Origin of the sequence: Mycobacterium sp. 852013-51886_SCH5428379 (assembly GCF_001665575.1) — a bacterium.
Classification (GTDB): domain Bacteria; phylum Actinomycetota; class Actinomycetes; order Mycobacteriales; family Mycobacteriaceae; genus Mycobacterium.
The window spans coordinates 1-55,961 of sequence record NZ_LZSU01000029.1; the positions used below are offsets into that span (position 1 = coordinate 1).

The 55,961-nt window shown below is 69.1% G+C and carries 58 protein-coding genes, 1 pseudogene and 1 riboswitch (1 of these 60 running past the window's edge); of the genes and pseudogenes, 36 read left to right on the forward strand and 23 right to left on the reverse strand.

Annotation, left to right across the window (positions count from 1 at the left end):
• Nucleotides 1-884: pseudogene (locus A5757_RS23435) on the forward strand (hypothetical protein); the annotation flags it as partial.
• Between the two features lie 43 nt (nt 885-927).
• Here the strand turns inward: A5757_RS23435 and A5757_RS11995 are convergent.
• Complete coding sequence (locus tag A5757_RS11995) at nt 928-1,506, reverse strand: TetR/AcrR family transcriptional regulator (RefSeq protein WP_066833696.1); 579 nt, start codon at nt 1,504-1,506, stop codon at nt 928-930.
• A gap of 53 nt (nt 1,507-1,559) precedes the next feature.
• Here A5757_RS11995 and A5757_RS12000 point away from each other — a divergent pair, with 53 nt between their 5' ends.
• From A5757_RS12000 to A5757_RS12010, 3 genes are read left to right on the forward strand one after another with little or no spacing between them, the layout of a single operon-like run.
• Nucleotides 1,560-2,831, forward strand: coding sequence for a cytochrome P450 (locus A5757_RS12000; protein ID WP_066833699.1), 1,272 nt, complete (start codon nt 1,560-1,562; stop codon nt 2,829-2,831).
• A 22-nt stretch (nt 2,832-2,853) separates the two neighbouring features.
• Nucleotides 2,854-3,033 (forward strand): ferredoxin, encoded by a 180-nt coding sequence (locus tag A5757_RS12005; protein ID WP_369815937.1) that lies wholly within the window; start codon nt 2,854-2,856, stop codon nt 3,031-3,033.
• Nucleotides 3,023-3,877, forward strand: a complete 855-nt coding sequence (locus A5757_RS12010; protein WP_066833702.1) for an SDR family NAD(P)-dependent oxidoreductase — start codon at nt 3,023-3,025, stop codon at nt 3,875-3,877. Before A5757_RS12005 ends, A5757_RS12010 begins: the two co-directional genes overlap by 11 nt.
• A gap of 5 nt (nt 3,878-3,882) precedes the next feature.
• Here the strand turns inward: A5757_RS12010 and A5757_RS12015 are convergent, their stop codons facing one another.
• The 5 genes from A5757_RS12015 to A5757_RS12035 are packed head-to-tail and all read right to left on the reverse strand — an operon-like array spanning nt 3,883 to nt 7,778.
• On the reverse strand, nt 3,883-4,725 hold the full coding sequence (locus tag A5757_RS12015; protein ID WP_066833704.1) for a hypothetical protein: 843 nt from the start codon (nt 4,723-4,725) through the stop codon (nt 3,883-3,885).
• 15 nt (nt 4,726-4,740) lie between these two features.
• A complete protein-coding gene (locus A5757_RS12020; protein ID WP_066833707.1) occupies nt 4,741-6,258 on the reverse strand; it encodes an aldehyde dehydrogenase family protein in 1,518 nt (505 codons plus the stop codon).
• Nucleotides 6,259-6,311: 53 nt separating this feature from the next.
• Nucleotides 6,312-6,803 (reverse strand): PA-phosphatase, encoded by a 492-nt coding sequence (locus A5757_RS12025; RefSeq protein WP_231983964.1) that lies wholly within the window; start codon nt 6,801-6,803, stop codon nt 6,312-6,314.
• Between the two features lie 47 nt (nt 6,804-6,850).
• Nucleotides 6,851-7,369 (reverse strand): mycothiol transferase, encoded by a 519-nt coding sequence (locus A5757_RS12030; protein WP_066833710.1) that lies wholly within the window; start codon nt 7,367-7,369, stop codon nt 6,851-6,853.
• A 19-nt stretch (nt 7,370-7,388) separates the two neighbouring features.
• Nucleotides 7,389-7,778, reverse strand: coding sequence for a VOC family protein (locus A5757_RS12035; RefSeq protein WP_066833713.1), 390 nt, complete (start codon nt 7,776-7,778; stop codon nt 7,389-7,391).
• A gap of 22 nt (nt 7,779-7,800) precedes the next feature.
• Between A5757_RS12035 and A5757_RS12040 the strand changes: the two genes are divergently transcribed.
• Both A5757_RS12040 and A5757_RS12045 read left to right on the forward strand, forming a co-directional pair.
• A complete protein-coding gene (locus tag A5757_RS12040; protein WP_066833720.1) occupies nt 7,801-9,537 on the forward strand; it encodes an amidohydrolase family protein in 1,737 nt (578 codons plus the stop codon).
• Complete coding sequence (locus A5757_RS12045; protein WP_066833723.1) at nt 9,534-10,088, forward strand: carboxymuconolactone decarboxylase family protein; 555 nt, start codon at nt 9,534-9,536, stop codon at nt 10,086-10,088. The genes A5757_RS12040 and A5757_RS12045 overlap by 4 nt, the downstream gene beginning before the upstream one ends.
• Here the strand turns inward: A5757_RS12045 and A5757_RS12050 are convergent.
• Nucleotides 10,077-10,904 (reverse strand): SDR family oxidoreductase, encoded by an 828-nt coding sequence (locus tag A5757_RS12050; RefSeq protein WP_066833726.1) that lies wholly within the window; start codon nt 10,902-10,904, stop codon nt 10,077-10,079. The genes A5757_RS12045 and A5757_RS12050 overlap by 12 nt on opposite strands.
• Nucleotides 10,905-10,935: 31 nt before the next feature.
• Here A5757_RS12050 and A5757_RS12055 point away from each other — a divergent pair, with 31 nt between their 5' ends.
• Together A5757_RS12055 and A5757_RS12060 are read left to right on the forward strand one after the other, a co-directional pair.
• Nucleotides 10,936-11,283, forward strand: a complete 348-nt coding sequence (locus A5757_RS12055; RefSeq protein ID WP_066833729.1) for a hypothetical protein — start codon at nt 10,936-10,938, stop codon at nt 11,281-11,283.
• A gap of 64 nt (nt 11,284-11,347) precedes the next feature.
• On the forward strand, nt 11,348-12,163 hold the full coding sequence (locus tag A5757_RS12060; RefSeq protein ID WP_066833732.1) for an endonuclease domain-containing protein: 816 nt from the start codon (nt 11,348-11,350) through the stop codon (nt 12,161-12,163).
• A gap of 100 nt (nt 12,164-12,263) precedes the next feature.
• Here the strand turns inward: A5757_RS12060 and groL are convergent, their stop codons facing one another.
• Nucleotides 12,264-13,889 (reverse strand): chaperonin GroEL, encoded by a 1,626-nt coding sequence (gene groL / locus A5757_RS12065; RefSeq protein WP_066833735.1) that lies wholly within the window; start codon nt 13,887-13,889, stop codon nt 12,264-12,266.
• Between the two features lie 179 nt (nt 13,890-14,068).
• Nucleotides 14,069-14,638 (reverse strand): TetR/AcrR family transcriptional regulator, encoded by a 570-nt coding sequence (locus A5757_RS12070; RefSeq protein WP_066833737.1) that lies wholly within the window; start codon nt 14,636-14,638, stop codon nt 14,069-14,071.
• 104 nt (nt 14,639-14,742) lie between these two features.
• Here A5757_RS12070 and A5757_RS12075 point away from each other — a divergent pair, with 104 nt between their 5' ends.
• The 4 genes from A5757_RS12075 (at nt 14,743) to A5757_RS12090 (ending at nt 19,158) form a co-directional block, all read left to right on the forward strand.
• Nucleotides 14,743-15,639, forward strand: coding sequence for an SDR family NAD(P)-dependent oxidoreductase (locus A5757_RS12075; RefSeq protein WP_066833740.1), 897 nt, complete (start codon nt 14,743-14,745; stop codon nt 15,637-15,639).
• A 10-nt stretch (nt 15,640-15,649) separates the two neighbouring features.
• On the forward strand, nt 15,650-16,156 hold the full coding sequence (locus tag A5757_RS12080) for a cupin domain-containing protein (protein WP_066833742.1): 507 nt from the start codon (nt 15,650-15,652) through the stop codon (nt 16,154-16,156).
• 86 nt (nt 16,157-16,242) lie between these two features.
• Nucleotides 16,243-17,931 (forward strand): DEAD/DEAH box helicase, encoded by a 1,689-nt coding sequence (locus tag A5757_RS12085; RefSeq protein WP_066833745.1) that lies wholly within the window; start codon nt 16,243-16,245, stop codon nt 17,929-17,931.
• 132 nt (nt 17,932-18,063) lie between these two features.
• Nucleotides 18,064-19,158 carry a helix-turn-helix transcriptional regulator gene (locus tag A5757_RS12090; protein WP_066833749.1) on the forward strand — a complete coding sequence of 365 codons (1,095 nt, stop codon included), beginning with the start codon at nt 18,064-18,066 and terminating at the stop codon, nt 19,156-19,158.
• Between the two features lie 27 nt (nt 19,159-19,185).
• On the opposite strand, the gene A5757_RS12095 is transcribed toward A5757_RS12090, so the two are convergent.
• From A5757_RS12095 to A5757_RS12105, 3 genes are read right to left on the reverse strand one after another with little or no spacing between them, the layout of a single operon-like run.
• Nucleotides 19,186-20,001, reverse strand: coding sequence for an HAD-IIA family hydrolase (locus A5757_RS12095; protein WP_066833751.1), 816 nt, complete (start codon nt 19,999-20,001; stop codon nt 19,186-19,188).
• Nucleotides 20,002-20,045: 44 nt separating this feature from the next.
• Entirely contained in the window at nt 20,046-21,470 is a 1,425-nt protein-coding gene (locus A5757_RS12100; protein ID WP_066834009.1) for a PH domain-containing protein, read from the reverse strand.
• A gap of 32 nt (nt 21,471-21,502) precedes the next feature.
• Complete coding sequence (locus tag A5757_RS12105; protein ID WP_197497325.1) at nt 21,503-22,009, reverse strand: PH domain-containing protein; 507 nt, start codon at nt 22,007-22,009, stop codon at nt 21,503-21,505.
• Between the two features lie 17 nt (nt 22,010-22,026).
• On the opposite strand from A5757_RS12105, the gene A5757_RS12110 reads away from it, so the two are divergent.
• From A5757_RS12110 to A5757_RS12170, 13 genes are all read left to right on the forward strand, one after another.
• Complete coding sequence (locus tag A5757_RS12110; RefSeq protein WP_066833755.1) at nt 22,027-22,938, forward strand: SDR family NAD(P)-dependent oxidoreductase; 912 nt, start codon at nt 22,027-22,029, stop codon at nt 22,936-22,938.
• A gap of 2 nt (nt 22,939-22,940) precedes the next feature.
• On the forward strand, nt 22,941-24,254 hold the full coding sequence (glp, locus tag A5757_RS12115; RefSeq protein ID WP_066833757.1) for a gephyrin-like molybdotransferase Glp: 1,314 nt from the start codon (nt 22,941-22,943) through the stop codon (nt 24,252-24,254).
• Nucleotides 24,255-24,290: 36 nt separating this feature from the next.
• Entirely contained in the window at nt 24,291-24,998 is a 708-nt protein-coding gene (locus tag A5757_RS12120; RefSeq protein WP_066833760.1) for a phosphatidylserine decarboxylase, read from the forward strand.
• 17 nt (nt 24,999-25,015) lie between these two features.
• Nucleotides 25,016-25,834 carry a phosphatidylcholine/phosphatidylserine synthase gene (locus A5757_RS12125; protein ID WP_066833763.1) on the forward strand — a complete coding sequence of 273 codons (819 nt, stop codon included), beginning with the start codon at nt 25,016-25,018 and terminating at the stop codon, nt 25,832-25,834.
• A 1-nt stretch (nt 25,835) separates the two neighbouring features.
• Nucleotides 25,836-28,082, forward strand: coding sequence for an AAA family ATPase (locus tag A5757_RS12130; RefSeq protein ID WP_066833765.1), 2,247 nt, complete (start codon nt 25,836-25,838; stop codon nt 28,080-28,082).
• A gap of 171 nt (nt 28,083-28,253) precedes the next feature.
• Complete coding sequence (locus A5757_RS12135) at nt 28,254-28,709, forward strand: DUF1707 domain-containing protein (RefSeq protein ID WP_066834012.1); 456 nt, start codon at nt 28,254-28,256, stop codon at nt 28,707-28,709.
• 57 nt (nt 28,710-28,766) lie between these two features.
• Nucleotides 28,767-31,670: a Na+/H+ antiporter subunit A gene (locus A5757_RS12140; RefSeq protein ID WP_066833767.1), complete on the forward strand. Its 2,904-nt coding sequence runs from the start codon at nt 28,767-28,769 to the stop codon at nt 31,668-31,670.
• Nucleotides 31,667-32,140 carry a Na(+)/H(+) antiporter subunit C gene (locus tag A5757_RS12145; RefSeq protein ID WP_066833770.1) on the forward strand — a complete coding sequence of 158 codons (474 nt, stop codon included), beginning with the start codon at nt 31,667-31,669 and terminating at the stop codon, nt 32,138-32,140. Before A5757_RS12140 ends, A5757_RS12145 begins: the two co-directional genes overlap by 4 nt.
• 31 nt (nt 32,141-32,171) lie before the next feature.
• On the forward strand, nt 32,172-33,770 hold the full coding sequence (locus A5757_RS12150; protein ID WP_066833773.1) for a Na+/H+ antiporter subunit D: 1,599 nt from the start codon (nt 32,172-32,174) through the stop codon (nt 33,768-33,770).
• A 5-nt stretch (nt 33,771-33,775) separates the two neighbouring features.
• Nucleotides 33,776-34,348 (forward strand): Na+/H+ antiporter subunit E, encoded by a 573-nt coding sequence (locus A5757_RS12155; RefSeq protein ID WP_082929434.1) that lies wholly within the window; start codon nt 33,776-33,778, stop codon nt 34,346-34,348.
• Nucleotides 34,345-34,632 carry a monovalent cation/H+ antiporter complex subunit F gene (locus A5757_RS12160; RefSeq protein WP_066833780.1) on the forward strand — a complete coding sequence of 96 codons (288 nt, stop codon included), beginning with the start codon at nt 34,345-34,347 and terminating at the stop codon, nt 34,630-34,632. The genes A5757_RS12155 and A5757_RS12160 overlap by 4 nt, the downstream gene beginning before the upstream one ends.
• A complete protein-coding gene (gene mnhG, locus A5757_RS12165) occupies nt 34,629-34,991 on the forward strand; it encodes a monovalent cation/H(+) antiporter subunit G (protein ID WP_066833782.1) in 363 nt (120 codons plus the stop codon). The genes A5757_RS12160 and mnhG overlap by 4 nt, the downstream gene beginning before the upstream one ends.
• Nucleotides 34,978-35,727, forward strand: a complete 750-nt coding sequence (locus A5757_RS12170; RefSeq protein ID WP_066833785.1) for an SAM-dependent methyltransferase — start codon at nt 34,978-34,980, stop codon at nt 35,725-35,727. Before mnhG ends, A5757_RS12170 begins: the two co-directional genes overlap by 14 nt.
• Before the next feature lie 203 nt (nt 35,728-35,930).
• Here A5757_RS12170 and A5757_RS12175 read toward each other — a convergent pair whose 3' ends face one another.
• The 6 genes from A5757_RS12175 to A5757_RS12200 are packed head-to-tail and all read right to left on the reverse strand — an operon-like array spanning nt 35,931 to nt 39,630.
• Nucleotides 35,931-36,560: an LON peptidase substrate-binding domain-containing protein gene (locus tag A5757_RS12175; protein WP_066833788.1), complete on the reverse strand. Its 630-nt coding sequence runs from the start codon at nt 36,558-36,560 to the stop codon at nt 35,931-35,933.
• A gap of 2 nt (nt 36,561-36,562) precedes the next feature.
• Nucleotides 36,563-36,967 carry a hypothetical protein gene (locus tag A5757_RS12180; RefSeq protein ID WP_231983965.1) on the reverse strand — a complete coding sequence of 135 codons (405 nt, stop codon included), beginning with the start codon at nt 36,965-36,967 and terminating at the stop codon, nt 36,563-36,565.
• 9 nt (nt 36,968-36,976) lie between these two features.
• Nucleotides 36,977-38,107 carry a glutamate--cysteine ligase gene (locus A5757_RS12185; protein WP_066833791.1) on the reverse strand — a complete coding sequence of 377 codons (1,131 nt, stop codon included), beginning with the start codon at nt 38,105-38,107 and terminating at the stop codon, nt 36,977-36,979.
• Nucleotides 38,085-38,804, reverse strand: a complete 720-nt coding sequence (locus A5757_RS12190) for a superoxide dismutase family protein (RefSeq protein WP_066833794.1) — start codon at nt 38,802-38,804, stop codon at nt 38,085-38,087. Before A5757_RS12190 ends, A5757_RS12185 begins: the two co-directional genes overlap by 23 nt.
• 9 nt (nt 38,805-38,813) lie before the next feature.
• Nucleotides 38,814-39,272: a LytR C-terminal domain-containing protein gene (locus A5757_RS12195; protein WP_066834018.1), complete on the reverse strand. Its 459-nt coding sequence runs from the start codon at nt 39,270-39,272 to the stop codon at nt 38,814-38,816.
• A 49-nt stretch (nt 39,273-39,321) separates the two neighbouring features.
• A complete protein-coding gene (locus tag A5757_RS12200) occupies nt 39,322-39,630 on the reverse strand; it encodes a DUF3263 domain-containing protein (protein WP_066833796.1) in 309 nt (102 codons plus the stop codon).
• A 146-nt stretch (nt 39,631-39,776) separates the two neighbouring features.
• Here A5757_RS12200 and A5757_RS12205 point away from each other — a divergent pair, with 146 nt between their 5' ends.
• The 3 genes from A5757_RS12205 to A5757_RS12215 are packed head-to-tail and all read left to right on the forward strand — an operon-like array spanning nt 39,777 to nt 42,092.
• A complete protein-coding gene (locus A5757_RS12205) occupies nt 39,777-40,370 on the forward strand; it encodes a peptide deformylase (protein WP_066833799.1) in 594 nt (197 codons plus the stop codon).
• Nucleotides 40,371-40,374: 4 nt separating this feature from the next.
• Nucleotides 40,375-41,268, forward strand: coding sequence for a GNAT family N-acetyltransferase (locus tag A5757_RS12210; RefSeq protein WP_066833802.1), 894 nt, complete (start codon nt 40,375-40,377; stop codon nt 41,266-41,268).
• Between the two features lie 2 nt (nt 41,269-41,270).
• On the forward strand, nt 41,271-42,092 hold the full coding sequence (locus A5757_RS12215) for an exodeoxyribonuclease III (RefSeq protein ID WP_066833806.1): 822 nt from the start codon (nt 41,271-41,273) through the stop codon (nt 42,090-42,092).
• Here the strand turns inward: A5757_RS12215 and A5757_RS12220 are convergent.
• Complete coding sequence (locus tag A5757_RS12220) at nt 42,041-43,798, reverse strand: MFS transporter (RefSeq protein WP_066833809.1); 1,758 nt, start codon at nt 43,796-43,798, stop codon at nt 42,041-42,043. The two genes, A5757_RS12215 and A5757_RS12220, sit on opposite strands and share 52 nt — an antisense overlap.
• A gap of 144 nt (nt 43,799-43,942) precedes the next feature.
• Nucleotides 43,943-44,052: riboswitch (TPP riboswitch) on the forward strand.
• On the opposite strand from A5757_RS12220, the gene thiD reads away from it, so the two are divergent.
• From thiD to A5757_RS12245, 5 genes are all read left to right on the forward strand, one after another.
• Complete coding sequence (gene thiD, locus A5757_RS12225; protein WP_066834021.1) at nt 44,044-44,895, forward strand: bifunctional hydroxymethylpyrimidine kinase/phosphomethylpyrimidine kinase; 852 nt, start codon at nt 44,044-44,046, stop codon at nt 44,893-44,895. (Overlaps the previous riboswitch by 9 nt.)
• Complete coding sequence (locus A5757_RS12230) at nt 44,892-45,509, forward strand: alpha/beta family hydrolase (RefSeq protein WP_066833812.1); 618 nt, start codon at nt 44,892-44,894, stop codon at nt 45,507-45,509. Before thiD ends, A5757_RS12230 begins: the two co-directional genes overlap by 4 nt.
• Nucleotides 45,510-45,552: 43 nt before the next feature.
• Nucleotides 45,553-46,212: a septum formation family protein gene (locus A5757_RS12235; RefSeq protein ID WP_066833815.1), complete on the forward strand. Its 660-nt coding sequence runs from the start codon at nt 45,553-45,555 to the stop codon at nt 46,210-46,212.
• A gap of 43 nt (nt 46,213-46,255) precedes the next feature.
• Nucleotides 46,256-47,743: an NAD(P)/FAD-dependent oxidoreductase gene (locus A5757_RS12240; RefSeq protein WP_156618339.1), complete on the forward strand. Its 1,488-nt coding sequence runs from the start codon at nt 46,256-46,258 to the stop codon at nt 47,741-47,743.
• Nucleotides 47,744-47,799: 56 nt separating this feature from the next.
• Nucleotides 47,800-48,039, forward strand: coding sequence for a hypothetical protein (locus tag A5757_RS12245; RefSeq protein WP_281498585.1), 240 nt, complete (start codon nt 47,800-47,802; stop codon nt 48,037-48,039).
• Here the strand turns inward: A5757_RS12245 and A5757_RS12250 are convergent.
• Complete coding sequence (locus A5757_RS12250; protein WP_066833821.1) at nt 48,006-49,238, reverse strand: TetR/AcrR family transcriptional regulator; 1,233 nt, start codon at nt 49,236-49,238, stop codon at nt 48,006-48,008. The genes A5757_RS12245 and A5757_RS12250 overlap by 34 nt on opposite strands.
• Before the next feature lie 114 nt (nt 49,239-49,352).
• Between A5757_RS12250 and A5757_RS12255 the strand changes: the two genes are divergently transcribed.
• The 3 genes from A5757_RS12255 (at nt 49,353) to A5757_RS12265 (ending at nt 52,220) form a co-directional block, all read left to right on the forward strand.
• Nucleotides 49,353-49,682, forward strand: a complete 330-nt coding sequence (locus tag A5757_RS12255; RefSeq protein WP_066833823.1) for a hypothetical protein — start codon at nt 49,353-49,355, stop codon at nt 49,680-49,682.
• A 96-nt stretch (nt 49,683-49,778) separates the two neighbouring features.
• A complete protein-coding gene (locus A5757_RS12260) occupies nt 49,779-50,936 on the forward strand; it encodes an APC family permease (RefSeq protein ID WP_082929435.1) in 1,158 nt (385 codons plus the stop codon).
• Nucleotides 50,937-50,963: 27 nt separating this feature from the next.
• Nucleotides 50,964-52,220, forward strand: a complete 1,257-nt coding sequence (locus tag A5757_RS12265) for a uracil-xanthine permease family protein (protein WP_066833830.1) — start codon at nt 50,964-50,966, stop codon at nt 52,218-52,220.
• 4 nt (nt 52,221-52,224) lie between these two features.
• On the opposite strand, the gene A5757_RS12270 is transcribed toward A5757_RS12265, so the two are convergent.
• The 3 genes in view from A5757_RS12270 to A5757_RS12280 are tightly spaced (at most 42 nt apart) and all read right to left on the reverse strand, a layout consistent with a single transcriptional unit that may run on beyond the window.
• Entirely contained in the window at nt 52,225-53,670 is a 1,446-nt protein-coding gene (locus A5757_RS12270; RefSeq protein WP_066833833.1) for a M28 family peptidase, read from the reverse strand.
• Between the two features lie 2 nt (nt 53,671-53,672).
• A complete protein-coding gene (locus A5757_RS12275) occupies nt 53,673-55,196 on the reverse strand; it encodes a M28 family metallopeptidase (RefSeq protein ID WP_066833836.1) in 1,524 nt (507 codons plus the stop codon).
• 42 nt (nt 55,197-55,238) lie between these two features.
• Nucleotides 55,239-55,961 carry the 3' portion of an ABC transporter permease gene (locus A5757_RS12280; protein WP_066833839.1) on the reverse strand. 6 nt of this gene lie beyond the right edge of the window, so 723 of the gene's 729 nt are visible here — the last part of the coding sequence; the start codon falls outside the window, past its right edge; it ends in the stop codon at nt 55,239-55,241.

A 55,961-nucleotide genomic window follows, 5' to 3' on the forward strand; every position in this document is an offset into this window, starting at 1 on the left:
CCCCGACCTGCACGGCCACCGCACCGGACACCGCCCACATCGTCGTCAACATCCTGGCCGACCCCGCCGCGATCGACGCCGCGCAGAATCTGATCGCCGACGAAGACCGCGGCCAGCAGGAGGCGCACGCCCGCCGGCAAGCCCACCCCGAGACCGAGCCGCAGGCGGAGACCGAGGCGTCGAATCCCGTTCCCTGCCCGCAGGATTCGGGAACGGCGATGCTGCCCGATGGCACCATCCTGCCCATCCCCGCACTCGCCGAAGCCCTGCGCGCCGGGGCCAGGATCAAACCGCTACCGCAGCCCGGCCCGGACCCCGAACCGCACTACCGTCCGTCGGCCAAACTCGCCGCCTTCGTGCGCGCCCGCGACCTGTTCTGCCGTTTCCCCGGCTGCGACGTCCCCGCCGCACGCTGCGACATCGACCATGTCGTGCCGTGGCCGTACGGGCCGACCCATGCGTCCAACCTGCACTGCAAATGCCGCACCCACCACCTCGGTAAAACCTTCTGGGACGGCTGGTCCAACCAACAACACCCCGACGGCACCATCATCTGGACCACCCCCGCCGGCAAGCGCTACACCACCGCCCCCGGCAGCAGACTGTTCTTCCCGCACTGGAACACCACCACCGCGCAACTCCCCCCGCTCGCGAAGCCACCACCCGACCCCGGCCGCACCGCCAAAATGCCGAAACGACGACGCACCCGCGCCGCCGAGAACACCGCACGCATCAAAGCCCAACGCGCCCACAACGCCGCCCAACGACGCGCCGCCGCGGCTCAAGCCGTCCAAGCCGCCAGAGCGCGAACCACACGGACAGAACACCCACCACCCGAACCCCAACCACTCCCCGAGTACGGCGACGACCCACCGCCGTTTTGAACCCCGCGCCAGACTCCTCGGCGCCTCCAGCGATTGGGCTGACCTAGGAACGGCTCGCCGGCGTCCGCAGTCCGAGGGCGCGACGCCCGGCCGCAGCCAGTTGGTCGCGTAGCGCGGCCTCGTCGACGTCGCCGTAATCGACGCCTGCGGCCGAGGCGATCCCGGACATGACGAGCGCTGCTTTCACCTGTCCACCCAGGCCCGGTTCGAGGTCGGCGAACACGGCCATCTGCCGTGCCACGACGTCGCCCCAATCCGTGCGAACCCGTAACAGGGCGACGACGCCGGGGTCTCCGGTGAGCAGCGGGATCAACTCGCGGTGCGCTGCGGCTAGTGCGGCATAGCCGGCGATGAGATGTTCGGCGCGAGCGCGGGCTCCGGGGCGGGCCTCGGCGGCGTCGACGAGCGCGATCACCTCGGTGATGATCGGTTCCATCACGGCGCTGAGAAGTTCGTCGCGTGTCCGGAAGTGATGGTAAATAGCGGATTTCGTCAGGCCAAGCTCATCGGAGATCATTTGCAGCGACGTTCCTGCCACGCTGTGATGCTTGAACAACTCGATCGCCGTGTCGATCAGACGCTGCCGGGTCCGCCCGCTGGATACCACTGTTTGGCCGGTCACATTTGGCACTTTACCTGACCAGTCGTACAGGTGATTGCTGTACGTTTGGTCAGGTGACGACTATCGAGGCGCTCGACTTCTTCCACGACGAAAAGCTGGTAGCCGACCCGTACCCGGTGCTGAACCAAATGCGCGAAACCAGCCCCGTCCTGCGCGAACCGGTGCACGGCGTCTTCATCGTCACCGGCTACGACGAAGCGCTGACCGTCCTCACCGACCCGGACACCTTCTCCTCCTGCAACTCCGTGACCGGCCCCATCCCCGGCTTCCCGGTCCCGCTCGACGGTCTCGACGGCGCCCGGGTCCGCGCATTGATCGACGCGCACCGCGACGAGTTGCCCTTCAGCGACCAACTCCCCTCGTTCGACGCGCCCAAGCACACCGCGCACCGCTCGCTGCTGTCCCGCCTGATCACGCCCAAACGGCTCAAGGAGAACGAGGAGTTCATGTGGACTCTCGCCGACCGGGTGCTCGACCCGTTTCTCGCGCAGGGTGGCGGCGAGTTCATCAAGCAGGTGGCCGGCACGTTCGCTCTGCTCGTCGTCGCCGACCTGCTGGGCGTCCCCGAAGAGGACCATGCCGAGCTGACCGCGCGACTCACCGGCGACATGACACTCGGCAGCACCGACGACGAGACCGTGATGGAGCACGCCCCGCTGGAGTACCTCTACACCCGTTTCACCGACTACATCGACGATCGGCGCCGGGCACCCCGCGATGACATCATGACGGGGATGGCCCTCGCGACGTTCCCCGACGGGTCGACGCCCGAGGTCATCGACGTCGTCCGCGTCGCTGCGAACCTGTTCTCCGCCGGCCAGGAGACCACCGTCCGGCTGCTGTCGACAGCGCTGAAGCTGGTTGCCGAGGACGCCGAACTCCAAGCGGCACTGCGGAATTCGCCGGACAAGCTGGCCAACTTCAACGAAGAGTGCCTGCGCTTCGAAAGCCCCATCAAGGGCGATTTCCGGTTGGCGCGCGAAGCGACGACGCTCGCCGGCGTCGACATCCCCGCGGGCGCCACCCTGATGGTCCACCTCGGTGCCGCCAACCGCGACCCCCGCCACTTCGAGAACCCGAATGTCTTCGACCCGGAGCGGGCGAACGCCCGCCGTCAGATCGGCTTCGGCCGAGGTGTGCACAGCTGCATCGGCGCACCGCTGGCGCGAGCCGAAGGCCGGGTGCTCCTACAGCGACTGCTCGAACGCACCACCGCCATCAGCATCGACCAGACGGCGCACGGACCGGTCGGCGCACGGCGCTACGACTACGTGCCGACCTACGTCCTGCGCGGCCTGACCGATCTGCACGTCATCACCCGATGAACGTCACCGTCGATGACGACCTGTGCGCGGCCACGGGGTCTGCGCGTCGGCGTGTCCGTCGGTGTTCGTGATCGCCGACGGCGGCTACGCCGAAACCACGACGAACGACGTTCCGTCCGACCTCCACCCCTCGGTGCGCGACGCCGCCGACGGGTGCCCCGAACACGCCATCCACATCAACGAGGAGCACCATGTCCACTGATTTCGACCGCAGCGGCCGCAAGGCGTTCGATCTGTCCGGCAAGGTCATCGTCGTGGTGGGTGCCGGACAGAGCCCCGGCCCCGGTATGGGCAACGGCCGCGCGATCTCCCTTCTGGCCGCGCGCCACGGCGCAGAGATCGTGGCTGTCGACCTGAACCCGGCCGCGGTGAAAGAGACCGTCGAGATGATCGTCGCCGAGGGCGGTAAGGCTTACGCCATCGAGGCCGACGTCGCCGAAAAGGACGACTGCGAGCGCATTTTCGATACCGCGATGGCCACCAGCGGTCGCGTTGACGGAATGGTGTACAGCGTGGCGACCAATCCTCCGTTCGACTTCGAGACCAACTCGATGACCGTGGAGAACTTCAACCGGGGTATCAACGTCAACATGCTGGGCTGCTACTACTGCAACCTGTTTGCAGCACAGTGCATGGAGCGCAACGACGCCGACACCGCCGGCAGCATCGTCAACATCTCGTCGATCGCCAGCGTGAAGAACGAGATCGGCCTGAACATCGGCATCATGCCCTACGCGCTGGGCAAGGCCGGACTCAACCAGATCACCGAGCTCACCGCCGTGCAGTACGCCGAGGCAGGCATCCGCGCCAACACATTGATGCTGGGACCCATCAATTCCGTGCTCGCCAACCGCGATTCACAGTCGCTGTTCGGATTGGACGCCGACGAGGCGACCGAGCGGCACAACGAGGTGGTCAAGCTGAAGATGGGCCGCGCCACCGTGTGGGAAAGTGCCTATGCCGCGGTGTATCTCCTCGCCGACGAGTCGAGGTTCATGACCGGCCAGCAGATCCGGCTGGATGGGGGCGCGACTCTGGTGCGGTAGCGGGGTCACTCGCTGCGGCGCAGGCCGCCCACCATCGACACCACCACACCGACCGCGACCAACAGCACGCCCGCGGCCAGGGTGAGGTTCAGCCAGTGGTGCAGGCTCTGTTCGGCGTGACCGACCACCACCTCGGCGATCACCCGGATGTTGCCCTCCGTCTGGGCGAGCGCGTTGACGATGTGGCGGTCCGCGATCTCCAGACCGGCCCACCCGGCCGCCCCGGCGAGTAACGCCGAAATGCCCAGCGCCGCCAGGCCTTTACCCCGCCGCCGGGTGCCGGCCAGTGTCAGCAGGGCGAAGGTCGCGGTGAGCAGCGCGACGCCGGCGCTCACCCATGGCCCCCACGTGGCGACCGCCTGCAATCGGCCGGGCCGCAGCTCCGGCGACGGTGCGGTGACCGGCACCATGAGGCTGTCGGGGACATCGAGGTCCAGATCGCCGAGGGTGGCCCGGAACGAAGAGTCCGACAGCATCGGGGCGATGTCGATCAGCCACTGGTCTCCCGACGCGCCTTGCGGCACATCGGTGAACATCCAGCGGTGCCCGATCCGATTGGCCTGGGCGAACTGGCCGGGGAAGCCGGCGTTGCTGGTGTAATCGGCCGCGACCCGCCGCACCAGGTCGGGGTTGAGGTCGTAACCCCGACCCGAGGCGAACTCGGTGAACTGCACCGTGAGCTCGTCGGCCATCGCCTCCTGCAGCCGAGGGTCAGCTGCCGCCGAGGCTGCCAGGTCCGCGTACCCCTGCTCGGAGACGATGTGCTGCTGCGTCCACACCGCGGGGACGGCGATGCCCAGCAGCAGCGTGGTCGACAGCCACAGCAGCGCTGTCAGCAGAAACCGCAACGCCGTCCTTTCGGACTACTTCGACAACCGTCGCGGGCGCAGCAGCGCCAGCTTGGTCATCATCGTGTTCATCCGTTTGAGCGCCTTGTCGGAGTTGTTGTAGTAGTTGCCGCCTGCACCGATGTTGGTGCGCGGCGCCACCACCGTCTCGATGCGGCAGTACTTGCGCAACCCTTCCTGGCCGCCGAAGCGCGCGCCGATACCCGACGCCTTCCAGCCGCCCATCGGGGCGGTGGTGCACATCAGGTTGGAGATGACGTCGTTGATGTTGACGCCACCGCAGTCGAGTTGCAGTGCAACATCTTTTGCACGCTCCAGATCCTTCGAGAACACCGATGCCGACAGCCCGTACTGGCTGTCGTTGGCCAGCCGGATCGCCTCGGCGACCGAGCTGACCTTCATGATCGGCAGCGTGGGCCCGAAGGTCTCCTCCGTCATGCACGACATCGAGTGGTCGACGTCCACCAGGACGGTCGGCTCGTAGAAGCTGCCCGAACCGGAACCGCGCTTGCCGCCGGTGAGCGCCTTGGCGCCCTTGGCGATCGCGTCCTCGACGTGGCGTTCGGTCACCGAGACCTGACCGTCGTCGATCATGGCGCCGAAGTGGTTGCCGTCACCGGCGCCGACCTTGAGGTTGCGTACCGCGCGCACCACCGCATCGACGAACTGCTGGTAGACCGCCTCGAGCACGTAGACGCGCTCGACGGACACACAGGTCTGCCCGGCGTTGAACATCGCACCCCACACCGCGGCGTTCGCGGCGAGATCGATGTCGGCGTCCTCGAGCACGATCATCGGGTCCTTGCCGCCCAGCTCGAGGCTCACCGGGGTGAGGCGGCGGGCGGCGCGTTCCATCACCTTGGCGCCGGTGGCCGACGAACCGGTGAACTGGATGAAGTCGGAATTGTCGATGACGGCTTCCGACACCTCGCGGGCACCCTGCACCAGCGCGAGCACCTCCGGTGCGCCGGACTCCTGCCAGCCGCGCAGCAGCAGTTCGGCGGTCAGCGGCGTGCGCTCCGACGGCTTGAGCAGTACCGCGCAGCCGGCGGCGAGCGCGCTGATGGCGTCCATCAGCGCGTTGGCGACCGGGTAGTTCCAGGGCGCGATGATGCCGACGACCGGGCGCGGGCGGTAGTGGACGGTGACCTTCTTGATCGACAGGAACGGCAGCGACGCCGGGCGGGTGTCCGGGGCGAGGGCCTTCTCCATGGTTCGCACGTAGTAGGAGGTGATCATCAGGATCAGCGGCACCTCCTGGGCCGCGTCGACGGCGGACTTGCCCGTCTCCTTGATCAGCATCTCTTCGATCTCGTCGCGGTGCTCGCCGAGCCAGACGGCATAGCGGGCCAGCACCTTGGCGCGGCCGGCCGCGCCGCGTGCTTCCCACTCGCGCTGCGCGGTGCGTAGGCCGGTCGCGATCCGGGCTACGTCATCGGGCGCGGTCCAGCGCACCGTGCCGGCGACGGCGCCGGTGGCGGGGTTGTGGATGGTGTTCGTATCGGTCGCGTGAACGTCGGGCGTCGCGGTCATGCCTTCATGTTAACCGCCCCGTGTGACCCAGGTCGCAGCGGGTTTGACACCTGTCAAGAACTGCGGCGCGGGGGGTCCGCGACCCGGGCGCCCACCGCGACGATCGCCGTCCCGAGCAGCACCGCGCCGACGGTATCGGTGAAGTAGTGGTAGGTGGTGCCGACGGCGTACATCCCCGCCGCGATGACCACCGCGGCGAGGGCGAGCAGCCATCCGTCGACCCCGGTCACGAGTACGACCATGCCGACCGTGACCACCAGCGCGGTGATGTGCCCGCTGGGATACGCCAGTGCGCCCTCGAGTTCACGTCCGAACAAGCGCTTGAGCCCCTGGGCAGCGGCGATGCCGACAAGCGGACAGATCGCCACCACCGCGGCCAGCCGCCACCGACGCCGCGACAGGGCGACTCCGCAGGCCACGGCGAGCGCCGCGATCAGGACGCGCGTGTCGGTCACCCGGAGCAGCCATTCGGGGCCGTCGACCGCCAGCAACCGGTCGTCGAGGCGGGTCCCCCCACGTCCGACGGCCCACCCCAGCGCGAACACTCCCGCCAGGGCGACGGCCGGCCACCACCGCAGCAGAGCCCGCCGCGTCAGCGGGCGATACCCCGCGCGTAGGCGGCCTGACCGAGATGCTGTGCGCAGTCGTCGACGATGCTGACCAGGCGGGCGCTCGCGGTCACCGGCGGATCCCAGTTCTCGTCGACGATCTGGGCCAGATCGTCGGGGGTGACGGAGGCGACGTATTCGAGCGTCAGCTTGTGCACCGCGTGGTAGTAGCCGGCGAGCAGATCCGCCGAGACCTGGACCTTGGCGACGTCGTCGGTGCTGTGCCCGTATCCGGTGTCGTCGGTGGGCAGGTCGAGATCGAAGCGCTCGACCCAGCCGTCCCGGGTCCACACCTGCTCGACACCGGCGATGTCGCTGAGCTGCGCATCCTGCACCCGCGCGCTGTGCCACAGCAGCCAAGCGATGCTGTTCGCGGACGCGGTGGGCCGATACAGCGCGACCTCGTCGGTCAGATCGTCGGTCAGTTGGTCGACGTGCTCGATGAGCCTGGTGAACGAGTCGCGCAGGAGTTCGCGGGCCGCAGCCCCATCCGAGTCAGCCATACCGAAAACCTACCCGGCGTCAGCCCTGCGGACCCCCGCCGTGGAACACGGCCTCGACGTTGTTGCCGTCGGGATCTCGGACGAACGCCCCGTAGTACTTCTCGTGATACTCGGGCCACAGCCGCGGCTCGTGCAGGGGTTCGGCGCCCAGCGCCAGCGCGGTGCGGAAGAACGCCTGCACGCTCTCGGGATCCTTGGCGGCGAACGCGACGTGGATCTCCCGGTTGGGCCCCGCGGCGCCCCCGGCCGTCATGTCGGCGATCCAGAAGTCGGGATGACCCTCGGTGCCGTATCCGATCGCGACACCGAAGTCCATCTGGCGGGTGAAACCCAGAACGCCGAGCACCTTGTCGTAGAACTGCGCCGAGGCGGCGAAGTCCGCGCAGTTGATTCCGAAGTGATCGATCATCGGCTCATCGTAAGTTCGAGGTATGACATTTGATCTGGTGATTCGCCGCGGAACCATCGTCGACGGTCTGGGCGGTGAACCGTTCGTCGCCGACGTCGCCGTCCGGGACGGGGTGATCGCCGAGATCGGCACGGTCGCGGGCACCGGCGCCCGCGAGATCGACGCCGCGGGGCTGCTCGTCACGCCGGGGTTCGTGGATCTGCACACCCACTACGACGGGCAGGCGATCTGGTCGGACCGGATGACGCCGTCGTCGGCGCACGGGGTGACGACGGCGGTGATGGGCAACTGCGGCGTCGGCTTTGCCCCGTGCCGCCGCGAAGACCACGACGTGCTGGTCGACGTGATGGCCGGGGTCGAGGACATCCCCGATGTGGTCATGGTCGACGGGCTGCCGTGGGACTGGGAGACGTTCCCGGAGTATCTCGACGCGGTGGAGTCGAGACCCAGAGACATCGATGTGGCCGCCTACCTCCCGCACTCGCCGCTACGGGTGTACACGATGGGACAGCGCGGCGCCGACCGGGAACCGGCACGGCCCGAGGATCTGGACCGGATGCGGGCGCTGGCCAAGGAGGCGGTCGAGGCCGGCGCGTTGGGCTTCGCCTCCTCCCGGTTCGCGTTGCACAAGACCTCGAGCGGATCGCCCATCCCCACCTACGACGCCGATCACGCCGAGATCGCCGCGATCGCCGCCGGTGTCGCCGAAGGCGGCGGCGGGCTCATCCAGTTCGTGCCCGACATCCCGGCCGGCGGTTACGAGACCGTGCTCCAGAAGGTGTTCGAGGTCGCGACGGATGCCGGCCTGCCCGTGACGTTCTCGCTGCTGACCGGCAATGTCGGCGAACCGATGTGGCCGCAGGCGATGAATCTCGTCGAGAAGTTCAATTCTCATGCAGCCCAGGGTGATCCGCGGATCACCGCGCAGATGTTCCCCCGGCCGATCGGCATGGTGATCGGCCTGGAGTTGAGCGGCAACCCGTTCGTCATGTATCCGAGCTATCAGGAGATCGCCGGACTCCCGCTCGCCGACCGCGTCGCAGAGATGCGCAAACCCGAGGTCCGCCAACGCATCCTGAACGACCAGCCGGCGTCCGACGGACATCCGCTGATGTTCATGGTGCAGGCCTGGAACTGGATCTTCCCGCTCGGCGACGACCCGAACTATGAACCCGATCCGTCGACATCCATCGCAGCCCTGGCAGCGGCCCGCGGGGTCAGCCCCGCCGAGGAGGCCTACGACCGGCTACTCGAGGACGACGGCCACGCCATGCTGCTGGTGGCTCTGGGCAACTTCCAGGACAACTCTCTGGACACCGTCGGTGCGCTGATGCGCCGCGACGACGTGGTGCTGGGCCTCGGCGACGGGGGTGCCCACTACGGGATGGTATGCGACGCAAGCTTTCCCACGTTCCTGCTCACGCACTGGACCCGTGACCGCGCGACCGGACGGCTCTCGGTGGCCGAGGCGGTGCGCGAACTGACCTCGGCACCCGCCCGCGTCGCGGGCCTGGCCGACCGCGGCCGGATCGCCGTCGGCTACAAGGCCGACCTCAACGTCATCGACCACGCCGCCTTGAAACTGCACAAACCCGTCGTCGCCCGCGATCTGCCGGCCGGCGGGAAGCGTCTGGACCAGACCGCCGACGGTTACGTCGCCACGGTGGTCAGCGGCGTCGTGATCGCCGAACGCGGTGTACCGACCGACGCGCGACCCGGCAAGCTGGTGCGGGGCAGGCAGCCGGAGCCCGTTGCGTGACGCGCGTTCCCCCGCTGGCGCCACCGTGGAGCGAGGCCGACGCCGCCGAGATCCACAGCTGGGGCCACCCGGACCGCACCTACGAGCCGCTGCTGCTGGTGCGCTGCCTGCAACGCCATCCGAAGCTGGCCCACCGGCTGCGCAAGATGGGCGAGTCGCTCTACACCGACGCCCGACTGCCGGCGCGGCTGCGCACGATCGCGATCCTGCGGACATGTGCGTTGGTGAAGTGTGAATACGAGTGGGGTGGGCAGGCCGCGTTCTGGGGTCCGATCGCCGGGGTCACCGACGACGAGTGCGACGCGCTGGTGACCGGGGCCGCCGCGAATTGGTCTGTCTCCGAGGCTGTTCTGATCGACGCGGTCGACGAGCTGGAGCGGACGGGATCCTGGTCGAGCGACACGTGGGACGCGCTCGGCGTCGATCTGGACGACGAGCAGCGGATGGAACTGCTGATCGCCGTCGGCTGGTACCGGACGGTCTGCACGCTGTGCAACGGGCTGGCGCTGCCGGTCGAGGGCTGGATGCGGCCCTGGCCGTCAGCGGGGTGAGCGGCGGTCCCGACGTAGGGCGGGGTGCCGGCTGACCAGCAGCGGCAGCAGCAGCCGCTTGGGGATCACCTGCATCAGCAGCGTGCTGAGCTGGTTCTGCACACCGGGTATCGCGATGCCGGTGTCGTTCGCAAGCGCGTCAACGCCGGTCCTGGCCACCTCGCGCGACGGCATCCAGAGGAACTTGGGAAACGCTGCGGAAAAGGTCTTCTCGTCCATGCCGGCGGCGTCGAGGAATTCGGTGCGCACCGGGCCGGGGCAGAGTGTTGCGACCGTGACGCCGGTGCCGGCCAGTTCGGCCCGCACTCCCTCGGTGTAGGTGTGTACGAACGTCTTGGTGGCCGCGTAGCCGGACTGTCCCGGGAAGGGATGGAATCCGGCGGTCGAACCGACGTTGAGGATCGCCCCGCGGCCGCGCGGGACCATCTGCTGGGCGGCGCGGGTGGTGAGGTCGATGACCGCCTCCACGTTCACGCGCACCTGGGCGATCTCGTCGGCCACCGGCGATGTGACCAGAGACCCGATGGTGCCGATACCGGCGTTGTTGACCAGGATCTCGACGGTGAGGCCGCGATCGGCGACCTCGTCGAACAGCTGAGCGCGGGCGTCGGGGTCGGCGACGTCGCAGACGACGACTTCGGCGCGGACCTTCTCGCCCAGTTCCGCGGCGAGGGTCTGCAACTTGTCGGCGCGGCGGGCTACGAGGGTGACGCCGTGGCCGCGGGCGGCGAGTTCACGGGCGAGATCGGCGCCGATGCCCGACGACGCGCCGGTGACGATCGCGGTGGTTGTCGGCGACGGGGCGGGAAGCGGCATGGTCTCCGAAACTACGCCGTAGCCTCACCGCATGAGCGTGAAGGTCGATCTGGACAAGCTTGCCGACACCTTGGCCGACTACGGCCTCGCCTATCTCATCACCGTCGGCGATGACTTTCGGGCACACACCGTGGCTGTCGTCCCGGTCTTCGGACACGGTGCATTCACCATCGGGCCACTCGGCAACACCACCCGCCGCAATGCCGCCGCGCACACCGAGGTCACCCTGGTGTGGCCGCCGCGGGAGCCGACGGGCTACTCATTGATCGTGGACGGCACCGCCGAGGTCACCGAGGACGGAATGCGACTCACACCCAACCGCGCCGTCCTGCACCGCAGCCCCGACGGGGTGCACGACTGTGTGTCGCTGAAGGGCTGAGTCATCCACAGGTCGCCACCCCGGGGTCTGTCGTCTGCCGCCTGTCGTCGGTTGGGATGGACCGGTGGCCGGCAACGCGCATCTGCTCGCGGCGAACGGCGGGGTGCTGTCCACCGCTCAACTGCGGGCGGCCGGCATGAACACGAAGGCTTGGCAGCAGATTCGCCGGGGTTGGTATGCAGGCCAGTCGGCTCATCCGCAGGTCGTCCGCGCGGTCGCCGCCGGAGGCGTCATGGGGTGCGTTTCGGCGTTGCGCTTCTGCCGGGTGTGGGTTCCCGACTCAACGCTGCACATCCGGTACTCGGAGCGGGCTCGCCGGTCCCGCCCCGGAATCCGGTCCTGCCACCCGTACCGGTTGGATCCGCCCATCGTCGGCGCCGTCGACCCGATCGACATCGCGGTCGCCTCGGCGGCGAACTGCCTCGACGCCGAGGGCCTCGTGATCGTCCTGGACTCAATGCTGAATCAGCGAATGGTCGAGATGGTCGATGTGAGGTCGATCGTTGCGGCATCGCGCTTCGCGCACCTCGATCTCGCCGAGCGATGCGACGCCGAGAGCGAGTCGGGTACCGAGACGATCATCCGGCTACGGCTGCGAGCGCTCGGGATAAACCTACGGACCCAGGTGAGCATTCCGGCGGTGGGACGGGTCGACTTCCTGGTGGGCGATCGGCTCATCATCGAGGCCGACAGCCGCGAGCATCACCTACCCAAGTACCAGTCCGACCGGACGAGGGACCGAGTGGCCGGCGGCCTGGGGTTCCTGGTGATTCGATTGACCTATGAGGACGTCGTCTACCGCTGGGACATCGTGGTCGCCGACATTCTGTCGATTGTCCGGCGGCGTGGGCATCGCGGTCCGATCGCAATGTCGGGCTGACAGCCTCGTCATGCACATATATCCATGACGGCGCTGTCAGGCCGACATTGCGAAAGGCCCGGCCTGCCGAAGCAGACCGGGCCTTCCGAAAAACCAGGACTTAGAAGTCCATACCGCCCATGCCACCGGTCGGGTCGCCCGCGGGTGCGGCCGACTTCTCCGGCTTGTCGGCGACGACGGCCTCGGTGGTGAGGAACAGCGCCGCGATCGAGGCTGCGTTCTGCAGCGCCGAGCGGGTGACCTTCACCGGGTCGGCGACACCGGCCTTGAGCAGGTCCTCGTACTCACCGGTCGCGGCGTTGAGGCCGGTGCCGGCGGGCGAGTTGGTGACCTTCTCGGCGACAACGCCGGGCTCGAGCCCACCGTTGAAGGCGATCTGCTTCAGCGGAGCCGACAGCGCCACGCGAACGATGTTCGCGCCGGTCGCCTCGTCACCGGTGAGGTTCAGCTCGTCCAGCGACGGAGCCGACTGCAGCAGAGCGACGCCGCCACCGGCGACGATGCCCTCTTCGACAGCCGCCTTGGCGTTGCGCACGGCGTCCTCGATGCGGTGCTTGCGCTCCTTGAGCTCCACCTCGGTGGCAGCGCCGGCCTTGATCACCGCAACACCGCCGGCCAGCTTGGCCAGGCGCTCCTGCAGCTTCTCGCGGTCGTAGTCGGAGTCGCTGTTCTCGATCTCGGCACGGATCTGAGCCACGCGGCCGGCGATGGCGTCGGTGTCACCGGCGCCCTCGACGATGGTGGTCTCGTCCTTGGTCACGACGACCTTGCGGGCCTGGCCCAGCAGCGAGACGTCGGCGGTCTCGAGCGACAGACCGACCTCTTCGCTGACGACCTGGCCACCGGTGAGGATCGCCATGTCCTGCAGCATCGCCTTGCGGCGGTCACCGAAGCCCGGGGCCTTGACGGCGACGGACTTGAAGGTGCCGCGGATCTTGTTGACCACCAGGGTCGACAGGGCCTCGCCCTCGACGTCCTCGGCGATGATCAGCAGCGGCTTACCGGCCTGGATGACCTTCTCCAGCAGCGGCAGCAGGTCCTTGACGGTCGAGATCTTCGAGCTGACCAGGAGGATGTACGGATCCTCGAGGACCGCTTCCTGACGCTCGGCGTCGGTCACGAAGTAACCCGAGATGTAGCCCTTGTCGAAGCGCATACCCTCGGTGAGCTCCAGCTGCAGGCCGAAGGTGTTGGACTCCTCGACGGTGATGACACCCTCGTTGCCGACCTTGTCCATGGCCTCGGCGATCAGGTCGCCGATGGACTGGTCACCGGCGGAGATACCGGCGGTGGCAGCGATCTGCTCCTTGGTCTCCACCTCCTTGGCGGACTTCAGCAGCGTCTCGGTGACCTTCTCGACGGCCTTCTCGATGCCGCGCTTCAGGCCGAGCGGGTTTGCGCCGGCGGCCACGTTGCGCAGACCCTCGCGCACGAGCGCCTGAGCCAGAACGGTGGCGGTGGTGGTGCCGTCGCCTGCGACGTCATCAGTCTTCTTGGCGACCTCTTTGACCAGCTCAGCGCCGATCTTCTCGTACGGGTCCTCCAGCTCGATCTCCTTGGCGATGGACACACCATCGTTGGTGATCGTGGGGGCGCCCCACTTCTTCTCCAGGACGACGTTGCGGCCCTTGGGGCCCAGCGTCACCTTGACGGCGTCGGCGAGGCTGTTGAGGCCCCGCTCGAGGCCGCGACGGGCCTCTTCGTCATACGCAATTGTCTTGGCCATTGCGAAGTGTTCCTCCGGATTGCGGATGCACGTTCTTGTTGGCCGGGCCCAGTGCCCGCGACGGACGACCTGGGCTGTGCTCGCAGAACTTGCGGCCCCGGTCTCACCGTCCCGACCTAGCACTCACCGGTCGCGAGTGCCAACTGCATTTCTAGCACTCGACCAGGGCGAGTGCAAGGTCACCCGGGCTCGGACGGCCGGGGACGCAGACCGTCGGCGATCACCGCGGCGAGCCGGTCCGCCACACCCTCACCGTGGCGCTGCGAAGCCTTGCACATCGTCAGCAGCACCTTGACTTCGGCGACGCCGATGTCGGTCCGCACCGTGCCGGCCTGCTGACCCGCCGCGAGCAGGTCGGTCAGCACACCGAGGAAAGCCGCCTCGGCCCCAGGCGCGGCGGTGTCCATGTCGACGCCGTAGCCGGCCATCGCCTCCACCATGCCGTGGTCGACGGAGCCGGTGCGCACCGCGTCGTACAGGAACTCGAACAACGCCGTCGTCGGATCCGCCGCCAGCTGCGCGCGGGCCTTGTCGACGATGCTGCGCACCCGGTCCTCGATGACCGCTTCGAACAGCGACTCCTTGGTCGGGAAGTGCCGGTAGACGGTGCCGGGACCGACTCCGGCGCGACGCGCTATCTCGTCGATGGGCACGCCGGGCCCCTGCTCGGCGAACAGATCGTAGGCGACCTCCAGCACGCGGGCGCGGTTGCGCGCCGCGTCCGCTCGCAGCGGCCGGTCCGTACCCATTGCCCCTCCTCGGTAGTTGGCAGGAGCGTCGGTTCCGTACAGTGGGATCAACCGGGGCGCACGCTCCGTTTCATGCTCTCACACGTCGAGGAAGGCCTCCCCACATGGCGCAGTGGACCACCGCAGACATCCCCGATCAGGCCGGCCGCACCGCGGTGATCACCGGCGCCAACACCGGCCTCGGCCTGGAGACCGCGAAAGCGCTGGCCGCGCAGGGCGCGCATGTCGTCCTTGCCGTGCGCGACACCGAGAAGGGCAAGCGCGCCGCCGACCAGATCACCACTGCCCACCCCGGCGCCGCGCTCACCGTGCAGAGCCTCGACCTCGGCGCTCTGCGGTCGGTGCACGCGGCGGCCGAGGCACTCAACGCGCAGTTTCCGCGCATCGACCTGCTGATCAACAACGCGGGGGTGATGTACCCGCCGAAGCAGAGCACCGAGGACGGCTTCGAGCTCCAGTTCGGCACCAACCACCTCGGGCACTTCGCGCTCACCGGACTCCTGCTGGAGAACCTGCTCGCCGTCCCGGGGTCTCGCGTGGTGACGGTCAGCAGCACCGGACACCGCATCCTCGCGTCCATCCACTTCGACGATCTGCAGTGGGAGCGCAGCTACAACCGGGTGGCCGCCTACGGACAGTCCAAGCTCGCGAACCTGCTGTTCACCTACGAGCTGCAGCGTCGCCTGCACACCGACGACCCGATCGCGGTCGCCGCGCATCCCGGGGTGTCCGGCACCGAGCTGATGCGGCACCTCCCGTCCGTGATCGATCCGCTGATCCCGCTGGTCACGCAGAGCGCGGCGATGGGAGCGCTGCCGACCCTGCGGGCCGCCACCGATCTCGCGGTCCGGGGCGGGCAGTACTACGGGCCGGACGGACTCGGCGGAATCCGTGGATATCCGAAGCTGGTCGGCTCCAGCGCGCAGTCCCACGACGAGGCATTGGCGCGGCGGCTGTGGAAGGTCTCCGAAGAACTCACTGGAGTGGTGTTCCCGCTCTAGGCTCGATCCTGTGTCTCTGGTGGTTCCGCCGTACCCCCCGCCCCGCTACACCGCCGACGAACCCGAGGTCAGCGCGTCGCTCAAGCGCGGTCATGAGCCGCCCGACTACGACGCCTTCGGTCTGGTGCAGTACCACTACTTGGTGGGTACCGGGCCAACCATGCAGGCGACCGGCGGTGACTACGGCCTGTTCCGCGTCCAGATCGCGCCGCGCGGCGGCGGACCGGGCCCGCACTTCCACCGGGCGATGTCGGAGGCCTTCTTCGTCCTGTCGGGCACGATCCGGCTCTACGACGGCGAGAACTGGGCCGACGGCAACCAGAACGACTTCCTCTACATCCCGCCAGGCGGCATCCACGGCTTCCGCAACGAATCCGATCAACCGGCGTCGCTGCTGATGCTGTTCGCTCCGGGCGCACCCCGCGAGCACTATTTCGAAGGGTTGGCCCAGCTCGGCGAGATGACTGACGACGAACGCCGGGAGTGGTTCGTCAAGAACGACAACTTCTTCGTCTAGACACGCAGCGCGGGGACACGCCGGGCGAGTGTGCGCTCGCGTAACCGACTGCCCTAGACTGCATTCCGGTCGGAAGGAGGTCGTGGGTGCGGGCTGACGCGGCGCCCAGCACCCAGGCGTTACGGGGCTGGCAACGACGAGCGCTGGTCAAGTACCTGACCGCCAAGCCCCGCGATTTCCTCGCCGTGGCCACCCCCGGCTCCGGTAAGACCACGTTCGCGCTGCGTATTGTCGCCGAACTGCTGGCCGAGGGCACCGTCGAGACGGTCACCGTCGTCGTCCCCACCGAACACCTGAAGATCCAGTGGGCGCAGGCCGCCGCCCGGCACGGCATCGCGCTGGACCCGAGGTTCTCGAACTCCAATTCGCAGACGTCGGCGGAGTACCACGGCGTGGTGGTGACCTACGCCCAGGTCGCCAGCCATCCGACGCGCCACCGGGTGCGCACCGAGAACCGCAAGACCCTCGTCGTGTTCGACGAGATCCACCACGGCGGTGACGCCAAGAGCTGGGGCGACGCCATCCGCGAGGCGTTCGACGACGCGACGCGCCGGCTCGCGCTGACCGGGACGCCGTTCCGCAGCGACGACAGCGCCATCCCCTTCGTCACCTACGAACCCGGCCCCGATGGGCTCGCCCGCTCCCGGGCCGACCACACCTACGGCTACAGCGACGCCCTCGCCGACGGGGTGGTCCGGCCGGTGATGTTCATGGCCTACTCCGGCGAGGCCCGCTGGCGCGACAGCGCGGGCGAAGAGCACGCCGCACGGCTGGGCGAACCGCTCACCGCAGAGCAGACCGCCCGTGCGTGGAAGACGGCGCTCGACCCGAACGGCGAATGGATGCCCGCCGTCATCGCCGCGGCGGACAAGCGGCTGCAGGGTCTGCGCCAGCACGTCCCCGACGCCGGCGGCATGATCATCGCCTCCGACCAGACCACCGCCCGCGCGTACGCCGAGTTGCTGGTGAAGATCACCGGTGAGGCGCCGACCGTCGTGTTGTCCGACGACAAGGGCGCCTCGGAGCGGATCTCGCAGTACTCGGCCGACACGTCGCGGTGGCTGGTCGCGGTGCGCATGGTCTCCGAAGGGGTCGACGTCCCGCGGTTGGCGGTGGGCGTCTACGCCACCAGTGCCTCCACGCCGCTGTTCTTCGCCCAGGCGATCGGCCGGTTCGTGCGCTCCCGGCGCCCCGGCGAGACGGCCAGCATCTTCCTTCCGTCCGTGCCGAATCTGCTGATGCTGGCCAGCGAGATGGAAGCCCAGCGCAACCACATCCTGGGCAAACCGCACCGCGAGACGCTCGACGATCCGCTCGACGCGGAGCTGGCCGAACAGAAGCGCGACGAACCCGGCGAGGAGGAGAACAAGATCACCTACCTCGGCGCCGACGCCGAACTCGACCAGGTGATCTTCGACGGCTCGTCGTTCGGGACCGCGACCCCGGCCGGAAGCGACGAGGAGGCCGACTATCTGGGTATCCCGGGTCTCCTCGACGCCGCATCGATGCGAGATCTGTTGCGCCGCAGGCAGGAAGAGCAACTCACCAAGCGCACGGCCTCCGGTGGGCCGCCGCCCGCGACGCCGTACGGGCAGCTGCGGGATCTGCGTCGCGAACTCAACACCCTGGTGTCGCTGGCGCACCACCGCACCGGGAAGTCGCACGGTGCGATCCACAACGAGCTTCGCCGCATCTGCGGCGGCCCGCCCGTCGCCGCCGCGACGTCGGATCAGTTGCAGGCCCGAATCGTGGCGGTACGTTCACTGAAGGCGTGACGCCTCAAGGTTTTTGCCCATGTAAGCACCGGTTCTGACAGGTCTGTTGCTGTGCGGGTCCGGCGACTACAGTCGGTCCCACGCGCAACCGCAGCGCGGCGGAGCGAGACCTTTCCGTACGAGGATCCGGCGATGGTCACAGTCGGCGAGTTTTCCCGCCTGGTGTCGGCGATACACGACGCCGCAGTCACGCCCGATCACTGGGTCGCGGCGATGGCCGACGTCGGCCGGGCCTGTGAAGCCACCGGCGGCGGGCTCATCCTCTCCGAGGGTACGACGCGCAGTGTCAAGTGTGCGAGCATCCCGCCCGAGGCATTGCAGCCCTACATGACCCACTACTACCGCGTCGACTACGTCCTCGAGGCCGTCGAGCACAGCCCCGTGGGCCTGGTGCACAGCGGAAAGGCGCTCATCGAGCTCGACCCCCGCTCGGAGTTCAACGGCGATTGGATGCAGCCCCATCACATGGACGACGGGCTGTTCGTCCGGCTGACCGACGGCCCAATGCCCACCTGCTTCCTCGTCGCGGCGGCTGGACGCGACGAGCCGTTCGCCACCACCGAACGCGTGGAACTGGTCAATGCGCTCATCCCCCATCTGCAGCAGGCGCTGCGCACGCAGACACACCTCCAGCACCTCCGCCGTGAGGCCGCCGACGCCGCGGGCGCGATCGACTGCATGCCCGCAGCGGTCATGGTGGTCGGTCCCGAAGCGGTTGTCGTCCATGCCAATTGCACCGCCGAGGCGATGCTTACGGGAACTCGCGGTCTCGGTGTCACCGGCGGCCGGCTGCGGGCCGAAACCGTCACCGCCGACGCGGATCTGCAGCGCGGTATCACCGAGGCGCTGGGGCTGGCCGAGACCGGCGCCCGCGGCACCTCGCTGCTGATCCCGCGCCGCGGCGCCGGGCGCGCGCTCGTGCTGCACGTGTTTCCGTTCACCTCACGTCTACGGGACGACAGCGCGCCCCGGGCACTCGTGGTGGTGGTCGATCCTGAAGAACGCCGCATGCCGCACGCGCTGATGCTGCGCCGGTTGTTCGGGCTGACCCCCGCCGAGGCCGACGTGGCGGTGCGGGTGGCACGCGGCCAAGGTCTGTCCCCCATCGCCGAGGAACTGTCGCTGTCCCTGGCGACGGTCAAGACCCACGTGCAGCGCGCCTTCGACAAGACCGGCACCCACCGGCAGGCCGAACTCGTCAGGCTGCTGTTCGCACTGGAACCCTGACCCGAAACCGTTGACGAGAAGGGGTTTTCAGAGTCCGAGAATCCGCGGGAGGTCGGCGACCGAGTCGATCACGTGGTTGGGTTGCATCGCGAATTCGTCGGCGGCCCACCGGTCGAGGGTGTCCTGCCGGAACTTCCCGGTGCGCACCAGCACCCCGGTCATCCCGACCACCTGGCCGGCCAGCACATCGTTGTTCAGATCGTCGCCCACCATGTACATCTCGTCGGGGTCGACGCCGAGCCGGCCGGCAGCGGCCAGAAAGCCCTCCGGCGCCGGCTTGCCGACCGCCGTCGCCTTGCGTCCGGAGGTCTCCTCCATCCCGATCAGATACATGCCGGTGTCGATGCGCAACCCGTCCTCGGTCTTCCAGGACGTGCTGCGGTGCATCGCCACCACCGGCACACCCTGTGCCATCCAATCGTAGACGCGGCTGAGCGTCACATGGTCGTACTCGGGTCCGGCGCCGCCCAGCAACACCACATCCGGCGTCTCGGGACGGTCCGCTGGTCCGTAGTCGTCGGAGTAGACGAGGTCGACGCCGGCCATGTCCTCACCGATGCGGCCACTGTTGACCAGGAAGCACCGGGCGTCGGGGTAGCGGTCCCGCACGTACTGGGCCGTGAGCACCGCCGCGGTGATCACCTCGTCGGCACTGACCTGCATTCCGGCCTCGGTGAGCAGATCGGCAATCTGCCTGCGGGTCCGGGTGGTGGTGTTGGTCAGATAGGAGCGAGCGACCTGATGCTCGGCGAGCATGTCGAGCACCTCGGCCGCGCCGGGGATCGGCCGCCACGACGTCACCAGGACACCATCGATGTCGAAGAGCACTCCACCGATAGCCATGGGCAACACTAAACCGCCCGTCCCCACGCGCAACTCGGGCCCGGTCACCCGCGGGCCCAAGCCACCTCGCCCAGCCACGGCGACACCTGGGCTGCGATCGTCCACGCCGCGTCCTCCGGGACGTCGAGGACCCGGTAGGCCTTCTGACCGGCGGCGGTCGCCGCGATGAGCGTCGCGACACCCGCCCGCCGCTGGAAGAACGACTGGCGCACCGTCCAACCGACGACACCTCCGCCGGCGATACAGTCGCGACGCCGCTCCACACTGCCCGCCCGGGCCACCAGCCAGCCGTCGCCCACGCGGTGGCCCAGCGACCGCACCCGGTCCGCAGCGAGCAGCGCACACACCGCGGTCACCGCCACCCACACCGGCCACACCCACGCCGGGACGCCTGTCACGACCGCGGCGACCACCAGTGCCACCAGCCCGAACGCGGGTGCCGCCAGTGCCCTGGTCCACCGCCGCCGCGCCGCGGCGGGCCCATGCCGGCGCAGCGGGCCGGTGACATCTTCGGGCCGACCGATCAGCTCCGACAACACATCTCGGGCAGTGTCGGCCGGACACGGCGGCAGCAGCAGCGAGGCTTCCCCCGCGCCACCGACACCGGTCATCACCGCGTCCAACCGGGCTCCGCCGAACGCACGGACAAGCAGCGGTTCGCGCAGCGTGCCGCCACGCAACCGGCGCAGATCGAAGGTGTGCTCGCGCTGTCGCAGTAGGCCGTGCCGCAGATGTAGCACCCCACCGGATTCCGACACGTCGCGGCGCAACAGCAGATCGCCGTAGGTCAGCAACGAGCGGAGCACCGACAGCACCACTGATGCGATGAGCACCGCGACGACGGCGATGAAGACGATCGCCGTCACCCCGTAGCGTCCCGCAACGTCGCGGCCGCCCTCGGCCAGGCCCGAATTCCTCAGCAGCGCAGCACCACCGGCCTGGTAGAGCAGGCCGGCCGCGGCGAGGATCATCGTCAAACCGGTGAAACTCAACGGGCTGTAGCGCAGCCACGCCGGTCGCCAGCGGGCCAGCACCTCGCCCTGCGCGACGGTGTCGGCGGCCGGGGTCAGTGAATCCGCCAGCAGTACCGCCCGCAGTCTGGGCACCTCACCGGCCTGCACCGCGTCGAGGGCGAAGGCGTCGTCACCCGCGGCCGCCTGTCCGGTGCTGACCCGCAGCACAGTCAGGCCGAGCAGCCGGTGGAGCAGCCGGGCATCGGTGGACACCGACCGGATCCTGTTGCGCGGCAGTGACAATACTTTGCGTTGCAGCACCCCGGCCCGCAGCTGCACCTCGTCGGCGCCGATGCGGTAGGCGGTGGTGAACCAGCGTGCGACACCCAGCGCGAGCGTGGCCGCCAGCGCACCGAGCGCCCACAGCGGATTGCCGGTCGCCGAACCCAGCGCCACCGTGCCGATCAGCACCGGCAGCTGGCGCAGCACCTCGTGGATCGGATGGACCAGCAGCATTCGCGGGCTCAACCGCAACCAGTCGCCGTCGCTCACGTCGCATCCTGTTCGCCGAGGGCAGCGATGTCGGTCAGCCGGGCGACCAGCCGGTCGGCGACGTCGACGTCCAGCGCCATCACCCGCACCGCCCCGGCCGACGACGCCGTCGTCACCGTCACGTCGGCGAGCCCGAACAGCCGGTCGAGCGGACCGCGGTGGGTGTCGACCGTCTGTACCCGGGAGATCGGTGCGATCCGGCGGTCCTGCGTCAGCCATCCGGTGCGGGTGTAGAGGGCACGGTCGTCGAGATCCCAGCGGTGCACGCGGTACCGCCAGACCGGCGCGACCCCCACCGACAGCACCGCACCGAACACCGTGCCCACCGCAGCCGTCACGTGCAGCCATCCCGGGGTCGGGGTCATCACCCACCAGGCGCCCTGGGCCACGACGGCCACCACCCACGGCAACGCTGCCGAGATCGCCCACACGAGCGGGGCCTTCGGGCTGGGACGGTGTACGGGATCCGACAGTGCGACGGTCATGGTTCGAGCATGGCCCATCTGAGTAGGGTTTCGGCATGACCAAATGGACTGCGGCCGATGTGCCGGACCAGGAGGACCGGGTCGCCGTCATCACCGGCGCCAACACCGGCATCGGATACGAGGCGGCCGCGGTGCTGGCCGCCAAGGGCGCCCACGTGGTGCTCGCCGTGCGCAACACCGACAAGGGCCACCGCGCGGCCGAACGCATCCGCGCCGCGACACCCCACGCCGACGTGACCGTGCGCGAACTCGATCTGACCTCGCTGGACAGCATCCGGCGCGCCGCGGACGACTTGCGCGCCGAATACCCCCGCATCGACCTGCTGATCAACAACGCCGGCGTCATGATGACCCCCAAGGCCACCACCAAGGACGGCTTCGAGCTGCAGTTCGGCACCAACCACCTCGGCCACTTCGCGCTGACCGGACAGCTGCTCGACAACCTGCTGCCCGTCGAGGGGTCTCGCGTGGTGACCATCAGCAGCAACGCCCACCGCTTCGGCGGCATGAACTTCGACGACCTGCAGTCCGAGCGCAAATACAACCGCGTCACCGCCTACGGCCAGTCGAAGCTGTCGAACCTGCTGTTCACCTATGAACTCGACCGCAGGCTGACAGCCAAAGGCGCACCCACGATCGCCGTTGCCGCGCATCCGGGGACGTCGAGCACCGAACTGACCCGCAACCTGTGGCCGGTGGCGCGCAAGCCGGTCGAACTCGTCTGGGGACTGATCTCGCAGACACCGGAGATGGGTGCGCTGCCGACGCTGCGAGCCGCGACCGACCCGCAGGTGCGCGGCGGTCAGTACTACGGGCCCAGCGATCTCAACGAGCAGCGGGGTTACCCGAAACTCGTACAGTCCAACGGCCGTTCGCACGACGAGGCGGCCCAGCGCAGGCTGTGGGCGGTCTCCGAGGAGCTCACCGGCGTCACCTTCCCGGTGTAGCGATGCGCAGCGTCGAAGAACACCAGCGGGTCGTCGCCGGCCTGATCCGAGCCCACCCCCCGGTGCAGCTGCCGATTGCCGAGACGCTCGGCCTGGCGCTCGCCGAGGACATCGTCGCGCCGCTGTCGCTTCCGGGTTTCGACAACTCCGCGATGGACGGCTACGCGGTGTACGCCGACGACGTCACCACCGCGACCGACGAGACCCCGGTGCTGCTGCCGGTCGCCGAGGACATCCCGGCCGGGCGCACCGATGCGCTGACGCTGAAGCCGGGCACGGCGCACCGGATCATGACCGGCGCGCCGCTGCCGGCCGGGGCGACGGCCGTCGTCCCCGTCGAGGCGACCGACGGCGCCACCGACACCGTCGCGATCCGGCGGTCCGCCCGGGACGGTCAGCACCTGCGCCGTGCCGGTGAGGACGTCACGGCGGGTACGACCGTGCTGCGCGCCGGCACGGTGCTGACCCCGGCCGCCCTGGGTCTGGCCGCGGCACTCGGACTGGGGGCGCTCACGGTGCACCGCAGGCAGCGCGTGCTGGTGATGTCGACCGGCACCGAACTCGTCGCGCCCGGAACGCCGTTGCTGCCCGGGCAGATCTACGAATCGAACGCGGTGATGTTGGCCGCGGCGGTCGTCGACGCCGGCGGCGAGGTGGTGGCCTCGACCATGACGGGCGACGACGTCGACGCCTTCCGCGAGACCCTGAACCGGCACGCCGGCGGTGCCGATCTGATCATCACCACCGGTGGTGTGAGCGCGGGGGCGTACGAGGTCGTCAAGGACACGCTCGGAGCCGCTCCGGCGGCGACATCGGGCACCGGAGCCGCTCCGGCGGCGACATCAGGCACCGGAGCCGCTCCGGCGGCGACATCAGGCACCGGAGCCGCTCCGGCGGCGACATCAGGCCGGGGCGGGGAGGTCGAGTTCGTCAAGGTCGCGATGCAGCCCGGGATGCCGCAGGGCGCGGGGCGGGTCGGCGGGACGCCGATCATCACGCTGCCGGGCAATCCGGTCAGCGCGCTGGTGTCGTTCGAGGTGTTCGTGCGGCCGGCGTTGCGTGCGGCGATGGGCTTCCCGCGGCCGGACCGGCCCCGGCGGACGGCGGTGCTCATCGAGGACCTCACCTCACCGCACGGCAAACGGCAGTTCCGGCGGGGGGTGTACGACGCGGACCGCGGCGAGGTCACCAGTTACGGACCACCGGCGTCACATCACCTGAGGTGGCTGGCCTCGGCCAACTGCCTGCTCGAGATCGGCGAGGACGTCGCGGAGGTGACGGCCGGATCACAGGTGCGGATCTGGGACCTGAGCTGATCCGCGGGTGGCCTGCCGCACGTAGACTCCACCCCGATGGCCAGACGCCCCAGCAACGACGACCTCAAAACCGGCCCACAGCGGTTCGTGGCCCTGGTGAAGACCACGATCCCGCCGGTGCACCCGGCCGGTTTCCCCTTCATCGGCGCCGGCCTGGCTGTCGCCGGTGTCGGCAGCCGCAACCGTTGGCTCCGGAACACCGGACTCGCCGCCGCCGCCGCCAACGCGCTGTTCTTCCGGCATCCGCCACGGGTGCCACCCACCCGGCCCGGCGCGATCGTCGCCCCGGCCGACGGGCTGATCTGTCTGGTGGAGGAGGCGGTCCCCCCGGCGGAACTGAACCTGCCCGCCCGGCCGCTACCCCGCATCAGCATCTTCCTGTCCCTGTTCGACGCGCATGTTCAGCGCGTCCCGATCAGCGGTGAGGTGGTCGCCGTCGCGCACCGCCCCGGGCTGTTCGGATCGGCGGAACTCGCCGCGGCGAGCCAGGACAACGAACGCAACAGCGTCGTGATCCGTACGCCCGGCGGCGCCGAGGTGATCGCCGTGCAGATCGCCGGCCTGCTGGCACGCCGCATCATCTGCGACGTCGCCGTAGGGGACCGCGTCGAGATCGGCGACACGTACGGGTTGATCCGCTTCGGGTCGCGGCTGGACACATATCTGCCGGAGGGTTCGGACATCACGGTGCTCCCCGGCCAGCGCGCCGTCGGGGGCGAGACGATCCTGGCGGAGCTGCCGTGAACCGGCGCCCGAGAGCGATGCGGATCCTGCCGAGCGCGACCACGGTGCTCGCGATCTGCGCGGGTCTCACGTCGATCAAGTTCGCCCTCGACGACCGCCCACACATCGCGCTGGCGCTGATCGGGGCCGCGGCCGTCCTCGACGGCATCGACGGCGGTATCGCGCGCGCCCTCGACGCGCAGTCGCGCATGGGCGCCGAGATCGACTCGCTCGCCGACGCCGTCAACTTCGGCGTGGCACCGGCGTTGGTGGTGTACGTGACGCTGCTGCCGACGTCACCGGTCGGGTGGATGTTCGTGCTGCTGTACGCGGTCTGCATCGTGCTGCGGCTGGCCCGGTTCAACGCGCTGCTCGACGATCCGGACAAACCCGCCTACACCCGCGAGTTCTTCACCGGTATGCCGGCGCCGTGCGGCGCCGTCGGCGTGATCGGGCCGCTGGCGGCGATGCTGCAGTTCGGCCACGGCTGGTGGACCTCACAGTGGTTCGTCTGCCTGTGGCTGGTGGCGAACTCGGCCCTGTTGATCAGCCGGGTGCCGACGATCGCGGCGAAGTCCATCTCGGTGCCGACGAACGCGGCACCGTTGCTGCTGATCGTCGTCGCGCTGGCCGCCGCGGGCCTGCTGCTCTTCCCGTACATCCTGGTGCTGCTGGTCATCATCGGCTACCTGTGCATCATCCCGTTCACGATCCGCAGCCAGCGCTGGGTGGCTGCGAGACCGGAGACCTGGGATGCGGCGCCGAGCGCACGGCGCGCGGCGCGCCGGGCCACCCGGCGGGCACAGCCGAACCGCCGCTCGGTGGCGCGCCTGGGTCTGCGCAAACCGGGACGCTGACATGAGCGAGGTCGAGACGTTCGCCGGGGAACGGGGGCTGTCCCACCTGCGGCTGACCGCACGCCTGAACACCTCGGCGCTGGATTCCCGCCGCGGTGTGGTGCGGCTGCATCCCGAGGTGATCGCGGCGCTGGGCATCCGCGAATGGGATGCGGTGTCGCTGACCGGTTCCCGGACCACCGCCGCCGTGGTCGGGGTGGCGCCTCCGGGGACTCCGACCGGAACTGCACTGCTCGACGACGTCACCCTGTCCAACGCCGGCCTGCGCGAGGACAGCGGCGTGATCGTGGCGCCGGTGACCGTCTACGGCGCCAAGACCGTCACTCTGTCCGGGTCGCGGCTGGCCACGCAGTCGATCTCCCCCGCGACGCTGCGCCAGGCGCTACTCGGCAAGGTCATGACCGTCGGCGACACCGTCTCGTTGCTGCCCCGTGACCTCGGCCCGGGCACCTCGACGTCGGCGGCCACCAGCGCGCTGGCGTCGTCGGTCGGCATCACGTGGACCTCGGAACTTCTGACCGTGACCGGCGTCGACCCGGCCGGCACCGTCAGCGTTCAGCCGAACTCGTCGGTGGGCTGGGGCGAGGGACTGTCCTCGGCGCCCGGACGTTCGGTGTCGTCCGCCGACGGGCGGGATGACTCCGTGGGGCTGGCGACGGTCACGGCGCCGTCGGACGAGCCGCCCGCGATCACCTTCGACGATCTGAAGGGCAGCCACGCCCAGGCGGATCGGCTCGCCGAATGGCTCAAGCTCTCCCTGGATCAGCCGGAGTTGCTCGAAACCCTGGGTGCCACACCGAATCTCGGCGTGCTGGTTTCCGGTCCCGCCGGCGTCGGCAAGTCGACGCTGGTGCGGGTGGTGTGTGCGAAACGGCGCCTGGTCGAACTCGACGGTCCGGAGGTCGGCGCCCTGCGTCCCGAGGACCGGCTGGCCCGGGTGTCGTCGGCGGTGGCGATGGTGCGCGACGAGGGCGGGGTCCTCCTGATCACCGACGTCGACGCGCTGCTGCCCGCGACGGTCGAACCGGTGGCGACGCTGATCCTCACCGAACTGCGTACCGCGGTCGGGACTCCCGGCGTCGCGTTCGTCGCGACCACAGGGCTGCCGGACGGCGTGGACACCCGGCTGCGCGGCCCCGAACTGTGTGACCGCGAACTCGCGCTGACACTGCCGGACGCCGCCACCAGGCGGGCGCTGCTGGAGGTGCTTCTGCGCGACGTCCCCGCCGGGGATCTGCAGCTCGACGAGATCGCCGGACGCACACCAGGATTCGTCATTGCCGATCTCTGCGCACTGGTGCGCGAGGCCGCGTTGCGAGCCGCCGCGCGGGCCAGCGCGGACGGCACCGAACCGGTCCTCTCGCAGACGGACCTCGTCGGGGCGCTGACCGTCATCCGGCCGCTGTCCCGGTCGGCCACCGAGGAACTGTCGGTCGGCTCGGTCACCCTCGAGGACGTCGGCGACATGGTCGAGACCAAGCAGGCGCTGACCGAGTCGGTGCTGTGGCCGCTGCAGCACCCCGACACCTTCGAGCGGCTGGGCATCGAACCGCCACGCGGAGTGCTGCTCTACGGCCCACCGGGGTGCGGGAAAACGTTCGTGGTCCGGGCGTTGGCGAGTACCGGCCGGCTGTCGGTCCACGCGGTCAAGGGCGCCGAGCTGATGGACAAGTGGGTCGGCTCTTCGGAGAAGGCGGTGCGCGATCTGTTCCGCCGGGCCCGGGAGTCGTCGCCGTCGCTGGTCTTCCTCGACGAACTCGACGCGTTGGCGCCGCGACGCGGTCAGAGCTTCGACTCCGGGGTCACCGATCGCGTGGTGGCGTCCCTGCTGACCGAACTCGACGGCATCGAACCGCTGCGCAACGTCGTGGTGCTGGGCGCCACCAACCGGCCCGATCTGATCGATCCGGCGCTGCTCCGGCCGGGCCGGCTCGAGCGGCTGGTGTTCGTCGAACCGCCCGACGTCGACGCGCGCCGCGAAATCCTGCGCACCGCAGGCAAATCGATCCCGCTGGCCTCCGACGGCGAGCGGGCCGTCGACCTCGACGCGATGGCCGCCGACCTGGACGGCTACAGCGCGGCGGACTGCGTCGCGCTGTTACGCGAAGCGGCGCTGACGGCGATGCGCCGGTCGATCGACGCCGCCGACGTGACCGCGGCCGACGTCGAGGCCGCGCGCCGGACCGTGCGGCCGTCGTTGGATCCGGCGCAGGTCGAGTCACTGCGGGCATTCGCCGCCGGCCGCTGACTTCTCCCCGTTGACTTTGCAGTGAGATCGCGGGAATCGCGATCTCAGCGATCTGTGCGCAAAGTCAACGGCATTTGCACCTTTCGACCGACCCCCCTGCATCTTGACACTGACTAGATGAGGGCGCACAGTGGAGGCATAACTAGCCACCGTCTAGATGTGGAGGGCACCATGACCGCGCCCCATGCCCTTACAGTCCGCGTCGGCGACGACGATCGTCAGTCGACCGCCTCGCTGCTCGGACTCGCCCTGGCGCAGGGCTATCTCGAGATGGCCGAATACGACCAGCGCCTCACTGCGGCCTACACCGCGCAGACCGCCGCCGAACTGCGTGCCCTGACCGCCGACCTGCCGGTCTCCGCGCTACGCCGCAACGACCCCAGACGTCACGCCGCACGCCGCCGCGCCGCACGCCGCAGCCTGCAGCTGCATCTCACCGGCTACCTCGTCATGGTCGTCATCGTGCTCACGGTGTGGCTGGCCGTCGGCCTCACATCCGGGGCCTGGTATTTCTGGCCCATCTGGCCGATCCTCGGCGCCGGGATCGGACTGGTCAGCCATGCGCTTCCGGCCCGCTTCGCGTGGGCGAAGCCATGCACAGGGGGACGCGTCAGACCGCCCACGTAGACTGGGCTCAATCCATTCAGCTGACGCTGACACCCCGACCGATCAGATCGGAGTGCCTTGCTGGCCATTCTGTGCGCTCACGCGGTCGCCGCCGCCGTGGCGCCACTTCTCGTGGCCAGATGGGGACGCCAGTCGTTCTATCCTCTGGCGCTCGTTCCGCTGCTGTCGCTGATCTGGGTCGGACTGAACTGGCCCGACCCCAGCCGCCCGGCCCCCACCGTCGACATCGCCTGGGTGCCCGAGCTGTCGATGGACATCAATCTGCGGTTCGACACCCTCGCCGCGATCATGAGCGTGCTCGTCCTCGCCATCGGCGCGTTGGTGCTGTTCTACTGCGGCACCTATTTCCACCACCGCGACGGGCACATCGAGAAGCGCCTGCCCAGCTTCGCCGCCGAACTCGTCGCGTTCTCCGGCGCGATGTTCGGCCTGGTGACCAGCGACAACATGCTGCTGCTGTACGTGTTCTGGGAGACGACGACGGTGTTGTCGTTCCTGCTCGTCGGCCACTACGCCGAACGCGCCACCAGCAGACGCGCCGCGACGCAGGCGCTGCTGGTCACCACCTTCGGCGGACTGGCCATGCTCGTCGGCATCATCGTGCTGGGCAACCTCGCCGGCACCTTCCTGCTCTCCGAACTGATCGCCGCACCGCCCGGCGGTGTCGCGGCGGCGGTCGGCGTGGCGCTGATCCTCGTCGGCGCGCTGTCCAAATCGGCCATTGTGCCGCTGCACTTCTGGCTGCCCGGCGCGATGGCCGCCCCCACGCCGGTCAGCGCGTACCTGCATGCGGCGGCCATGGTGAAAGCCGGCGTGTATCTGATCGCCCGCATGGCGCCCGGCTTCGCCGACGACCCGGTGTGGCGGCCGATGGTCGTCACCCTCGGCCTGGGCACGATGCTGCTGGCCGGTTGGCGGGCGATACGTGAGTACGACCTCAAGCTCATCCTGGCCTTCGGCACGGTCAGCCAGCTCGGCCTGATCACGGTCATGGTGGGCAGCGGCGGTAGCGACATGATGCTCGCCGGGTTGGCGATGCTCGTCGCGCACGCGATGTTCAAGGCGTCGCTGTTCATGGTCGTCGGGATCATCGACCACACCACCGGCACCCGCGACATCCGCCGGCTCGCCTGGCTCGGAGACCGATGTAAGCCGCTGCTGGTGATCGCGGTCGGCGCCACCGCGAGCATGGCCGCACTGCCCCCGTTCTTCGGGTTCATCGCCAAGGAAGCCGACTTCGAGACCGTGCTGCACAGCGATGCGCTCGGCCCGTTCGCACCCTTCGTCCTCGTCGGCATCGTGACCGGCTCGGTCTTCACCACCATCTACAGCCTGCGGTTCCTGTGGGGTGCATTCGCCCGCAAAGGCTTGCGCGAACCCAGCGTCCGGGTGGCCCAGATGCACCGGCCGACGGTGGCGTTCATGGCCGCACCCGCCGTCCTCGCGGCGGCCGGGCTGTTCTCCGGGTTGTGGCCCGCACCGCTGGACACGGTGCTCGACGAATACGCCGACACGGTGAGCGGCGACGACGGCGACTACTACCTGGCGCTGTGGCACGGCTTCAACCTGCCGCTGCTGCTGTCGCTGATCGTGCTCGGCCTGGGCGCCGCCGCCTTCTTCGAACGGTCCAAGTTGCGCCGTGCGCGGGTGCTCTACCTCCCGTTGGGCAACGCCGACCGGATCTACGACGCCACGATCCGCGCCCTGGACCTGCTGTCGGTGCGGCTGACCGCGGCCACCCAGCGCGGATCGATCCCCGCCACCCAGTCGGTCATCCTCACCACGCTGGTGGTGCTGCCGATGGCGGCTCTGGCCTTCGGGGCGCGCGACCGACCGAACCTGGAGCTGTGGGATCAGCCGTGGCAGGTGGTGGTCGGTCTGCTGATGCTGGCCGCCGCCCTCGGCGCCGCGGTGATGCGCAACCGACTGGCCGCGGTGCTGCTCGTCGGTGTCACCGGTTACGGCTGCGGAGCGATCTTCGCCCTACACGGAGCCCCTGATCTCGCCCTGACCCAGTTCCTCGTCGAGACGCTCGTGCTGGTGATCTTCGTGCTCGTCCTGCGCACGCTGCCCGCCGAGGCCGACCGGGCCAGCATCACCCACAAGCGGCTGCCCCGGGTCCTGCTGTCGCTGGCCGTCGGCGCCACCGTGACCACGCTGACCGCCTACGCGATGGCCGCCCGCAAGGGCGCGGGTATCGCCGAACTGCTGCCCGACGCCGCCTATTACCGCGGCCACGGCGCCAACACCGTCAACGTGCTGCTCGTCGACATCCGCGCCTGGGACACGATGGGTGAGATCTCGGTGCTTCTCGTGGCGGCGACCGGCGTCGCGTCGCTGGTGTTCCGCAACCGCCGCTTCGGCGCGGCGCCCCGGGTGTCCGACGCGGGGCAGCCCGACATCGGCCGCGTGTACGCGAACAGCCCCGCCGTCGGCGAGATCACCTGGCTGCGTGGTAGCGAACTACGCGATCCGCGCCACCGCTCGCTGGTCCTCGAGGTTGCGACGCGCATCATCTTCCCGCTGATCATGGTGCTGTCGGCGTACTTCTTCTTCGCCGGGCACAACACGCCCGGCGGCGGTTTCGCCGGCGGGCTGACCGCGGGTCTGGCGCTGGTGCTGCGCTACCTCGCGGGTGGTCGCTACGAGCTCGGAGAGACGCTGCCGCTGGACGCGGGCAAGGTCCTCGGCGCCGGTCTCGGGCTGTCCGCGGGCACCGCGGTGACCTCGATCCTGCTCGGCGCGCCCGCGCTGTCCTCGGCGGTCATCGAGTTCGACGTCCCCGTACTGGGGACGGTCAAGTTCGTCACCGCGCTCTTCTTCGATCTGGGGGTGTATCTCGTCGTCGTCGGTCTGGTGCTCGATGTGCTGCGCAGTCTCGGCGCGCGGGTCGACGAGGAGATGCTCGACCAGGAGGCCGCTGCCCGCAGCCGTGCGGCGGCGGGAACGGGGACCCGATGACGACGTATCTCGTTCCGCTCGTGCTCATCGGCGGGCTCACCAGCGTCGGCGTTTACCTGCTGCTCGAACGCAACCTCACCCGGATGCTGCTGGGCCTGCTGGTGGTCGGCAACGTGATCAACCTGCTCATCCTCACTGTCGGCGGGTCGTCCGGGAATCCCCCGGTCCGCGGCCGGACCAGCAACGGAGAGACCACGACGGCGGACCCGTTGGCACAGGGCATGATCCTCACCGCGATCGTCATCAGCATGGGCATCGCCGCGTTCGTGCTGGCGCTGACCTACCGCTCCTACCGGTTGACGACGGCAGAGAACGTCGGCAACGACCCCGAGGACACCCGGGTCTCGGAACTGGCGGGCAGAGATGCGCCCGCCGTCGACGAGGACCGACCCGAGGCGTTCGACCAAGCCAAGGACACCGACCTGCCCGACGAACTGGACGCGCTGCCGGGACAGGAAGGGTCCCGATGAGGGCCCAGCGAGAAGCGAAGGCGGATCGCCCATGAGCCTCGCGACGATCCTGATCCCCCTTCCCGTCCTCATCCCCACCATCGCCGCGGCGCTGACGCTGCTCCTCGGCCGGCGTGCGGTGCTGCAGCGGGTCATCGTCCAGGTGGCGCTGACCGCGGTCGTCGGTGTCTGTTCGGTGCTGCTGTATCTGGCCGACCGCGACGGCACGCTCGCGTTGCACGTCGGCGGCTGGAGTCAGTCCGTGCCGGGAATGGGCCCGCTGGGCATCACTCTCGTCGTCGACCGGCTGTCGGCGCTGATGCTCGTGGTGTCGTCGATCGTGCTGCTAGCGGTGGTCGTATACGCCATCGGTCAGGGCATCCGGGACGGCGATCAGCGCCAGCCGGTGTCGATCTTCCTGCCCACCTACCTCGTGCTGTCCGCGGGCGTGTGCACCGCATTCCTCGCCGGCGACCTGTTCAACCTGTACGTCGGATTCGAGGTGCTACTGGCCGCGAGCTTCGTACTGCTGACCATCGGCGCCAGCGAGGAACGCGTCCGGGCCGGGATCTCCTACGTAATGGTCTCGATGGTGTCGTCGCTGATCTTCCTGATGGGCATCGCGCTGGTCTACGCGGCCACGGGCACGCTGAACCTCGCCGAGCTGGCGGTGCGGCTGGACTCCGTATCGCCCGGCACCCGGACCGCGCTGTTCGCCGTGCTGTTGGTGGCGTTCGGCGTGAAGGCGGCGGTGTTCCCGCTGTCGACCTGGCTGCCGGACTCCTACCCCACCGCGCCTGCACCCGTCACCGCCGTGTTCGCCGGACTGCTCACCAAAGTCGGTGTGTACGCGATCATCCGCGCCCATTCACTGCTGTTCCCCGGGGGGACACTCGACGGCGTACTGCTGGTGGCCGCGCTGCTGACGATGATCGTGGGGATTCTCGGTGCCATCGCGCAGAGCGATATCAAACGTCTGCTGTCGTTCACTCTCGTCAGCCACATCGGCTACATGGTCTTCGGAATCGCGCTGTCCAACGACCTCGGCATGGCGGGCGCGATCTACTACGTCGCCCACCACATTCTCGTGCAGACGACACTGTTCCTGGTGGTCGGTTTGATCGAGCGGCAGGCCGGGGCGTCCACGCTGCAACGCCTCGGCGGCCTGGCGGCGGCCAGCCCCCTACTGGCGTTCGTCTTCGTGATCCCGGCGCTCAATCTGGGTGGCATACCACCGTTCTCGGGCTTCATCGGAAAGGTGGCGCTGCTCGAAGCCGGCGCCGGGAACGGCACCGCCCTGGCGTGGATCCTCGTCGCCGGCGGTGTGGTCACCAGCCTGCTGACGCTGTTCGTGGTGGCCAGGGTGTGGACGAAGGCGTTCTGGCGCTCTCGCGCCGACGCGCCGGAAGGCCATCTGTCCGCGGGGGCGCCGGCCGCGTTGCTCGACGACGGGGAGGACGTCGAGTTCGCCGACCGCGACAGCGTCGGCCGGATGCCTGTCGGGATGCTGGTGCCGACCGGCGCGCTGATCGCCGTCGGCCTCGCGCTCACCGTGGCGGCCGGACCGATTTTCGCGTACAGCGAGCGCGCCGCAGACGAGGTGATCGACCGGGGGCAGTACATCACCGCGGTGGTGGGTGAGCGCCCGTGACGAGCATGCGTGACCGATGGCCGATGCGGCGGATCCTGCTGCGACTGTGGGTGCTGTGCTGGCTGATTCTGGTCTGGACCCTGCTGTGGGGGACGGTTTCGGCGGCCAACATCCTCGGCGGGCTGGTTGTGGCGTTGATCATCACGGTGCTGCTCCCGCTGCCGCCGGTGCCGGTCGAGGGACGGCTGCACATTCTCTCGCTGCTTCGGCTGGTCGGCGTCGTGGCGTACTACCTGGTGATCTCGTCCGCTCAGGTGGCGTGGCTGGCGATCAAGCCGGGGCCACCGCCGCTCACAGCCGTGCTGCGTGCGCACTTCGCGGTGCGCTCCGACTTGGTGCTGGCGCTGGCGGCGAACATCGTCAACCTGACTCCCGGCACCATCGCGCTCGAGATCGACCAGACCCGCCGGATGATGTACATCCACGTCATCGACGTGGGTTCGGACCGGGCGCTGGCGCGGTTCTACAAACAGATCGGGCAGTTCGAGCGGTTGCTCATCGCGGCATTCGAACGGGAGTCTGACTGGCGGCCCGCGGTGGATTCCGGCGAATCCGACGGAGAGGCGGATCGGCCATGACCTGGGTATGGATCGCTGCCGGGGTGATGCTCAGTGCGGCCGCGGCGTTCACGATGTACCGCCTGTTGAGCGGGCCGAGCACCTTGGACCGTCTGGTGGCGCTGGACACCCTGATAGCGGTGACGATGTGTGGGATCGGCACCTGGGCGGCGTTCAGCCTGGACACCACGGTGACCTACAGCCTCACCGCACTCGCACTGATCAGCTTCGTCGGGTCCATCAGCGTCGCGCGTTTCCGCGTGCCGGACACCGACAGATCCGCCGGCGGACGGAAGCCGCGATGACCATCTCCGACACCATCGCCGCCGTGCTCATCCTCGGCGGGTCCACCCTCGCGCTGACCGCGGCGATCGGCGTGGTCCGCTTCCCGGACACCCTTTCGCGCATGCACGCCGCAACCAAGCCTCAGGTCTTCGGACTGCTACTGGTGCTGGCCGGTGCGGCAACCCGCCTGCGCGGCAACGTCGATGTGGGCATGCTCATCCTCGCCGGTCTGTTCACCCTCATCACTGCCCCGGTGATCGCCAACCGGGTCGGCCAGCTCGCCTACCGCGAGCAGAACATCCGCGACGATCTGCTCACCAAGGACGAAATGCATGAGTTCGTGGTGGAGCGGGAACACCGCGGCCATGACGAGCCCTGACGACATCGCCGGCGCACTGACCGTCGCGATCGCCAGGCGCAGTGAGGCGCATGCCGACTGCCCGCTGTTCAACGATCCGTACGCGGAGGTGTTCATCGATGCGGCCAAGGCACGGGGCTGCACGATTCCCGACGGCGAACCCACCGACCGGATCCAGGGTTTCGCCAACTACACCTCCTCGCGGACGAAGTACTTCGACGAATTCTTCATTGCCGCAGGAGCTCACGGCATCGAGCAGGTCGTGATCGTCGCCGCCGGACTCGATGCGCGAGCATGGCGGCTGCCGTGGATCAGCAACACGACGATCTTCGAGATCGACCACCCCCCGGTCCTCCGGTTCAAGGCCGACGCGCTCGCCGCTCGCGGCGACACCCCCTCGGTGCATCGGTATGTGCCGGTGCCCGCGGATCTCACCGATGCGTGGGACACCGCGTTGCGCGACGCGGGTTTCGACGCCGCCGAGCCGACGGCCTGGGCGATCGAGGGTCTGCTGCCCCACGTCGAGGACGGTCCGCATCTGCTGTTCGATCGCATCCATGAATTGAGTGCGCCCACGAGCCGGTTCGCGGTCGAGGCGGTGGGAATGGGTGTCACCCGCTGGCTGGCCGAGCGCGGCTGGCAGGCCAAGACCACCACCGCCCAGGAACTGATGACCCGGCACGGCCGCTGCGGCGCGCACGACGCTGTCGACACGGTGCCCGACACCGTGTTCGTGGAGGCCAAACGCGAGAGGTGATTCCCAGAGCCGGCGACGTGTCCGCAGGGAGCGGTGACGACCCAGTGGTCAAGCGGTCACCCTCGGTGGCGATCTCGGGCAACAAGCGTGACGTGCAGCAGGGCGACCGTCACCGTCATATGGCAACCGGGCGCAGGAACCAACGTTCGGCTGAACGGGCCGTCATCGAGAGGCCCGATCGTCTATGGCGAACAGGGGCAGTGTCACTCCGAGAGCTGGAACGTGACCGTCGCGGTGACCGTGTCCACCGCTTCACTCAACGCGTCCAAGCGCGCCGGCACCGACGGCGCCGACAGTACGGCGTAGCGATCGGCCTGGCCCATCGGGAATCGGGCGGCCAGCGTGTAGATCCACCGGGCCGCATCGGAGTCACGCAGTCCGATCACCTCACTGCGGCTGCGCATCTCGACGTTGCGGGCGGTGGCGATCCGCTCGTACAGCGCGAAGATCCGGTCCTCGACGTCCTCGAGCAATGCGGTGTCGATCGAACCGGCCGGCTCGTCGTCCCATACTTCGACATCGGCGCGCGGGTACGGCGCGTCCTCGAGCCACTCCAGCACGCGAATCCGCTCGCCGAGAACGCATTTGAGCCGGTACCTACCGATGCCGTAATCCGTGTGCTCGACGATCCGCGCCAATGCCCCGACGTTGCTCCGTCGGTCCCCGCCCCCGACTTCGCGGCCCGCCTCGATCAGCACCACACCGAACGCGGGGTCCTCCTGGGCGAGGCAGTCCTCAACGAGCGCGACATACCGTGGTTCGAAGATGCGCAGGGGCAGCTCCTCGCCGGGCAGCATCGCCACCTCGAGCGGAAACATCGGCGTCGCAGCCATTGTCAGTTGAAGCCGCCGCCCATGACGGCGTCACCGACCGGGGTCGAGGGATCCGCGAACGTGCACATCGCCGCGGCCATCGTGACCCACAGTTCCGGATTGAGCCGCACCAGTTCGTTGTTCTCGCCGATCGCGGCGATCACCTCACGCTGCGTGGCCTCGTCCATGTCGAGGTACTCGCCGCACACCGTGGCGGCCAGTCCGGTCGGCGGCGTCCCCGGTGCCCGGGTCGGATCCGGCGGTCTGGCCCGCGTCGTCGACGACGGCACGGTCGGCCGGCTCGTCGTGGTCGACAGCCCGGTCTGGTCGGGATCGGCCATCGGTGTGCCCGTGGTGACGTTCGTGCACCCGGCGACCACCACCGCGGCCGCCGCGCAGCCCGTCAGCATCCACCTGCGCACGGCCATCAGTCCACCCTATAGCTCCAACTCGGCCACGAGGGCGTCAACGACGGCGCGTAGATCGCCGTCGTGTTCCTCGGCCACCCGGCGCTGTCGCTGGTAGCTGCCGCCGTGCCGGTAGATGTCCGCAACGCCGGCGAGCTCGTCGGCGCAGTCCAGCGACACAGCCACCGGTTGCAGCCGGGTCAGCAGCTCGTCGAGATCGTCGGTCACCAGCCGCTCGTTGCTGTCCGCGTCCAGGATGATCTCGGCGTCCAAGCCGTACCGCGCCGCCCGCCACTTGTTCTCCTGGACATGCCACGGCGGCATCACCGGCATCTCCTCGCCGGCTTCGAGCCGGCGGTCGAGGTCGACGATCAGACAGTGGGTCAGTGCCACGAGAGAACCGAGCTCCGCGAGGTTGGACACCCCGTCGAACACCCGCACCTCGATGGTGCCGAGATGCGGCGAAGGCCTGATGTCCCAACGGATCTCGTTCATGTGATCGATGATCCCGGTCTTCTTCTGATCGTGGACGAACCGTTCGAACTCGGGCCACGACTGAAACTGGAACGGCAGACCGGCCGTCGGCAACTGCTGGAACATCATCGCCCGGTTGCTCGCGTAGCCGGTGTCCTCACCGTCCCAGTACGGCGACGACGCCGACAGCGCCAGCAGATGCGGATAGTGATTGAGCAGCGAGGAGATGATCGGCATCACCTTGTGCGCCGACGAGATCCCGACGTGGACGTGTACGCCCCAGATCAGCATCTGCCGGCCCCACCACTGCGTCCGCTTGATCAGCTCGGCGTAGCGCGGCGCATCGGTGAGTTGCTCGACCGACCACTTCGCGAACGGGTGGGTGCCCGCGCAGAACAACTCCATCCCGCGGTTACGGACGATCCCGCGCACCGTCGACAGCGTCGAGTGCAGATCGTCCATCGCCTCGCCGGTGTTCTCACAGACCCCGGTGACGATCTCGACGGTGTTGCGCAGCAACTCCTGGTGGACGTGCGGGGTCTCACCGATCTCGGCGATGACGGTTCCGGCCTCGTTGCTCAGCTGCCGGGTCACCGGATCGACGAGGGCGAACTCCCATTCGACACCGATGGTGGGCCGGGGTGACCGGACGAACGCGATCCGGCTATTCGGCGGGACCGATGACACCGCACGCCACCCGTCCGCCGGCGTCGCCGGTGGCCATCGTCTCCTGGTCGGGTCCCGGGGTGCCGTTGACCTGGTTGTAGCGCTCCGGCGGGATGTTGGCGAAGTTGTCGGCGTTCGCGTGGATCATGATCGCGGTGCCCTGACCGTCGGTCAGCTGCTCGGCGGTGAACGCGTCGGTCGTCGTCACCACCATCGCCGACCCGTCCTCGCGGACCTGCAGCGAGACCAGGTCGCCGCTGGCCGGGTGTCCGGTCTTGCCGGGGACGTTGAAATGCCCGCCTGCGGAAAGGAAGTTGCCTGGGGCTCCACCAGTCGGCGGGGTGGAGTTGGCCTCACACTTGCCGACCGAATGGATGTGCATTCCATGGAAGCCGGGCTCGAGCTGGCCGGACGCCACGGTCTTGACCGTGATGGTGGCGTAGTCGCCGCTGAAGTCGAAGTCCGCGGTCGCCACCGTCGTTCCGTCCGGCGACTTCAGTTCCGCGCTCAGCTTCTCACCGCTCGCGGCCTGGCCGCTTTCACCCTCGCCACCACCTTCGCCGGCCGCGGTCGAGGGCGCCGGGGACCCGGTCCACACCGGCGGCGTGGTGCCCGGCTCGGAGGAGACGGGCTCGTTGGGGGTGCACGCGGTCAACGCGAACGCGGGCGCGGCGAACAGGGCGGCAACGGCAGCAGGCTTGAGACCGGGCTTGAGCATGCTCAGAGCCTAACCGGTGACCGCCACGACGATGCCCGGTGGCTGCTCGGCCAGCGCCGGAACCCGTGCCTCTACCGGCGCTTCCAGCAGGCGGCCCACGTCCTCGGCGGCCTCCTGTTCACCCGGGGCGTCGCTGAAGTACACGGTGGTCGCGGTGACTCCCTCGAGCGTGAGGTTGCCGGTCTCGGTCACGTCCCAGCCGTCGTCGCGCAGGCGCGTGGCCACACCCTCGGCGGCGCCTTCGACGGTCGAGATGTTGAACACCCGCACCTCGGGGCGTGCCGCTTCGGCCGGCGGCGCCTCCGACGTCGGGGTGGTGGTCGTCGTGGTCGCGACCGTGGTCTGCTCGGCCGGCGTGTCGCCGCCGCGCAGCGCCTGGAACCCCACCAGCAGGAACACGACCCCGAGGAACAGCAGCACCATCACGATGGCGCGCAGGGGTAATCCGGAGGATTCTCGCTGATTCATCGTGCCCACTGTATCGAGCGGACCCCGCAGCCCGGCACGACGCGCGGGCTCAGGTGACCTCGAAGCCCAATCGGCGCGCCGCGCGCGCCTTCTGCCTACTGGCGCGCAGCCGTCGCAGCCGCTTGACCAGCATGGGGTCCGCGGCCAGCGCCTCCGGCCGGTCCACCAGTGCGTTGAGCACCTGGTAGTACCGCGTCGCCGACATGGAGAACAACTCCTTGATGGCGTCTTCCTTGCTGCCGGCGTACTTCCACCACTGCCGTTCGAAGGCCAGGATGTCGAATTCGCGGCGAGTCAACCCATCGGGCAGATCAGAGTCGTCTCCGGATTGCTCCGCCCGCGCCATGGCGCCGTCCATATCGCTTCCCGGACCCCTTCGACGATCACAGACAATTTCGTTTCAACCGAGAAATTACATCCCTGTGGTTCGGCGCTCATTCAATCACGGCGTGCACAGATGAGGCGTCACCAATGCGGGCGCGTCGGCTCACTTAAGCTGCACCCGTGGCCGTCGTACCGATTCGCATCGTGGGAGATCCCGTCCTGCACACCGCAACCACCCCGGTTCCCGTGGGTGACGACGGTGCATTACCGCCGGAACTGGCGGACCTGATCCGAGATCTCTACGACACGATGGACGCCGCCAACGGAGTCGGGTTGGCCGCCAACCAGATCGGCGTCTCCCAGCGCGTGTTCGTCTACGACTGCGCCGATGCGCGCGGCCGCACCAGCCGCCGCCGCGGCGTCGTGGTCAACCCGGTTCTCGAGACCTCCGAGGTGCCCGAGACCATGCCCGATCCCGACGACGACGAAGAGGGCTGTCTGTCGGTACCCGGCGAGCAGTTCCCCACCGGGCGCGCCGACTGGGCGCGGGTGACCGGCCTGGACGCCGACGGCACCCCCATCACCCTCGAGGGCACCGGGCTGTTCGCGCGCATGCTGCAGCACGAGACCGGTCACCTCGACGGTTTCCTCTACCTCGATCGGCTCATCGGCCGGCACGCCCGCGCGGCCAAGAAAACGGTCAAGCACAACGGCTGGGGCGTGCCCGGCCTGAGCTGGCTGCCGGGCGAGGACCCCGACCCGTTCGGGCACTGACGCGGTGGCCGACCTGCCTCGTCCGGGCACCCGGGTGAGCCTGCGCTACCGGCTGCCTGCTGGGTCGACCCCACCCCTGAACGACGTGGTCGGCCACGTCGTCGAGCGGGAACCGGTGGTCCGCATCCGCACGAGAACCGGTGAGACGGTCGACGTCCCGGTCGCCGATGTCGTCAGCGTGCGGGTGCTGACCGACGCGCCGGTGAAGGCCTCGCAGATCCGCGCGGTCGAGCACGCCGCCGCGATGGCCTGGCCGGGCCTCGAGCACCAGTGGCTGGACGGCTGGTTGCTCCGGGCCGCCGGCGGACACACCCACCGCGGCAATTCCGCTGTGCCGCTGGATATCCACGCCGGCACCGCCGCACTGCCCGCCATCCGCCAGTGGTATGCCGACCGCGCGCTGACGCCGTGGCTCGCGACCGCCGACCGCCTCGTCCGGCTGCCCGCCGGCGTCGAGGTGCACCTCGAGAGCATTGTCATGGTCCGCGATCTGCCCGCCGAGGACGCCGAACCGATCACCGTGCTCGACCGCCCCGATACGACGTGGCTGCGGGTCTACGAACGCGACGTGCCGGTCGAGGTCCTGACCGCCGTCGCGGACGGCGACGTCTGCTTCGGCCGGATCGACGACGCGGCGGTCGGCCGCGCGGCGGTCACCCCGGCGCACGACGGAGTGCGGTGGGCGGGCCTGTCGGCCGTGCGGGTGGCAGAAGACCACCGCCGCAGCGGATACGCCCGCCGATTGTGCGCTGGGATGCTGAAGTGGGCCGCCACCCGAGCGGCCACCCGGGCCTACGTCCAGGTACTGGCCGACAACACCGGCGCCCTCGCGCTCTACGAGTCGATGGGCTTCACCGCACAGCACCGGGAGCGCTACATCGACGCCCGTACCCTGTAGCGATGCGGCTGGCCACCTGGAACGTCAACTCGATCCGCGCCCGGGTGGACCGGGTCACCGACTGGCTGCAACGCAGCGACGTCGACGTGCTCGCCATGCAGGAGACCAAGTGCTCGGCCGAGCAGTTCCCCACGATGCCGTTCGAGGCGATCGGCTACGAGGTGGTGCACTGCGGGTTCAACCAGTGGAACGGCGTGGCGATCGCCTCGCGCATCGGCATCGAGGACGTCCAGGTCGGCTTCGAAGGTCAACCGACGTGGAGTTCCGACGAGACCGTGGAGGCGGCCGCGGAGGCGAGGGCGATCGGCGCCACCTGCGGCGGGGTGCGGGTGTGGAGTCTCTACATCCCAAACGGCCGCTTCGTCGGCTCGCCACACTATGGGTACAAGCTGGAATGGCTTGCTGCCCTGCGTGATACCGCACACCGTTGGTTGACCGAGGAGCCGTCGGCACCGATCGCGATGGTCGGAGACTGGAACATCGCCCCGACCGACGACGACGTCTGGAGCGTCGAGGCATATCAGGACAGCACCCACGTCACGCCGGCGGAACGCGACGCCTTCGCCGCGATCGTCGACGCCGGCTACGCGGATGTGGTTCGTCCGTTCGCCCCCGGCCCCGGCGTCTACACCTACTGGGACTACACGCGCCTGGCGTTCCAGAAGCGTCGCGGTATGCGCATCGACTTCATCCTGGGCTCACCGGCGTTCGCCGACCGGGTGACCCACGCCGAGATCGTCCGCGAGGAACGCAAGGGTAAAGGGGCCAGCGATCATGCGCCGGTGCTGGTCGAGCTCGACGGAACGGATTCGTCCTCGGCGTAACGACCGGGGTTGAACAGCGACGCCACCGCTCCCAGCAGCATCATCACCGCGGCGGCGGTGAAGACCACGACCAGCCCGGAGTGGAACGGGCCGGTGATCAGCTCGGGGAAGAAGGTCTTGCCGGTCAGCACGTCGGCGTTGACGCCGGGCTGCTGCAGCGCGTGGGACGGCTCGAGCAGTTCGGCGATGGGGTTGTGTCCCAGGAACGCGGCGAACAGGCTGCCGACCGGTGGCAGACCGGCGACGTCGTCGGCCACCGACGCGGCGACGCCCTGGGCCTGCAACCCGCTGCTCATCGCACCGGGCAGCGTGTTCGCCAGGCCCACAATCATCAACGAGAAGAACACGCCGATGGACAGCGAAGAGCCGGCGTTGAAGAACGTCGCCCGCACACCGGAGGCGGCGCCGCGTTCGGCGGGCGGGACGCTCGACATGATCGACGCGGTGTTGGGTGCGGTGAAGATTCCGCCGCCCAGGCCGTTGAGGAATACCAGCAGTGCGAACAACCAGTAGTCGAAGTTGACCGGGATCAGCACCAGCGCGACGAACGTCGCCGCCATCAGCAACATGCCGCCGACGGTGAACGGCCGCGCTCCGAAGCGGTCGGACAGCGAACCGGCCAGCGGACCGGCGATCAGGAAGCCGACGGTCATCGGCAGCATGTAGATGCCCGCCCACAGCGGCGTCGACTCGAAGCTGTAGCCGTGCAGCGGCAGCCAGATACCCTGCAACCAGATGATGAGCATGAACTGCAGGCCGCCGCGGCCCACCGACGACATCAGCCCGGCGAGGTTGCCCATGCCGAAGGACGCCGACCGGAACAGCCGGATGTTGACCATGGGTGCGGCGACGTGCAGTTCGACGAAGCAGAACGCGACCAGCAGGGCCACCCCGAATCCGATGCCGCCGAGCACCCACGGGTTGGTCCAGCCGGTGGTCGAGTCGCCGTAGGGCTGGATGCCGTAGGTGATGCCGATCAGCAGCACGGTCAGGCCGACGCCAAACGTCAACGTGCCCGCCCAGTCGATCCGTCCCGGTGTCCGCACGCCCAACTCCCGCAGCGAGCGGTAGCTCCAGACGGTGCCGAGGATGCCGATCGGCACGCCCACCCAGAAGATCGCCTTCCAGTTCCACTCGGACAGGAAGCCGCCGATGAGCAGACCCAGGAAGGACCCGGCGACGGCGGCCACCATGTTGACGCCCAGCGCCATGCCGCGCTGTCTGGCGGGGAACGCGTCGGTCAGGATTGCCGACGACGACGCCATCAGCATCGCTCCGCCGACGCCCTGCAGAACGCGCCAGCCGATCAGCCACACGGCGCCGCCCCCGAGGCTGAACGGGTCGAAGGACAGCGCAACGGCTGCCACGGTGAACACCGCGAAACCCAGGTTGTAGATGCGGACCCGGCCGAGCATGTCGCCGAGCCGCCCGAACGGCACCACCAGCACGGCCGTGACCACCAGGTAGCCCATCAGCATCCACAGCAGATAGCTGACGTTGCCGGGAGCGAGTGGGTTGAGCCCGATGCCGCGGAAGATCGCCGGCAGCGAGATCAGCACGATCGAGGCGTTGACGGTCGCCAGCAGCGTGCCCAATGTCGTGTTGGACAGGACGATCCACTTGTAGAAGGGGTGGTCGTGGTCCATGCGCCTGCGCCGGCGGGTGGTCTCGTCGACCGGCGGCGCGGTTCCGAGTTCAGTCGTCATGTGGGCTTCTCTTCGGTGTCGGGCACTGGAGGCGCCACGCTGCGCCGGGGAAAGGATCGGAATACACATATATTACCTATGCAAAACATCTCCGGGCCAGATACGTCGTGCGCTAGGTTGGGCACCACCGGGAAATCCACCCGGTGACCACCACGCGGGAGCGCGCACCGAGCGTGCTGAGAGGACAGCTGGGGCTGTCGACCGTAAGAACCTGACCGGATAATGCCGGCGTAGGGAGACACACGATGACGTCCGATGCCGCGACGTACCTGCCACTGTCCGAGGCCGGACACACCCCGCTGCGGGTGATGACCATCGCCGGATCGGATTCCGGTGGCGGCGCGGGCATTCAGGCCGATCTGCGCACGTTCGCCCTGCTCGGCATCCACGGCGTGGTCGCCGTCACGGCGGTGACAGTGCAGAACTCGTTGGGAGTCAAGGGCTTTCACGAGATCCCCGTGGAGGTGATCGGGGGTCAGATCGGTGCCGTCGCCTCGGACATCGGCATCCAGGCCGCCAAGACCGGAATGCTGGCGTCCTCGGAGATCATCGGCACGGTCGCCGACACCTGGCGCAGCCAGGGCCTTGCCGGTGTGGTGCCGTTGGTGGTCGACCCCGTGTGCGCGTCGATGCACGGCGATCCGCTCCTGCACCCTAGTGCGGTCGACGCACTGCGCGAACAGCTCTTCCCGCTGGCCACCGTCGTCACCCCGAACCTCGACGAGGTAAGGCTGCTCACCGGGGTCGACGTCGTGGACCCGGAGTCCCAGCGGGCGGCGGCGCAGGCGCTGCACGCCATGGGGCCGCGGTGGGCGCTGGTCAAGGGCGGGCACCTGCGGTCGTCGTCACGCGCCCCCGATCTGCTGTTCGACGGCACCGACTTTTACGAATTCGACGCGCCGCGGGTGGACACCGGGCACGACCACGGCGCCGGGGACACCCTGGCAGCGGCCACGGCGTCGGCCCTCGCGCACGGATACGACGTGCCCGACGCGGTCGCGTTCGCCAAGCGGTGGGTCACCGAGTGCCTGCGCGCGGCCTATCCCCTGGGCGAGGGACACGGGCCGGTCTCCGCGCTGTTCCGGCTGCGCCCGTGAACCTCGACGACATCGCGGGCGTCGCGCACGAACCCGACGGCATCCCGGCGGGCGTCGTCGTGCTGACCCACGGCGCCGGCGGCAGCCGGGACGCTCCGCTCCTCGTGCGGATCTGCGACGAATGGGCGCGCCGCGGTTGGCTGGCCGTGCGCTACAACCTGCCCTATCGGCGGCGCCGGCCGAAGGGTCCGCCGTCGGGTTCCGCCGCGGCCGACCGGGCCGGGGTTGCCGAGGCCGTGGCGACCGTACGGGGTCTGGCCGACGGTCCGGTGATCGCCGGCGGTCACTCCTACGGCGGTCGGATGACGTCGATGGCAGTCGCGGACGGCCATGTGGCGCCCGACGTGCTGACGCTGTTCTCCTATCCCCTGCACCCGCCGGGCAAGCCGGACCGCCTGCGCACCGAACACCTCCCGCGCATCGCCGTGCCGACCGTCTTCACCCACGGCACCTCCGATCCGTTCGGCGGCATCGAGGAAGTCCGCGACGCCGCCCGGCTCGTCGCCGCACCGACCGAGGTGGTCGAGGTGACCGGGGCCCGCCACGACCTCGCGTCGAAAACGCTGCACGTCCCGGCGCTCGCCGTCGACGCAGCGCTGCGGATGCTGCGGTGACGGACAGGCAACCGCGTACTCGCCCAACAGCTATCGTCGTTCCATGACCATGCCCCCGGCCCCGCCACCACCGCCCGGCCAGCCGCCGTACGGGCAGCCTCAATACGGTCAGCAACCCCCGTACGGGCAGCAACCGCAGTACGGGCAGCAACCGCAGTACGGTCAGCAGCCCTATTACGGGCAGCAGCAGCCACCGCACTATCCGCCACCACCACCCCAGCCGTACGCCGGGATGCCGCCCGCCGGGCCGCCGCCGAAGAAGAACCGGCTCTGGCTCATCCTCGGCATCGTGGCCGCCCTCCTGATCCTGGCGATCGTCGCCGTGGTGGTCGTCGTGTTCGTCGTGGTGGGCAGCGGTACCAAGACCGCCACGAACGTCGAGGTGGGCGACTGCCTCGCCGAGATCCCCGACGCGTCGCGGGTCCTCACAGTGAAGACCGTGGACTGCGCCGAGACACACGCCGGCGAGGTCTTCGCGGTGCTGGACATGCCCGACGGTGACTACCCCGGCGACGCCGCGGTCCAGGAGTACTCGAACCGGTGCGGACCGGCACTGGCGACTTATTCGCCCGAAGCGATGACCGACGACAGCGTGCAGCTCTACGTGCTCTATCCGACGGAGGAGACCTGGGGCCAGGGCGACCGCGCGGTGACGTGCGTTGCCACCCTGGATCCGCCGCGGACCGGCTCACTCAGGGAGTGACCGTAGAGGGTCCTATTCGGTACTTCGGGTACCGTTGTCGGTCATGACTTCGGAGCAGTTCGACGCGGTCATCGTGGGCGCCGGGTTCGCTGGAATCGGCGCCGCGATCCAGCTCAAGCGGCTGGGCGTGACCGACTTCGTGATCCTCGACCGCGAGGACGACCTCGGCGGGACGTGGTACGTCAACCACTACCCGGGCCTCGCGGTGGACGTCCCCACCACCACCTACAGCTACTACTTCGAACCGAACCCGAACTGGTCGCGGCTGTTCTCCACCGGCAACGAGATCAAGCAGTACGCCGACGACGTCGCCGACAAGTACGACGTCCGCCGCCATATCCGCTTCAACACCACGGTCGAGGGCGCCCGCTGGGACGACGACGCCAAGGTGTGGCGGGTCGCGGTGGCGGGCGGTGACACGCTCAGCGCCCGCTATCTGTTCACCGCGACCGGTTTCCTGTCCCAGCCGCACATGCCCGACATCCCCGGTATCGCCGACTTCGCGGGCAAGGTCATCCACACCACCGACTGGGACGACAGCTTCGACCCGTCCGGTAAGCGGGTAGCGATCATCGGTACCGGCGCCACCGCGGTGCAGCTGATCCCGGAGCTGGCGAAGACGGCCGCCGACCTCACCGTCTATCAGCGCACCCCGATCTGGGTGGTGCCCAAGATCGACCTCCGGTTCTCCGAGCGGGCCAAGCGGCTGTTCGCCCGCGTGCCCGCCACCCAGCGCGCCATCCGCGCCGTCACCGACGCCATCTACGAGTTCATGGTGTGGATCGGCATCCTGCACTTCCGGGGCAGCCGCGGCCGCGGCAACATCGCCGCAGGCGACCTGGCGAAGCTGTACCGATTCCTGACGATCCGCGACAAGGAACTGCGCCGCAAGCTGACACCGGACTACGACTTCGGGTGCAAGCGGCCGACGTTCTCCAACAGCTACTACCGGGTGTTCACCAAACCGCACGTGCACCTGCAGGCCGACGGCATCGAACGCATCGAGGCCGACGGGATCGTCAACGCCGACGGCACCAAGACCGTCATCGACTCACTGGTGCTGGCGACGGGCTTCGACCTGTGGGAGGCCAACTTCCCCGCCATCGAGGTCATCGGCCGCGACGGCCGCAACCTCGGAAAGTGGTGGCGCGACACGCGTTTCCAGGCCTACCAGGGCGTGACGGTGCCGTCGTTCCCGAACTTCATGAGCCTGGCCAGTCCGTACGCGTTCCTCGGGCTGAACTTCTTCAACACCATGGAATACCAGATGCGGCACATGGATCGGCTCTTCGGCGAACTCAGGCGCCGGGGCGCCACCACGTTCGAGATCACCGAAGAGGCCAACAGCCGCTACCTGGATCGGATGACGGAACTGCTCGGCGAATCGCTGTTCACCAACGGCAACTGCGCGAGTGCGCGGTCTTACTATTTCAATCCCAGCGGCGAGGCGACCCTGCTGCGGCCGATGTCCACCAAAGCCGCGGTGCGCGAAGCCTCCGAGTTCCCCCTGACCGACTATCAACTCACCTGACCCCTGAAGGGACCCCCGTGAAAACCCGTGTGAAGAAGCAGAATTCGCGTGCCGCGATGCTGGCAGGTCTGACCGTGGCCGGCGCCGGTCTCGCCCACTTCGCCAACCCGAAGGCATTCGAGCCGATCACCGTCGCGGCGTTCCCCGACAACACCCGGCGCCACGTCTACACCAACGGCAGCATCGAGACCGCGATCGGGCTGGCGCTGGCCGCCCGCCGGACTCGCAAGCTGGGCCTGGCCGGTCTGCTCGGCTACGCGGCCTACTTGGCCGGCAACACCGTGCGTAGCCGGTAGCGGCCCAACAACGTCAGATCCATCAGCCCGGACACCAGCGCCCGGGTATAGGGCGAGTTGCGGTATTGGACGAGCCTGCCGAGGTCGACCACGACGGCCATCGCCGCGTACACCGCGAACCTGGCCTGCCCCGCCGTCCACTCCGGGCGCAGCGCCGCGACCAGCTCACCCCACGTCTCCACGGTGGACCGCTGCAGATTACGCAGGATCTGCTGGTCGCCGGCGGACATGTTGAGCCGCTCGGTGTAGTAGACGTAGTCCATCTCGGGCTGGCCGAAGGAGCGGGCGACGTGGCCGTCGATCAGCCGCGTCAGCGCCTCCTCTCGGTCGGTCGACTGGTCGAGGATCGCCGTCATCTCCGCCGACCAGCGGTCGGCGTCGCGCCGGAAACCGCCGGCGAGAATGTCGCTCTTGCCCGAGAAGTACCGGTAGATCCCCGACGCCGGCATACCGACCGCGGCGGCGATGTCCTCCATCGAGGTGTCGCGATACCCCTTCTGATTGAACAGCTTCATCGACTCGACCAGCAGCGCTTCGTATTTCGACCGGTGTGCGAGCGGGGTGGCCGCCACCGGCTCCGCCTCGTCGGGAAGATCGGGGAAATCCGCGGGGACGAGGGTCAGCACCAGATCGGACAACAGGGCGCGGATCTGACCGCCGGGCAGCTTCGCCCGATGGTCGACGACGCTGCCGAGCACGCTCATCATCGCGGTCGACAGGGTCCAGCGGTCGCGGGAATCCAGGTCGGGGCGCAGCGCGCAGAGCGGACCCTGGATCCGGCGGTGCACGGCGCGCAGCTGCGCGTTGAGCGTGGCCTGATCGTCGCCGCGCAGGTAGCGGGCCTCCCAGCGGTACAGCCCGCCGGATTCCCGGTTGTTCAGCGCCGTGTCACTCAGTGCGGCGGCCAGTGCGAGGAGGACCTCGCGCGGATCCCCGTCCGCGTCGTCGGCGAAGGCGGTCGCGTCGACCAGCTGCTGACCGAGACTGAGCACCGCGTCGCGGAACAGCTCGTACTTACCGGTGTAGTGGCGGTACAGCGCGGCGGCCGAGATGCCGACCCGCGACGCGATGGCCTCCATGCTCACGCCGTGATAGCCGAGCGTGGAGAACGCCTCCGCCGAGGCGCGGGCGATCTGCGCCTTGCGGTCCCTGGGGCGGCGACGTACCCCATCACCACCTGCGGGCGAGGTGCGCGCCATGTCGACACACTATCCGGATCTGCGCGGCGGCGACCCGCCGGGCGAGGGTCGAGATTGTGACGGGTTGTCCGCACCCGGTGAGAACGGTCGTTAACATCGAACGGGGAGGGGCCCATGCATCGTCACAGCTGGCGTGTCGGCATCGCGGCCGCGCTGATGGTGGCCGTCGGGCTGTTCATCCTGCGCTTCCCGGTGCTGCTCGACCAGTACGACCAATGGGGTTGGCAGATCGACTGCGGCACCGGCTTCGCCGCTGACCTGGCCCAGGCCGAAGCCGCCGAGGACTCCGCAGCCGTCGAGGTCTGCCGATCGGCGCTCACCATGCGGCGGATCTGGACGATCCCGCTGATCGCCGGGGGAACGCTCATGCTGATCGTGGTGTTGCTCCGGGCCACGCTGACGCCGCAGCAGCGTCGGGTGTCCGCACAGCACGACACCGGATAGCGCGGCGAATACGATGCGCCGGTGGCTGCGAACGGCGATGCCGCCCTGACCCGGCGTCTCGGCTTCACCGACGCCGTCGTCATCGGACTGGGCGCGATGGTCGGCGCGGGAGTGTTCTCGGCCTTCGCTCCGGCGGCCGCCGCCGCGGGCAGCGGTCTGCTGATCGGGTTGGCGGTCGCCGCCGTCGTCGCCTACTGCAATGCGATGTCGTCGGCCCGGTTGGCCGCCCGCTATCCGCAGTCCGGCGGCACCTACGTCTATGGCCGCGAGCGGCTGGGCGGATTCTGGGGTCACCTCGCCGGGTGGAGCTTCGTTGTGGGCAAAACCGCGTCGTGCGCGGCGATCGCCCTCACCGTCGGTCTCTATGCGTGGCCCGACGCCGCGCGGCCGGTGGCGGTGGCCGCCGTCGTCGCGGTGACCGTGCTCAACTACACCGGCGTGCAGAAATCGGCCGTCCTGACCCGCTTCATCGTCGTGGCGGTGTGCGCCGTGCTCGTCGCCGCGGTGGCCGTCGTCGCCGGATCGGGCAGCGTCGACACGGCCCGGCTCGCTGTCACGTCGGACCTGTCCGTCGGCGGGGTGCTGCAGGCGGCCGGTCTGCTGTTCTTCGCCTTCGCCGGATACGCGCGGATCGCCACCCTCGGCGAGGAGGTACGCGATCCGGCACGGACGATCCCCCGCGCCATCCTCACCGCGCTGGGTGTCGCGCTCGTGCTCTACGCGCTTGTCGCGGTCACCGTGCTGGGCGCGCTCGGGCCTGCACTGGCAGCGTCGAGCGCGCCGCTGGCCGATGCCGTCTCGGCCGCGGGCGCGGGCGCAGAGGGTTTGACGCCGGTGGTGCGGGCCGGCGCGGCGGTGGCCGCCCTGGGTTCGCTGCTGGCCCTGATCCTGGGCGTCTCGCGCACCACGCTCGCGATGGCGCGCGACCGGCATCTACCGCACGCGCTGGCAGCGGTGCATCCGCGATTCGGCAGCCCGCACCGCGCCGAGATCGCGGTGGGCGTGGTCGTCGCGGTGCTGTGCGCGACCGTCGACCTGCGTGGGGCCATTGGCTTCTCGTCCTTCGCGGTGCTGATCTACTACGCCGTCGCCAACGCCGCGGCCTGGACGCTGGGCCACCGGGTGATCCCTGCGGTCGGCCTGGCGGGCTGCGTCCTGCTGGCGTTCTCGCTTCCGGCCGCCGCGGTCGTGACGGGCGGCGTGGTCGTCGCCGTCGGCGCGGTCGCCTATCTGGTGCGCTCTGCGTGCGAATGAGCCGCCGATGGTGTGTAGTCGTATGCCGTGAGCCTGCTGACGTGGAAGACCGTCGAATCCCGCGCTGACGCCGACTTCGTCGTCGCCCCCGACGAGCGGCTCGATTGGGGCCGAACCATCGGCATCGGCGCCCAGCACGTCGTGGCGATGTTCGGTGCGACGTTCCTGGTGCCGGTGCTCACCGGCTTTCCGCCGGCCACCACCCTGCTGTTCTCGGGTGTCGGCACGATCCTGTTCCTGATCATCACCGGCAACCGGCTGCCGAGCTATCTCGGTTCGAGCTTCTCGGTGATCGCTCCGGTCGTCGGTGCCACCGCCGCGCAGGGCACCGGCAGCGCGCTCGGCGGGATCGTGGCGCTCGGTCTGGTCCTCATCGCCATCGGCGGCATCGTGCACCTGGTCGGCACCCGCTGGCTAGACCTCACGCTGCCGCCGGTGGTGACCGGCGCGATCGTCGCGCTGATCGGGTTCAACCTCGCCCCCGCGGCCAAGGCCAACTTTGAGAAGGGTCCGCTGGTCGGCCTGGTGACGCTGGTACTGCTGGTGGCGACGCTGGCGTTCTTTCGCGGCATCGTCGGCCGGTTGGCCATCTTCGGCGCCGTGGTGGTCGGCTACCTGCTGGCGCTGGCACTCGGCGACGTGGACACCGCGAAGATCGCGGCCGCGCCGTGGATCGGCCTCCCCGAGTTCCAGACACCGTCGTTCTCGCTGGCCGTGCTGCCGATGTTCCTGCCCGCGGTCATCGCTCTCATCGCCGAGAACATCGGTCACGTGAAATCGGTCGGCCAGATGACCAAGACCGAGGTCGATCCGCTGATCGGCCGCGCGCTGGCAGCCGACGGGGTGGCCACCACGCTGGCCGGATTCGGCGGTGGATCGGCGACCACCACGTACGCGGAGAACATCGGAGTGATGGCCGCGACGCGCGTCTATTCGACCGCCGCGTACTGGGTGGCGGCGGTCGTCGCGATCGTGCTCTCCCTCTGCCCGAAGGTCGGAGCCGTGATCTCAGCGATTCCGGAGGGCGTCCTGGGTGGGGCGACGGTGGTGCTCTACGGCCTGGTCGGCATCCTCGGGATCCGTATCTGGCTGACCAACCGCGTGGACTTCTCCCTTCCGATCAACCAAATGACCGCGGCGATACCGTTGATCATCGGTATTGCCGACTTCACCTGGCAGGCCGGCGAATTGACATTCACCGGGATCGCGCTGGGATCCATCGCGGCGCTGCTGGTCTACCACGGGATGCGCCTGCTGGGTCTGCGGACCGCACGACAAGAGTAGCCCGTCAGCCCCGCCTGCGCTGATCGCGCGGCGGCACCCCGTTGGGCCCCTCGATCGAGCGCGCATAGGTGGCGACGGCGAACGCCGCCGACGGCGCCATGATCTCCAGCGCGCGCCGGTCGACGTTGACGATGTCGTCGCGGCGGGTGTGGTGGTTCGGGTCGAACGGCACACCGGGCCTGCCACCCCACAACCGGGCCTGCACCGCCGACTTCCGCTGCGCCGCACCGCTCGTGACACCGCCGAACGGTATCCCGGCCGCCCGGAACGGGTCGTAGTCGGTGACGTCGGCCAGCGGCATGTCGGCAGTGCGCACTCCGGCCAGGTTCAGATAGCCGGCCAGCAGCCGTTCGATCCCGGCGGAGCCCTGCGGGACGTCGATCGGCGGACCGCTCGCCGCGGACTGATCGCCGTCGTAGGTGAAGTAGCCGGCGTTCGGCGAGCCCAGCATGTCGAAGTTCAGGTACAGCGCGATGTCGGCGAGCTGTTCGTCGTCCAGGCCGCGCACGTAAGCACGTGAACCCTCCAGGCCGATCTCCTCGGAACCCCAGAACCCGAACCGCACGGCGTTGGCGATCTGCGGGGAACTGCCCAGCTGCAGCGCCGTCTCGAGGACCGCCGCCACGCCGGTGCCGTTGTCGTTGATACCCGGCCCACCGCCGACGCTGTCGAGGTGCGCACCGGCCATCACGACGTCATCGGTGTTCCCGGTTCTGGTCTGGGCGATGACGTTTCGTGACGTGACCATGGTCGGCCTGCCGTCAAGGCGCAGATTCACCGGCGCCGTGGTGCGGCGCAGCGCCGAGTTCGCCGCCGGGTCGATGATGCCGACGGGCATCGTGAGCCCGCGGTAGTACCCGGGCGTGAACAGCGTCGGTGGGCTGCCCTCGGTGCCGGAGAGTGCGACGAGTACTCCGACCGCGCCCTCGGCGAGCGCGGTGTCGTGCTTTGTCACGACCGAACATCCGGTGTCGTCGACGACCGCGATCGCACCGGTGACGTCGACGCCGTCGTAGTCGGCCCGGCTGCATCCCGCCGGTTTCGCCGGGCGTAGGGAGAGCGCGGTGATGCCGTCGGATCCGGTGTCGATCAGCAGTGATGCCTTCTCCACCGCGTGCCCCCGTCCGGCGGCGGTGAGCCGTGGGTTGCCACCGTCGGTACCGCCGTAGCGCTCGAACTCCGGGGTCTGTACGTCGAAACCCTTGTCGCGCAGCGTGTCAGCCACATAATCGACGCTCGCGTCGTAACCACCCGTGCCCTCGGAGCGCCGACCGCCGTGGGCATCGGCGATCTGCTGCAACGCGTCGAGGTGGACGTAGAGGGCGTCGGCGGTGATGCGGGCCGCCAGGGCGGCCGGATCCGGCTGCGGGGGTGGCGGTGCGGGCGAGGAGCACGCGGCGGCGAGCGCCGCCGCGAGCACCGCCGCGGTGACCGCAACCAGCCCCCGCATCGTCACGACGGTCCGGCCGGGTGACGGGTGCGGTCCTCACGGATCGGGATCCCGTTGCGGCCGCGCTGATCCTGGGCGTAGAGGCCGACCGCGAATCCGGCGCCGCGGCCATGGATCTCCTGGGACGTGCGGTCGATCTCGTTCAGCGTGTCGGTCTTCTTGTGATAGTTCGGATCGAACGGTCGGTTGGCCTCGCCGCCCCAGACGTCGGCCTGCTCCACCGATTTGTCCACCTCGGCGCCCGAGAACAGTCCGCCGGAGGGGATTCCGGCGGAGGTGAACGGGCCGTAGTCCGAACGGCCGTCGAATGCGCTGTCCTGAGCCGGTTTTCCGGCGTCATCGAGGTAGGCGGCCAAGGTGCGCTCGATCCCTGCGGACCCCTCAGGGACCCGCGGGATGCCGGTGTTCGGATCGGGTGGCGCGGACTGATCACCGTCCAGGGTGAAGTAGCCCGGATTGGGTGAACCGACCATGTCGAAGTTGAGGTACAGGGCTATGTCTCCGAGTTGCTCCGCGTCGAGCGACTCGATGTAGTTCGCGGAACCGAGCACGCCCAATTCCTCGGCACCCCAGAACGCGAAGCGCACAGCGTTGCGGATCTCAGGTGAGCCCCCGAGCCGGCGCGCGGTCTCCAGCACCGCCGCGACACCGGAACCGTTGTCGTTGATACCCGGGCCTTCCGGCACGCTGTCGAGGTGTGCGCCGGCCATCACGACGTCGGTGGTCGATCCGGTTTTGGTCTGCGCGATGATGTTTCGGGTGCGGCCCTCTCGCACCCCGGCCTCCAGCCGCAGGCTCACCTCCCCCGGCTCCGCCCGCAGCCCCTGGCCCACGACCTTGGTCACCCCGACCGACGGAATCTTCACATCGGTGTCCGCGCCGAGTGTGGCCTGCCAGTTGTCGCCGTCCTCGTTATTCGCCACGATCAGCGCGACCGCACCGCGTTGCGCGGCCACCGACTGCTTCACACCGAACGGGCACTCGCCGCGATCGACCAGCACCACCGCACCCTGCACGGGGAGACCGTCGTAATCCTCGACGGTGCACCCCGGACTGGCCTCGCTCCGGGCGACGACCAGCGGACCGGTCACCCCCGGGGGCGGTGTGCCGATCGTGTATTCGAGCGGCTTGGCCTCCACGGCCCGGCCGGCGACCGTGAGCTCCGGCTTCTCCGCGAACGGCACCTCGACCTCGAATTCGGGTGTCTGCACGTCGAATCCGCTGTCCCGCAGCGTCTGGACGACGTAGTCGACGCTGGCGTCGTAACCAGGGGTGTCGAATGCGCGGTTGCCACCGTGGGCGTCGGCGATCTCCTGCAGTCTCTGGAGATCGGCCATCATCGCGTCGGCGGAGATCCGGCCGGAGAGTTCCTCGGCGAAAGCCTGGGCGGCGGGCGCAGCCTCCGGTGTGGACGAGGGGGGCGCCGTCGGCGCGGGTCCTGTGTCGTCTGCACATCCGCCGAGCGACGCGGCCACCACCACGGCCATCAGCGGAGCGCCCACCGCCGTCAGCGTCCTACGCACCATTGCATCCACGTTAGCGTGACCGCGCCGGTGCGTACCGCCGCATCAGGCGTCGCGGCGGTCGACGACCACCACGGCCGCGACGAACACGATGGCCACCACCGCGGTGAAGTAGCAGACCGCGCCGACATGTCCCCAGGGCACGTCGTACGAGGGGAACAGCCAAGCGACGCCCAGGAATTCGAACATGTTCGCGAATGGCAGATAGATGCCGATCTCGCTGCCCACGTTCGGCATGTTGCCCAGGATCGGCTCGACCACCAGCGGCCACATCAGCAGCACCGCGACCGCGCCTGCGGCGAACCGGATCAGCGCCCCGACCGCCACCCCGAGGACGGCCGCCAGCATCGCGTAGAGGGTGACCGCGCCGACGGCCCGCCACGTGGAACCCTCCCCCGGCGGCAGCCCGGCGATGATCACGGCGATGAAACTCGTGGCGGCGGCGCACAGTCCGCTGAACACACTCGTGACCACCGCCTTGGCGATCAGCACCAGCGGCCGGCGGGGCACGGCCAGGAACGTGGAGCGGATGAGGCCGGAGCGGTACTCGCCGGTGACGGCCAGCGACGACAGGATCATCAGCACGGGAACTCCGAAGACGGCGACCCCGAGGATCGCCTCCTCGGGCGTCATCCGGTCATAGGCGCTGCTGGCCGCGACCAGCATCGCCGTCACCCCCAGCGACAGCACGACGACCGCCGCAGCCGACCACAGCGGGGAGCGGGTGGTGGTGAGCTTGATCCTCTCGGAGTCCAGCACCTCGAGCGC

Bases quoted from the DNA above. Each gene is read 5' to 3' on its own strand.
- A5757_RS12240 (WP_156618339.1), top strand. From the start codon at position 46,256: ATGACTTCGGAGCAGTTCGACGCGGTCATCGTGGGCGCCGGGTTCGCT.
- A5757_RS12160 (WP_066833780.1), top strand. From the start codon at position 34,345: ATGACCTGGGTATGGATCGCTGCCGGGGTGATGCTCAGTGCGGCCGCG.
- A5757_RS12090 (WP_066833749.1), top strand. From the start codon at position 18,064: ATGGTCACAGTCGGCGAGTTTTCCCGCCTGGTGTCGGCGATACACGAC.
- A5757_RS12195 (WP_066834018.1), bottom strand. From the start codon at position 39,272: ATGAATCAGCGAGAATCCTCCGGATTACCCCTGCGCGCCATCGTGATG.
- A5757_RS12030 (WP_066833710.1), bottom strand. From the start codon at position 7,369: ATGGCTGACTCGGATGGGGCTGCGGCCCGCGAACTCCTGCGCGACTCG.
- A5757_RS12105 (WP_197497325.1), bottom strand. From the start codon at position 22,009: ATGGGCCATGCTCGAACCATGACCGTCGCACTGTCGGATCCCGTACAC.
- A5757_RS12110 (WP_066833755.1), top strand. From the start codon at position 22,027: ATGACCAAATGGACTGCGGCCGATGTGCCGGACCAGGAGGACCGGGTC.
- A5757_RS12215 (WP_066833806.1), top strand. From the start codon at position 41,271: ATGCGGCTGGCCACCTGGAACGTCAACTCGATCCGCGCCCGGGTGGAC.
- A5757_RS12260 (WP_082929435.1), top strand. From the start codon at position 49,779: ATGGTCGGCGCGGGAGTGTTCTCGGCCTTCGCTCCGGCGGCCGCCGCC.
- A5757_RS12190 (WP_066833794.1), bottom strand. From the start codon at position 38,804: ATGCTCAAGCCCGGTCTCAAGCCTGCTGCCGTTGCCGCCCTGTTCGCC.
- A5757_RS12255 (WP_066833823.1), top strand. From the start codon at position 49,353: ATGCATCGTCACAGCTGGCGTGTCGGCATCGCGGCCGCGCTGATGGTG.
- A5757_RS12020 (WP_066833707.1), bottom strand. From the start codon at position 6,258: ATGACCGCGACGCCCGACGTTCACGCGACCGATACGAACACCATCCAC.
- A5757_RS12155 (WP_082929434.1), top strand. From the start codon at position 33,776: ATGCGTGACCGATGGCCGATGCGGCGGATCCTGCTGCGACTGTGGGTG.
- A5757_RS12010 (WP_066833702.1), top strand. From the start codon at position 3,023: ATGTCCACTGATTTCGACCGCAGCGGCCGCAAGGCGTTCGATCTGTCC.
- A5757_RS12035 (WP_066833713.1), bottom strand. From the start codon at position 7,778: ATGATCGATCACTTCGGAATCAACTGCGCGGACTTCGCCGCCTCGGCG.
- A5757_RS12175 (WP_066833788.1), bottom strand. From the start codon at position 36,560: ATGGCTGCGACGCCGATGTTTCCGCTCGAGGTGGCGATGCTGCCCGGC.
- A5757_RS12145 (WP_066833770.1), top strand. From the start codon at position 31,667: ATGACGACGTATCTCGTTCCGCTCGTGCTCATCGGCGGGCTCACCAGC.
- mnhG (WP_066833782.1), top strand. From the start codon at position 34,629: ATGACCATCTCCGACACCATCGCCGCCGTGCTCATCCTCGGCGGGTCC.
- A5757_RS12270 (WP_066833833.1), bottom strand. From the start codon at position 53,670: ATGCGGGGGCTGGTTGCGGTCACCGCGGCGGTGCTCGCGGCGGCGCTC.
- A5757_RS12135 (WP_066834012.1), top strand. From the start codon at position 28,254: ATGACCGCGCCCCATGCCCTTACAGTCCGCGTCGGCGACGACGATCGT.
- A5757_RS12120 (WP_066833760.1), top strand. From the start codon at position 24,291: ATGGCCAGACGCCCCAGCAACGACGACCTCAAAACCGGCCCACAGCGG.
- A5757_RS12245 (WP_281498585.1), top strand. From the start codon at position 47,800: ATGCTGGCAGGTCTGACCGTGGCCGGCGCCGGTCTCGCCCACTTCGCC.
- A5757_RS12180 (WP_231983965.1), bottom strand. From the start codon at position 36,967: ATGGCCGTGCGCAGGTGGATGCTGACGGGCTGCGCGGCGGCCGCGGTG.
- A5757_RS12075 (WP_066833740.1), top strand. From the start codon at position 14,743: ATGGCGCAGTGGACCACCGCAGACATCCCCGATCAGGCCGGCCGCACC.
- A5757_RS12040 (WP_066833720.1), top strand. From the start codon at position 7,801: ATGACATTTGATCTGGTGATTCGCCGCGGAACCATCGTCGACGGTCTG.
- thiD (WP_066834021.1), top strand. From the start codon at position 44,044: ATGACGTCCGATGCCGCGACGTACCTGCCACTGTCCGAGGCCGGACAC.
- A5757_RS12100 (WP_066834009.1), bottom strand. From the start codon at position 21,470: ATGCTGCTGGTCCATCCGATCCACGAGGTGCTGCGCCAGCTGCCGGTG.
- A5757_RS12070 (WP_066833737.1), bottom strand. From the start codon at position 14,638: ATGGGTACGGACCGGCCGCTGCGAGCGGACGCGGCGCGCAACCGCGCC.
- A5757_RS12275 (WP_066833836.1), bottom strand. From the start codon at position 55,196: ATGGTGCGTAGGACGCTGACGGCGGTGGGCGCTCCGCTGATGGCCGTG.
- A5757_RS12250 (WP_066833821.1), bottom strand. From the start codon at position 49,238: ATGGCGCGCACCTCGCCCGCAGGTGGTGATGGGGTACGTCGCCGCCCC.
- A5757_RS12050 (WP_066833726.1), bottom strand. From the start codon at position 10,904: ATGCCGCTTCCCGCCCCGTCGCCGACAACCACCGCGATCGTCACCGGC.
- A5757_RS12235 (WP_066833815.1), top strand. From the start codon at position 45,553: ATGACCATGCCCCCGGCCCCGCCACCACCGCCCGGCCAGCCGCCGTAC.
- A5757_RS12150 (WP_066833773.1), top strand. From the start codon at position 32,172: ATGAGCCTCGCGACGATCCTGATCCCCCTTCCCGTCCTCATCCCCACC.
- glp (WP_066833757.1), top strand. From the start codon at position 22,941: ATGCGCAGCGTCGAAGAACACCAGCGGGTCGTCGCCGGCCTGATCCGA.
- A5757_RS12220 (WP_066833809.1), bottom strand. From the start codon at position 43,798: ATGACGACTGAACTCGGAACCGCGCCGCCGGTCGACGAGACCACCCGC.
- A5757_RS12170 (WP_066833785.1), top strand. From the start codon at position 34,978: ATGACGAGCCCTGACGACATCGCCGGCGCACTGACCGTCGCGATCGCC.
- groL (WP_066833735.1), bottom strand. From the start codon at position 13,889: ATGGCCAAGACAATTGCGTATGACGAAGAGGCCCGTCGCGGCCTCGAG.
- A5757_RS12095 (WP_066833751.1), bottom strand. From the start codon at position 20,001: ATGGCTATCGGTGGAGTGCTCTTCGACATCGATGGTGTCCTGGTGACG.
- A5757_RS12125 (WP_066833763.1), top strand. From the start codon at position 25,016: ATGCGGATCCTGCCGAGCGCGACCACGGTGCTCGCGATCTGCGCGGGT.
- A5757_RS12130 (WP_066833765.1), top strand. From the start codon at position 25,836: ATGAGCGAGGTCGAGACGTTCGCCGGGGAACGGGGGCTGTCCCACCTG.
- A5757_RS12200 (WP_066833796.1), bottom strand. From the start codon at position 39,630: ATGGACGGCGCCATGGCGCGGGCGGAGCAATCCGGAGACGACTCTGAT.
- A5757_RS12055 (WP_066833729.1), top strand. From the start codon at position 10,936: ATGAGCGTGAAGGTCGATCTGGACAAGCTTGCCGACACCTTGGCCGAC.